The 56,609-nt window shown below is 65.9% G+C and carries 55 protein-coding genes and 1 tRNA gene; 39 read left to right on the top strand and 17 right to left on the bottom strand.

All coding sequences use genetic code 11. From position 1 onward, the window contains the following. The first annotated feature begins 46 nt into the window (after positions 1-46). The 4 genes from QWL29_RS16225 (at position 47) to QWL29_RS16210 (ending at position 4,335) form a co-directional block, all read left to right on the top strand. Complete coding sequence (locus QWL29_RS16225) at positions 47-1,285, top strand: spore maturation protein (protein WP_305823909.1); 1,239 nt, start codon at positions 47-49, stop codon at positions 1,283-1,285. Between the two features lie 8 nt (positions 1,286-1,293). Next, on the top strand, positions 1,294-2,943 hold the full coding sequence (gene dacB, locus QWL29_RS16220) for a D-alanyl-D-alanine carboxypeptidase/D-alanyl-D-alanine endopeptidase (RefSeq protein ID WP_305823908.1): 1,650 nt from the start codon (positions 1,294-1,296) through the stop codon (positions 2,941-2,943). A 125-nt stretch (positions 2,944-3,068) separates the two neighbouring features. After that, positions 3,069-3,476: a hypothetical protein gene (locus tag QWL29_RS16215; RefSeq protein WP_305823907.1), complete on the top strand. Its 408-nt coding sequence runs from the start codon at positions 3,069-3,071 to the stop codon at positions 3,474-3,476. Between the two features lies 1 nt (position 3,477). Beyond that, the gene (locus QWL29_RS16210; RefSeq protein ID WP_305823906.1) at positions 3,478-4,335 is read left to right on the top strand and encodes a DUF2145 domain-containing protein; all 858 of its coding nucleotides are present in this window, start codon (positions 3,478-3,480) and stop codon (positions 4,333-4,335) included. 105 nt (positions 4,336-4,440) lie between these two features. On the opposite strand, the gene QWL29_RS16205 is transcribed toward QWL29_RS16210, so the two are convergent. The 10 genes from QWL29_RS16205 to QWL29_RS16160 form a co-directional block, all read right to left on the bottom strand. Continuing rightward, on the bottom strand, positions 4,441-5,115 hold the full coding sequence (locus QWL29_RS16205) for a hypothetical protein (protein WP_305823905.1): 675 nt from the start codon (positions 5,113-5,115) through the stop codon (positions 4,441-4,443). A gap of 286 nt (positions 5,116-5,401) precedes the next feature. Next, entirely contained in the window at positions 5,402-6,028 is a 627-nt protein-coding gene (locus QWL29_RS16200; RefSeq protein WP_305823904.1) for a M15 family metallopeptidase, read from the bottom strand. Then, positions 6,025-6,930: a LysR family transcriptional regulator gene (locus QWL29_RS16195; RefSeq protein ID WP_305823903.1), complete on the bottom strand. Its 906-nt coding sequence runs from the start codon at positions 6,928-6,930 to the stop codon at positions 6,025-6,027. The genes QWL29_RS16200 and QWL29_RS16195 overlap by 4 nt, the downstream gene beginning before the upstream one ends. Positions 6,931-7,007: 77 nt before the next feature. Then, on the bottom strand, positions 7,008-7,982 hold the full coding sequence (locus tag QWL29_RS16190; RefSeq protein ID WP_305823902.1) for an N-acetylmuramoyl-L-alanine amidase: 975 nt from the start codon (positions 7,980-7,982) through the stop codon (positions 7,008-7,010). 35 nt (positions 7,983-8,017) lie between these two features. Next, positions 8,018-8,938: an N-acetylglucosamine kinase gene (locus tag QWL29_RS16185; protein ID WP_305823901.1), complete on the bottom strand. Its 921-nt coding sequence runs from the start codon at positions 8,936-8,938 to the stop codon at positions 8,018-8,020. A 175-nt stretch (positions 8,939-9,113) separates the two neighbouring features. Then, positions 9,114-10,682: a glycoside hydrolase family 10-like protein gene (locus QWL29_RS16180; protein WP_305823943.1), complete on the bottom strand. Its 1,569-nt coding sequence runs from the start codon at positions 10,680-10,682 to the stop codon at positions 9,114-9,116. A gap of 77 nt (positions 10,683-10,759) precedes the next feature. Next, complete coding sequence (locus QWL29_RS16175; RefSeq protein WP_305823900.1) at positions 10,760-11,914, bottom strand: acyltransferase family protein; 1,155 nt, start codon at positions 11,912-11,914, stop codon at positions 10,760-10,762. 19 nt (positions 11,915-11,933) lie between these two features. Next, positions 11,934-13,199: an MFS transporter gene (locus tag QWL29_RS16170; RefSeq protein ID WP_305823899.1), complete on the bottom strand. Its 1,266-nt coding sequence runs from the start codon at positions 13,197-13,199 to the stop codon at positions 11,934-11,936. Positions 13,200-13,262: 63 nt separating this feature from the next. After that, positions 13,263-14,144, bottom strand: coding sequence for an N-acetylmuramic acid 6-phosphate etherase (locus QWL29_RS16165; RefSeq protein ID WP_305823898.1), 882 nt, complete (start codon positions 14,142-14,144; stop codon positions 13,263-13,265). A gap of 106 nt (positions 14,145-14,250) precedes the next feature. Continuing rightward, positions 14,251-14,994: a GntR family transcriptional regulator gene (locus tag QWL29_RS16160; RefSeq protein ID WP_305823897.1), complete on the bottom strand. Its 744-nt coding sequence runs from the start codon at positions 14,992-14,994 to the stop codon at positions 14,251-14,253. Positions 14,995-15,150: 156 nt separating this feature from the next. On the opposite strand from QWL29_RS16160, the gene QWL29_RS16155 reads away from it, so the two are divergent. After that, complete coding sequence (locus QWL29_RS16155; protein ID WP_305823896.1) at positions 15,151-16,446, top strand: serine hydrolase domain-containing protein; 1,296 nt, start codon at positions 15,151-15,153, stop codon at positions 16,444-16,446. Between the two features lie 133 nt (positions 16,447-16,579). Continuing rightward, positions 16,580-17,815 (top strand): D-amino acid dehydrogenase, encoded by a 1,236-nt coding sequence (locus QWL29_RS16150; protein ID WP_305823895.1) that lies wholly within the window; start codon positions 16,580-16,582, stop codon positions 17,813-17,815. Positions 17,816-17,832: 17 nt separating this feature from the next. Here QWL29_RS16150 and QWL29_RS16145 read toward each other — a convergent pair whose 3' ends face one another. Further along, positions 17,833-19,008 (bottom strand): ATP-binding protein, encoded by a 1,176-nt coding sequence (locus QWL29_RS16145; protein ID WP_305823894.1) that lies wholly within the window; start codon positions 19,006-19,008, stop codon positions 17,833-17,835. A 132-nt stretch (positions 19,009-19,140) separates the two neighbouring features. Between QWL29_RS16145 and QWL29_RS16140 the strand changes: the two genes are divergently transcribed. The 11 genes from QWL29_RS16140 to QWL29_RS16080 all read left to right on the top strand — a co-directional run bounded on the left by QWL29_RS16140 (position 19,141) and on the right by QWL29_RS16080 (position 31,165). Next, a complete protein-coding gene (locus QWL29_RS16140; RefSeq protein ID WP_305823893.1) occupies positions 19,141-19,704 on the top strand; it encodes a YdeI/OmpD-associated family protein in 564 nt (187 codons plus the stop codon). Between the two features lie 166 nt (positions 19,705-19,870). Further along, positions 19,871-20,329, top strand: coding sequence for a YchJ family protein (locus QWL29_RS16135; protein ID WP_305823892.1), 459 nt, complete (start codon positions 19,871-19,873; stop codon positions 20,327-20,329). Positions 20,330-20,344: 15 nt separating this feature from the next. Continuing rightward, positions 20,345-21,952: a carboxyl transferase domain-containing protein gene (locus QWL29_RS16130; RefSeq protein WP_305823891.1), complete on the top strand. Its 1,608-nt coding sequence runs from the start codon at positions 20,345-20,347 to the stop codon at positions 21,950-21,952. 9 nt (positions 21,953-21,961) lie between these two features. Continuing rightward, positions 21,962-22,747, top strand: coding sequence for an enoyl-CoA hydratase/isomerase family protein (locus QWL29_RS16125; RefSeq protein WP_305823890.1), 786 nt, complete (start codon positions 21,962-21,964; stop codon positions 22,745-22,747). An 18-nt stretch (positions 22,748-22,765) separates the two neighbouring features. Then, positions 22,766-24,106: an adenosylmethionine--8-amino-7-oxononanoate transaminase gene (gene bioA / locus QWL29_RS16120; RefSeq protein ID WP_305823889.1), complete on the top strand. Its 1,341-nt coding sequence runs from the start codon at positions 22,766-22,768 to the stop codon at positions 24,104-24,106. Between the two features lie 2 nt (positions 24,107-24,108). Next, positions 24,109-25,290, top strand: a complete 1,182-nt coding sequence (bioF, locus tag QWL29_RS16115) for an 8-amino-7-oxononanoate synthase (RefSeq protein WP_305823942.1) — start codon at positions 24,109-24,111, stop codon at positions 25,288-25,290. 44 nt (positions 25,291-25,334) lie between these two features. Further along, positions 25,335-26,129: a dethiobiotin synthase gene (bioD, locus tag QWL29_RS16110; RefSeq protein ID WP_305823941.1), complete on the top strand. Its 795-nt coding sequence runs from the start codon at positions 25,335-25,337 to the stop codon at positions 26,127-26,129. Between the two features lie 9 nt (positions 26,130-26,138). Continuing rightward, positions 26,139-27,176 (top strand): biotin synthase BioB, encoded by a 1,038-nt coding sequence (gene bioB, locus QWL29_RS16105; protein WP_305823888.1) that lies wholly within the window; start codon positions 26,139-26,141, stop codon positions 27,174-27,176. A 78-nt stretch (positions 27,177-27,254) separates the two neighbouring features. After that, positions 27,255-29,297 (top strand): acetyl-CoA carboxylase biotin carboxylase subunit, encoded by a 2,043-nt coding sequence (locus QWL29_RS26780; protein ID WP_370663705.1) that lies wholly within the window; start codon positions 27,255-27,257, stop codon positions 29,295-29,297. A gap of 1 nt (position 29,298) precedes the next feature. Further along, a complete protein-coding gene (locus QWL29_RS16085) occupies positions 29,299-30,240 on the top strand; it encodes a 2-hydroxyacid dehydrogenase (protein WP_305823887.1) in 942 nt (313 codons plus the stop codon). A 4-nt stretch (positions 30,241-30,244) separates the two neighbouring features. Further along, positions 30,245-31,165, top strand: coding sequence for a hydroxymethylglutaryl-CoA lyase (locus QWL29_RS16080; protein WP_305823886.1), 921 nt, complete (start codon positions 30,245-30,247; stop codon positions 31,163-31,165). A 352-nt stretch (positions 31,166-31,517) separates the two neighbouring features. Here QWL29_RS16080 and QWL29_RS16075 read toward each other — a convergent pair. After that, positions 31,518-31,594 (bottom strand) — tRNA-Pro (locus QWL29_RS16075). 126 nt (positions 31,595-31,720) lie between these two features. Here QWL29_RS16075 and QWL29_RS16070 point away from each other — a divergent pair. Beyond that, the gene (locus QWL29_RS16070) at positions 31,721-32,314 is read left to right on the top strand and encodes a hypothetical protein (protein WP_305823885.1); all 594 of its coding nucleotides are present in this window, start codon (positions 31,721-31,723) and stop codon (positions 32,312-32,314) included. Between the two features lie 91 nt (positions 32,315-32,405). Here QWL29_RS16070 and rsmI read toward each other — a convergent pair whose 3' ends face one another. After that, a complete protein-coding gene (rsmI, locus tag QWL29_RS16065) occupies positions 32,406-33,311 on the bottom strand; it encodes a 16S rRNA (cytidine(1402)-2'-O)-methyltransferase (protein WP_305823884.1) in 906 nt (301 codons plus the stop codon). 12 nt (positions 33,312-33,323) lie between these two features. Here rsmI and QWL29_RS16060 point away from each other — a divergent pair, with 12 nt between their 5' ends. The 6 genes from QWL29_RS16060 (at position 33,324) to QWL29_RS16035 (ending at position 37,617) form a co-directional block, all read left to right on the top strand. After that, positions 33,324-34,589, top strand: coding sequence for a penicillin-binding protein activator (locus QWL29_RS16060; RefSeq protein ID WP_305823883.1), 1,266 nt, complete (start codon positions 33,324-33,326; stop codon positions 34,587-34,589). Position 34,590: 1 nt separating this feature from the next. Beyond that, on the top strand, positions 34,591-34,947 hold the full coding sequence (locus QWL29_RS16055; protein ID WP_305823882.1) for a YraN family protein: 357 nt from the start codon (positions 34,591-34,593) through the stop codon (positions 34,945-34,947). 85 nt (positions 34,948-35,032) lie between these two features. Continuing rightward, positions 35,033-35,629 (top strand): phosphoheptose isomerase, encoded by a 597-nt coding sequence (locus tag QWL29_RS16050; protein ID WP_305823881.1) that lies wholly within the window; start codon positions 35,033-35,035, stop codon positions 35,627-35,629. Next, on the top strand, positions 35,622-36,263 hold the full coding sequence (locus QWL29_RS16045) for a BON domain-containing protein (RefSeq protein WP_305823880.1): 642 nt from the start codon (positions 35,622-35,624) through the stop codon (positions 36,261-36,263). The genes QWL29_RS16050 and QWL29_RS16045 overlap by 8 nt, the downstream gene beginning before the upstream one ends. Positions 36,264-36,267: 4 nt before the next feature. Continuing rightward, entirely contained in the window at positions 36,268-36,774 is a 507-nt protein-coding gene (locus tag QWL29_RS16040; protein WP_305823879.1) for a peroxiredoxin family protein, read from the top strand. A gap of 207 nt (positions 36,775-36,981) precedes the next feature. After that, entirely contained in the window at positions 36,982-37,617 is a 636-nt protein-coding gene (locus tag QWL29_RS16035) for a hypothetical protein (RefSeq protein ID WP_305823878.1), read from the top strand. A gap of 22 nt (positions 37,618-37,639) precedes the next feature. Here the strand turns inward: QWL29_RS16035 and QWL29_RS16030 are convergent, their stop codons facing one another. Then, positions 37,640-38,065 carry a PaaI family thioesterase gene (locus QWL29_RS16030; RefSeq protein WP_305823877.1) on the bottom strand — a complete coding sequence of 142 codons (426 nt, stop codon included), beginning with the start codon at positions 38,063-38,065 and terminating at the stop codon, positions 37,640-37,642. Positions 38,066-38,307: 242 nt separating this feature from the next. After that, positions 38,308-40,302 (bottom strand): helicase-related protein, encoded by a 1,995-nt coding sequence (locus QWL29_RS16025; RefSeq protein WP_305823876.1) that lies wholly within the window; start codon positions 40,300-40,302, stop codon positions 38,308-38,310. A gap of 228 nt (positions 40,303-40,530) precedes the next feature. Between QWL29_RS16025 and QWL29_RS16020 the strand changes: the two genes are divergently transcribed. The 15 genes from QWL29_RS16020 (at position 40,531) to QWL29_RS15950 (ending at position 54,604) form a co-directional block, all read left to right on the top strand. Continuing rightward, positions 40,531-42,351, top strand: coding sequence for a PAS domain-containing sensor histidine kinase (locus QWL29_RS16020; RefSeq protein WP_305823875.1), 1,821 nt, complete (start codon positions 40,531-40,533; stop codon positions 42,349-42,351). Beyond that, positions 42,348-42,743 carry a response regulator gene (locus tag QWL29_RS16015; RefSeq protein WP_305823874.1) on the top strand — a complete coding sequence of 132 codons (396 nt, stop codon included), beginning with the start codon at positions 42,348-42,350 and terminating at the stop codon, positions 42,741-42,743. The genes QWL29_RS16020 and QWL29_RS16015 overlap by 4 nt, the downstream gene beginning before the upstream one ends. Next, on the top strand, positions 42,736-44,250 hold the full coding sequence (locus QWL29_RS16010) for a GAF and HD-GYP domain-containing protein (protein WP_305823873.1): 1,515 nt from the start codon (positions 42,736-42,738) through the stop codon (positions 44,248-44,250). Before QWL29_RS16015 ends, QWL29_RS16010 begins: the two co-directional genes overlap by 8 nt. Positions 44,251-44,253: 3 nt before the next feature. Further along, positions 44,254-46,278, top strand: a complete 2,025-nt coding sequence (locus QWL29_RS16005; protein WP_305823872.1) for an ATPase, T2SS/T4P/T4SS family — start codon at positions 44,254-44,256, stop codon at positions 46,276-46,278. A 12-nt stretch (positions 46,279-46,290) separates the two neighbouring features. Further along, a complete protein-coding gene (locus tag QWL29_RS16000) occupies positions 46,291-47,424 on the top strand; it encodes a type II secretion system F family protein (RefSeq protein WP_305823871.1) in 1,134 nt (377 codons plus the stop codon). A 127-nt stretch (positions 47,425-47,551) separates the two neighbouring features. Beyond that, a complete protein-coding gene (locus QWL29_RS15995; RefSeq protein WP_305823870.1) occupies positions 47,552-48,118 on the top strand; it encodes a prepilin-type N-terminal cleavage/methylation domain-containing protein in 567 nt (188 codons plus the stop codon). A gap of 13 nt (positions 48,119-48,131) precedes the next feature. Beyond that, complete coding sequence (locus tag QWL29_RS15990; RefSeq protein WP_305823869.1) at positions 48,132-48,716, top strand: prepilin-type N-terminal cleavage/methylation domain-containing protein; 585 nt, start codon at positions 48,132-48,134, stop codon at positions 48,714-48,716. Further along, positions 48,713-49,141 (top strand): type IV pilus modification PilV family protein, encoded by a 429-nt coding sequence (locus tag QWL29_RS15985; RefSeq protein WP_305823868.1) that lies wholly within the window; start codon positions 48,713-48,715, stop codon positions 49,139-49,141. Before QWL29_RS15990 ends, QWL29_RS15985 begins: the two co-directional genes overlap by 4 nt. Continuing rightward, complete coding sequence (locus QWL29_RS15980) at positions 49,138-49,596, top strand: hypothetical protein (protein WP_305823867.1); 459 nt, start codon at positions 49,138-49,140, stop codon at positions 49,594-49,596. Before QWL29_RS15985 ends, QWL29_RS15980 begins: the two co-directional genes overlap by 4 nt. Before the next feature lie 8 nt (positions 49,597-49,604). Then, the gene (locus tag QWL29_RS15975; RefSeq protein WP_305823866.1) at positions 49,605-50,495 is read left to right on the top strand and encodes a DNRLRE domain-containing protein; all 891 of its coding nucleotides are present in this window, start codon (positions 49,605-49,607) and stop codon (positions 50,493-50,495) included. An 88-nt stretch (positions 50,496-50,583) separates the two neighbouring features. Beyond that, complete coding sequence (gene pilM, locus QWL29_RS15970; RefSeq protein WP_305823865.1) at positions 50,584-51,678, top strand: pilus assembly protein PilM; 1,095 nt, start codon at positions 50,584-50,586, stop codon at positions 51,676-51,678. Continuing rightward, positions 51,671-52,318 (top strand): PilN domain-containing protein, encoded by a 648-nt coding sequence (locus tag QWL29_RS15965; RefSeq protein ID WP_305823864.1) that lies wholly within the window; start codon positions 51,671-51,673, stop codon positions 52,316-52,318. The genes pilM and QWL29_RS15965 overlap by 8 nt, the downstream gene beginning before the upstream one ends. Next, the gene (locus QWL29_RS15960) at positions 52,315-52,905 is read left to right on the top strand and encodes a GspMb/PilO family protein (protein WP_305823863.1); all 591 of its coding nucleotides are present in this window, start codon (positions 52,315-52,317) and stop codon (positions 52,903-52,905) included. Before QWL29_RS15965 ends, QWL29_RS15960 begins: the two co-directional genes overlap by 4 nt. Beyond that, positions 52,902-53,255 (top strand): hypothetical protein, encoded by a 354-nt coding sequence (locus tag QWL29_RS15955; RefSeq protein ID WP_305823862.1) that lies wholly within the window; start codon positions 52,902-52,904, stop codon positions 53,253-53,255. Before QWL29_RS15960 ends, QWL29_RS15955 begins: the two co-directional genes overlap by 4 nt. After that, the gene (locus QWL29_RS15950) at positions 53,252-54,604 is read left to right on the top strand and encodes a type II secretion system protein GspD (protein ID WP_305823861.1); all 1,353 of its coding nucleotides are present in this window, start codon (positions 53,252-53,254) and stop codon (positions 54,602-54,604) included. Before QWL29_RS15955 ends, QWL29_RS15950 begins: the two co-directional genes overlap by 4 nt. Positions 54,605-54,799: 195 nt before the next feature. On the opposite strand, the gene lipA is transcribed toward QWL29_RS15950, so the two are convergent. Together lipA and lipB are read right to left on the bottom strand one after the other, a co-directional pair. Further along, positions 54,800-55,819 carry a lipoyl synthase gene (gene lipA, locus QWL29_RS15945; protein WP_305823860.1) on the bottom strand — a complete coding sequence of 340 codons (1,020 nt, stop codon included), beginning with the start codon at positions 55,817-55,819 and terminating at the stop codon, positions 54,800-54,802. Continuing rightward, a complete protein-coding gene (lipB, locus tag QWL29_RS15940; RefSeq protein WP_305823859.1) occupies positions 55,816-56,544 on the bottom strand; it encodes a lipoyl(octanoyl) transferase LipB in 729 nt (242 codons plus the stop codon). The genes lipA and lipB overlap by 4 nt, the downstream gene beginning before the upstream one ends. Positions 56,545-56,609: the final 65 nt, after the last annotated feature.

The following is a 56,609-nucleotide window of genomic DNA, read 5'->3' as shown; positions in this document are numbered from 1 at the left end:
GCGGCGGTGAACGCGCGGCGGCCTGGCCCGCCCTTTCGGACTGAACATGGCATTAAATTACATCTGGACCGGTTTCTTCCTCGTTGGTTTCGTCGCAGCACTGGCACAGTGGCTGTTCCTCGGCGATACCGAAATCTTCAAGCGCATCGTCGACGGCACCTTTACCTCGGCCAAGATGGCGGTGATGGATATTGCCCTGCCGCTGGCCGGCGTCATGACCCTCTGGCTGGGCATCATGAACGTTGGCGAAAAAGCCGGCGCCATCAATGTGCTGGCCCGCTTCATTGCCCCCTTCTTTTCGCGCATCTTCCCGGAAGTACCAAAAGACCACCCGGCCAACGGCCACATGGTGATGAACTTCTCGGCCAACCTGCTCGGCCTGGACAACGCCGCCACGCCCTTCGGCCTGAAGGCCATGGAAAGCCTGCAGACCCTGAATCCGGACAAGGACACGGCCAGTAACGCCCAGATCATGTTCCTGGTGCTGCACACCTCGGGCCTGACCCTGATTCCGCTGGCCATCATGGCCCAGCGCGCCATCCTCGGCGCCGCGAATCCGGCCGACATCTTCATTCCCTGCCTGATCGCGACCTATGTCGCCACCATGGCCGGCATCATCGTGGTCGGCATCCGCCAGCGCATCAATTTGTTCGACCCGGTGCTGGGCGGCTGGATCGGCGGCATGACGCTGGCGATTGGCGCCATGATTTATTACTTCAGCAATTTCCTGAACAAGGAACAGATCCAGCTGGTGTCGACCGTCGCCGCCAACCTGATCCTGTTCTCGATCATCGTCATCTTCATGGTCGGCGCGCTGCGCAAGCGGGTGAACGTCTACGAGGCCTTCATCGAAGGCGCGAAGGGCGGCATCCAGACCTCGATCACCATCATTCCCTACCTGGTCGGCATGCTGGTCGCGATTGGCGTGGTCCGCAACGCCGGCATCCTCGACTTCGTGGTGCGCGGTTTCGAGTGGGTCTTCGTGCAACTGGGCGTGAACACCGAGTTCATTCCGGCGCTGCCGACCGCGCTCATGAAACCGCTGTCGGGCAGCGGCTCGCGCGCGCTGATGATCGACACCATGACCACCTACGGCCCGGATTCCTTCGTCGGGCGCCTGGCCTGCATCTTCCAGGGCTCGGCCGATACCACCTTCTACATCGTGGCCCTGTACTTCGGCTCGGTAGGCATCCGCAAGACGCGCTACGCGATTTCCTGCGGCCTGCTGGCCGACCTGGCCGGCGTGATCGCCGCCATCTTCGTCGCCTATCTCTTCTTCGGTTAAGGATGCCCATGTTCCGTCGCCCCGCTCTCGCCATTGCCGTCCTGGCTTGCCTGTCTGCTTGTGCGCAGGTGGAGCGGGCGCCTGCTACGCCGTCGTCATCCCCTGCCGTGCCGCAGGCCTCCGCCGTTGTGCCGCAGGCGACTGCCGCGCAATCCCAATCTTCGTCGGCCACGCCACAGGCATCCGCCGGCATCCCGCAGCTGGCCGGCGCGATCCTGCCGGCGGGTAGCCTGCCCCAGCCGGTGACGGCCTTGCTGGCGGCGAACGGCATCGCACCCGCCAACCTGAGCGTGCTGGTGCTGCGCGGCGACCAGACCATACTGGCGCACGGCGCCGGCCGCCCCATGCAGCCGGCCTCGACCATGAAACTGGTGACGACGCTGGTGAGCCTGGAGCAGCTGGGCCCGGTATTCCGCGGCCGTACCGAGCTGCTCAGTAATGGCGAGGTGAAGAACGGCGTGCTGCAGGGCGACCTGGTGCTGCGCGGCGGGGCCGACGCCGACTTGTCGGGCGAGGTGCTGGACACCATGCTGCGCGCGCTGCAACTGTCCGGCGTCCAGCGCATCGCGGGCAACCTGGTGCTGGACCGCAGCCTGTTCAATCCGGCGCGCCAGGACCGCGGCGTGCCGCCCTTCGACGAGTCGCCGGAAGCCTATTACAACGTGATTCCCGACGCGCTGCTGGTCAACAAGAACATGCTGCAGATCGACATGCGCTCGACCGGCAAGAGCCTGAAACTGGCGATGCAGCCGGAACTCGACGGCGTGCGCGTGGTGTCGGAAATGACCCTGATCGACGCCAATTGCGCGCGCTGGGAAGATGGCTGGAAATTGCCGGAAGCGGTAAAGGGCGCCGATGGCCGCATCAAGCTGGTGCTGCGCGGGACTTTCCCGAAGAACTGCGTCCAGACCAACAGCATCAACGTGGTCGACCGCGACGATTACCTCGACGGCCTGTTCCGCATGAAGTGGAAACAGCTCGGCGGCACGCTCGATGGCAAGACGTTCGAGGGCATCGCGCCGCCCGATGCGCGCCTGCTGGCCCTGCACACCGCGCGTGCCCTGCCGGAAGTCGTGCGCGATACGAATAAACCTTCGGACAATGCGCTGGCCCGTACCCTGTTCCTGAGCCTGGGCGCGCTGGAAGCCGACCCGGTGCTGGGCAGCCGTCCGCTGCCGCCCGTGCCGGGGCAGAGCACCTATACCCGCGCTGATCAGGTGGTGCGCAACTGGATGCGCGCGCGCGGCATCGACGACAGCGGCTTCGTGATCGAGAACGGCTCGGGCCTGTCGCGCATCGAGCGCATCAGCCCGCTGCAAATGGGCGGCCTGCTCCAGGCCGGGCTGCGCAGCAACTGGGCGCCGGAATTCCAGGCCAGCATGCCGATCGTCGCCGTCGACGGCACCATGCGCCGCCGACTGCACGGCAGCCCGGCGGCTGGCCGCGCGCGCCTGAAGACGGGGACGCTGCGCAACGTGGTGGCGGTGGCCGGCTACGTGCCGGATGCCAGTGGCGTGCAGAACGTGGTGGTGGCGATGGTGAACGACGAGCGCGCGGGCGAAGGACGCGGCCGGGCCGTGGTCGATGCGCTGGTGGACTGGGTGGCGCGCTCGGGCACGCCGGCGCCGGCCGTGGGGTCGCCAGTCCTGCCGCAATAACCGCTAGCTGCACCCGGTATCGCCGGGCGATACGTTTCCGTCAGCAAGACAATACTCCGCAGGCCCCGGTTGGCCTGCGGCCGCGATTTCGCGATGATGGCTGCACCTGATCAAAGGAGCATCTCATGAAACGTGTTGTGGTCACCTCCCTGCTCGCATCTCTCCTCAGTTTCTCCTGCGCCACGGCGTCGGCGGCCGGCCAGTCCGCGCCGTCGCAGGCCAGCGCCAATTTGTCCGGCGTGGCCGTGTTCGGTTCCGTGCTCACCGTGGCGGCAGCCGGCAGCGTGGTGGTCGCCAGCGTCAAGACGATCGGCGATGGCCTGGAAATCGTGGTCGAAAGCCTGGCCGATGGCAGCCGCGCGACGCTGCGCCTGTCCGGTGCGGTGGCAGGCGGCCTGTCGGTGGCGGCCGGCACCGCAGTGGAAGTGGTGACGGCTTCCACCGGCCACGTGCTGGTCCTGTCGGGCAAGGCGATTGCCTTCATCCCGAACGAAGTGGGCAAGGCCCTGCTGCACCATGCACGGGTGAGCTGAGATGTTTCCGCGAACCGAACTACGCGGCCGGGCTGACATGCGCCGGCGCCTGCATGCAGCCTTCCTGAAACGGCTGGCCTCGCTGACCTCGCTGTCTGCACTGGTCCTGCTGGCCTGCGCCCTGCCTGCCCAGGCCGGCCAGGCCTGCGCCGACAAACCGCTCACGCCGACCGAGGTCGTGATGTCGATGGACCTGGCCCAGCGCACCGTGCAGGCGCTCGACGCCAGCGGCGCGAAGGTGGCGCTGGTGTCGCGCGCCGGCCAGGACCTGAGCCGCTATCGCCTGCGCTACTCGCACATGGGCGTGGCCGTGCGCGACCATCCGGCCGGGCGCTGGACCGTCGTGCACGAGCTGAACGAGTGCGGCACGGCGGCCTCGCACCTCTACAACGAGGGCATGGGCAATTTCTTCCTTACCGACCTGTACCGCCACGAAGCCCAGCTCGTAATCCCCGGCCCGGCCGCGCAGGAGCGCATCGCGCAACTGTTCGCCACGCGCACGCCGCAGCGCATGCATGAAGGGCACTACAACATGCTGGCCTACGTGTACGCGACCAAGTACCAGAACTCGAACCAGTGGGTGCTCGAATCCCTGGCCGCCGCCATGGCGCCACCGGGGCAGGTGGAAACCCGCGGCGAGGCCCAGGCCTGGATGCGTTCGCTGCGCTTCCAGCCGCTGACGGTGGAAGTACCGGCGGCCACACGCCTGGGCGGACGCATGTTCCGCGCCAACGTCGCCTTCGACGACCACCCATTCGATCGCCGCATGGCCGGCCAGATCGATACCGTGACCACCGATTCGGTCGTGCGTTTCGTGCGCATGACCGATCCGGAGGCGAAGACCATGGTGGTTGATTAAGCCTGGACCGAGCCGAGTACGGGTGAAAGATTATTTCATCGGCGCTCCTCTGGTGAAATAATATTTCAGGCATTGGAAGCATCGAGGCATCGAAGCGTCAAGGCATCAAGGTTTCGAGGTCTGGCTGCTGCGCGGCGCCACGCCGGATGGATCGAGCCAGGGCGCACCCGCCACCTCGGGCCTGGCTTCCACCAGCGCCACCTGGGCATTCGTGGTTTCGCGGATCGTGCGCACGATGTCGAGCATGGTCTTTTCGGCGTACTTGTCGGGCGTGCCGAGCACGTAGCCGGTGGCGCGCCGCGGCCATTCGAGCCAGCCGCCTTCTTTCTTGGTGAAGGCGGCGTACAGGTCGAGGTGGTAGCCGCCCTTGTAGGGGAAAAGGCAGGCGACGATGTTCATGTCCTGGCTGCCGCGCACGTCGGGCGTGGCCCTGGCGGTCCAGCTGGCGCCTTCGCAGCTGGGGCCGCGCGCGGGGATCGTGCCCGGCGGTGCGCCGGCGGGATCGGCCAGCTTGAAGCGGCCGGGCTGGTCCTGCACCTCGGCGCTGTCCGGCACCGGCGTGGCCACGGTGGCGTTGCTAATGTTGCGGCTGATGCCTTCGCTGGCGGCGCGCGCGACCATGGTCCCGGCTGCGTCGGTCTTGATGTCGAAGACGCGGATGTATTCGACCGCCGTGTCGCGCGAGGCGAACATGTTGCTGCCGCCGGTGCTGCCGCCCGTGCTGCAGCCTGCGAGCGCGGCGGCCATGGTCACGGTGGCGGCCATCATCGAAGCTTTCATGACTTACCTCTCTTGTCCGTTGGAGATGGAATCGTTTGCGCGGAAGAAGCGGCCTCGAGTGTCAAGCGGGGGCGTCACATCTTCCGTCGGTATGGAACGATTGTCCGGGGCGGATGAAGGGGAAGGATGAGAAAGCTCAAGTGTGCGCGTGCGTGCCGCGGTGGCAGGCACCGCATATTTGTGCTTGCGATGCAATCGGTGGGTTCGAGAACCCACCCTACAACGGCGGGTTTCGTAGGCTGGGCACTCGTGCCCACGCTGACTCATCGCCTGATAGACGGCGAAGTTACATCACCCGCATGAACGTCGAGCGCACCAGGTCCCGGTCGCCGCAATCGAAATGCCACCATTCGGTGCGGATCCCAAGGAAACCAGCCCCGAACATGGCCGCGCGCAGCAGGCGGCGGTTCGCCACCTGCGCCTCGCTTAATTTACCCGCCGCGAGGAAGCCTTCTTCCAGCGCCGGATGCGACAAGTCCGTCATGTCGTCGAAGCCGGTGCCCATGTCGAGCTCGCGGCCTTGCGGGTCGAGCAGGGTGATGTCGAGCGCCATGCCGTACGAGTGGATCGAGCCGCGTGCCGGGTCGGCCAGGTACATCTGCAGGCCGGTGCCGGCCAGCGCGTCCCACAATTGCTGCTGCACGCGCTGCGGGCGCAGGGCGTCCAGCACCAGGGCCGTGTGGCCGGGGGCGTGCTCGGCCAGCCAGGCCACGGCCCGTTCCAGCGCGGCGGCGGCGTCGCGGTGCAGCCAGGCGCAGTCGTAGGGCGAATACAAGTCACGGCCGACGAAGTTGTTGGCGCTGGCGTAGCGCAGGTCGACCTCGATGCCCGCAATCGAGGACAGGTGACGGAACGCCGGACTGGCGGCGATGTCTTCGCTGGCAAGCGTCGCGCCGGGTACGGCAATGCTCATCGGCTTCCCCGCGCGAGACAGGCGCGCGCGGTGGCGGCGATGCAATTGGCCAGTTCGCGCGCGCCGTGCGACAGCGGGGCGTGGCTGGCCGAGAGCAGGTACATCTGCACCGGCATGGCCGGCGCCCACTGGCGGCGCTGCACCTTGTCGTTCGCCGCGGAGGCGGCCGTAAACGGGTCGACCACGGCGGTGCCGGCGCCGGCTTCGACCAGCGACCGCGCGATCTGGTAGGTCTGGACCACGGTGCGGAAGATCGGCTGCACGCCCTGGGCTTCGCAGGCGGCCACCACGATTTCGCCGAGCGGGTCGTTGTCGGCCAGGCCGATCAGTTCGCCGGTGAGGCCTTCGGCGCCGATCGGCTGGGCGCATTCGGCCTCGCTCCAGGTGCCGGCCGGGGCCATCACGGTCAGCATGCCTTGCGCGATGGGTTCGGCGACGATGCCGGGGTGGCGCGGGTCCTGCAGCGACAGCGCGAGATCGGCTTCGCCCAGGCGCAGGGCGTTCACGATTTCGCTGGTGTGGTAAGTCGCCAGTTCGCAGCGGGTCTCGCCGAAGTCGCGGCGCCACAGGGTCATGGCCTCGGGCAGCACGCTGATGGCGAGCGTGGGCGTGGACACCAGGCGCACGGTCTCGAGCGCGCGGCCCTTCAGGCTGGCGGCGAGGCGGCGGATGCCTTGCAGGTCGCGGTTCAGCTTTTCGGTTTCGGCGAACAGGCGGTGCGCTTCCGGCTTCGGATACAGCTTGCCGCGCACGCGCTCGAACAGCGGCATGCCCAGCTGCAGTTCGGCATGCTGCAGCACTTTTGTCACCGCCGGCTGGGAAATGTGGAGAACCTGGGCGGCACCGCTGATGGTGCCGACTTGCATGATGGCGTGGAAAACTTCGATGTGGCGCAGGCGCATTGCTTCAATCCTTCAGTGGGACGCCCGCGCCAGGCGCGGGTCGGTCGAAGGATACAGGTTAAAAGTGAGGACGGCGATCATTGTTGGGTCGCTGCAACTGGCTGTACTGGCTGTACTGGCTGCACAGGCTGAACCGGCTGCACCACCGGCGCCGGCGGCACGGCCTGCACTGGCGGCACACCCGGCACCGGAACCGGCGTCCCCGGCACGACAGGCGAGGTGGGCAACTGCGGCAACTGCGGCGCAGGCGGCACCGGCGGCAGCGGCGCGTTCGCCGGCGTGGTCAGCACCTCCAGCATGGCCGCGGTTTGCGCATCCGGTTCGCCGGCAATGTTCGCCGGGCGGTATTTCATCTGGAAGGCGCCGATCACGGTGCGGGTTTGCTGGTCGAACACGCCGGTCTGGGCCAGTGCGAAGCCGTGGGCCGCGAGTTTCTTCTGGAACCAGGCGGCGTCCGGCACCTGGATGTCGAACACCTGGCGTACGGCGGCTACACGGTTGGCATCCGGCCACACCACCAGGCCGGCCTGGGCCAGCTGGTGCCACGGGAACAATGGACCCGGGTCCTGCTTGCGCAATGGTGCGATGTCGCTGTGGCCGAGCACATTTTCCGGCGCGATCTTGTGGCGCGCGATGATGTCCTTGATGAGCGGCACCAGCACGTCGATCTGCGATTGCGGGAAGGGCGCGAACACGCGGCCCTGCGGGGTATCTTTCCAGCCGGCGTTCACGATCTCGATGCCGATCGAGCTGCTGTTCAGCTGGGTGTAACCCTTCCAGCTCGAGATGCCGGCGTGGTAGGCGGCGCGGGTCTCGTCGACCAGGCCATACACGGTCGGCTGCGGGTCGTCGGTGACGAGGTAGTGGGCGCTGACCTGTTGCTGGGTCAGGATCTTGATCGAGGCCGGCTTGTCGGACACGGTGTAATGCAGCACCAGGAAGCGCACGCGGCTGGCCTGGCCGGTGGCGCTCAGGCTTTTGTCGATGCGCGGGCCGGGGGTGGTACAACCGGCCAGCAGGGCAATCATGAAGGCAGCAAGGATTTTTTTCATTGGTATCTTGGATAGTGATGAGTCAGTAAGCGGAGTCAAGGGGCGGCGGCGGCCAAATGGATGGCTGCAAGACGGGCTGCGGCATGGTGGGCGCGCGTGGTGCTGTGCGTCAGGATAGTGCCGGGCGGCAGACTGGCGCGCATGCTTGCCGCGATCGCCGGATGCAGCGCTGCGGCGCGCCCGCCCAGCGCCACCGGACGCGGCCCGAAACGCGCGATCAGTGCCTGCGCCAGGCGCGCCAGTTCGCGGCCGGCGTTTTCCAGGATCTGCGCGGCGGCCGGGTCCTGTTCCGCGCTGGCGGCAACGGCCAGCGCCAGCTTGCCGACGGTGCCGCGGTCCTGGCCGTAGATGAACTGGCGCGACCAGGCCCAGTCCGCGCCGCCCACATGGTCGAACACCGCATGCGCCATCGGAGAACTTTCCCAGCGGCCCGGGCATTCGTCCTCGTTGCGCCAGATGTGGCGCAGGGCTTCGCGCGCGATCCAGAAGCCGCCGCCGCCATCGTCGAGCACCACGCCGCGTCCGCCGGCGCGGTGGAAGGCGCCATCGGCGTCGATGAAGGCGCCGATCGAGCCGGTGCCGGCATACACCAGGTAGCCTTCGCCGGGCGCGAAGCTGGCGCGGTAGGCGATGTCGATGTCGTTGCAGAGGGTGATGGCGCCGGGCGCAATGCCGAGCAGGCCGGCCAGCCATTGCTGGAGTTGTTCGCCGTCGCCGCCGAACCCGGTGAGGCCGGCGTGCACCTTGTCCGGGCGTGCAACGGCCAGCACCTTGCACGCGAGTTCGGTGAAGGTGGCGTGCACGGCCTGGCGGCCATCGTTGCTGGCCATTTGCAGGGCGGACAGGCCGCCGACCGTGCCTTCGGCCAGCAAGCTGCCGTCGGCCGTGGCCAAGGCCCAGCGTGTTTCGGTGCCGCCGGCATCGATACCGAGGCCGATAGAGGAAGAAATAGGCATGATTACTTGTCGTAGGGTGGGCTCTCGAGCCCACGCGGTTTCACCGTTTGATCAACGGCGCGGTATGCGAACGTTCGTTAACGCGTGGGCACGGGGCGCCCACCCTACGATTGCAAGCACTGGTTGAACGCGTGGACGGCAAGCCGCCTCCCGTGGCCCGGTCTACCCTACGAATTTACTTGCTCCACACCCGAATACGGTCGCTCTCGTTCCCGAGGCGATCCACGGCACTCACGAACACGGCATCCGCCGGTCCCAGCCGCCCATCGTCATTCAGCGTCCAGTCCACCTTCGAAGCCGGCACCACGTGGAATTTCCACTCGTTGCCATGCCGCTCCCACACCGTGTACAGCGCATTCGCCTTGCCCGCCGTGAACCTCAGGGCCATGCCGCGCGCCTGGCGCGTTGCCTTCACCGCCGGCAATCCCGGCTTCTCGCTGCCCAGCCACGGCGTGGCCGGCACCAGCGCCGGGCTTGCATACGACTGGGTGCGCAGCTGGTCGCCGATGCCCTTGCGGTTCTGCATCAGCGCAACCATGCTGAAGTGCACGTGCCCACCGGCCTGCGGACGCGAACGGGTCACGCTGATCTGGTCCAGGATCTCTTGCGGCTGGTAATCCTTGGTCGGCGCGCCGATGCGGCTGGTGAACAGGCCCGGCCAGATGTGGCGGCCCATCGTATTCTGGCCGATCCAGTAATCGAGCAGCACGTCATACGATTGCGCCTTCTGCGAGCGCGCCCAGTACAGCTGCGGCGTGAAGTAATCCAGCCAGCCTTTCTGCAGCCAGAGCTCGGCATCCGCATACAGCTTGTCGTACTGCGAGAAGCCGGCAATGCCTGGTGGACGGCGATCCGGACGGCCCAGGCCGAACGGGCTGATGCCGAAGCGCACCCAGCTCTTTTCGCGGTGGATGCCCTTGTACATGTCCTCGATCAGGTGGTCGACGTTCTGGCGGCGCCAGGATGCGCGGTCGAGCCTGCCGCCGCCGGCCAGGTAGCGGTCCCAGGCCGGGGTATCCGGGAAGTCGAGCTCGGCCTTGGTGGCAGGCTTGCCGTCCAGCGCCGCCTGGTTGCCGGCCACGGCCGGGGTCGCTTCGATCGGGTAGGGATAGAAGTAATCGTCGAGGTGCACGCCATCGATGTCGTAGCGGCGCACCACATCCAGGATCACGTCCAGGGTCTGCTTCGATGCCGACTCCTCGCCCGGGTCCATCCACATGAACTTGCCGTAGCGTTTGACGGCCGCCGGATTGCTGCGCGTGATGTGGTTGCTGGCTGCCGGCGAGCGGGCGCCGTCGTGGCGGGCGCGGTAAGGGTTGAACCAGGCGTGCAGCTCCAGGCCGCGCGCGTGCGCCTCGGTCACCCAGAACTTCAGCGGGTCGTACCAGGGCTGGGGCGCCTTGCCCTGCGCGCCGGTCAGGTATTCCGACCACGGCTCGATTTGCGAGGCATAGATGGCGTCGGCCGACGGGCGCACCTGCAGCACGATGGCGTTCATGTTCATCAGCTTGGCGCGGTCGAGGATGGCGACGGCCTCGGCCTGCTGCTGGGCCGCGTTCAGGTTCTGCCTGCTCGGCCAGTCGATATTCGCCACCGTCGACACCCAGGCGGCGCGGAATTCGCGCGGCGCAGCCGGCGGCGTATCGCTGCTGCCGATGATGCTGCCGTCCGGCAGGGTGGCGTGTTGGGTAGTCGGCGTCGAGCACGCGCCCAGGAAGCCGCCCATGGCCAATGCGCCGACCATGCCGGCCAGCGTCAACGCGCGTCGTTTCTTATCAGCTTGCACTACCAGTCCCCTTATTCTTTCCAGTGTTTCGAGTTCTATACTTTGACAAACCACTTCCGGCGCCACATGAGCCAGGCAACGGCGAACATGCAGGCATTGAACAGCAGTGCATGCAGCAGCGAGCTGTTCACCGCCCCGATCGGCAAGTCGCGCAGCGGCGCATACAGCATGCGGCCGAGCGACACCGTGGCGCCATCGGGCCCCATCAGCTTGATGAAGCCGAGCATCTTCGCTACCAGGCCGGACAAGGCGAAAATGAACAGCGCATTCATGCCGTAGATCTTGAACGGCCTGGCCCAGCGCGCCGCCGCCTCGCGCAGCGCGCGGTGGGGGTTGGCGTCGAGCAGCCAGAAGAAGGCGCAGAATAGTAACAAAGCCCAGCCCGTCATCAGGAAACAATAGGACGGTGTCCACAGGCTTTTGTTGATCGGCATGAGGATGGCGTCGAGCACCACGCCCAGCCAGACGAACAGCAGGCCGGCCAGCAGCATCCACACGATCTGCTCGGTGCGGTCCAGCTTCGAGAGCAGGAAGCGCCCCGCCAGCACGCCGAACAATTGGCTGCACAGGGCGGGCAGGGTGCTGAACAATCCCTCCGGGTCCCAGGTTTTGGATTGCACCCACATGTGGCCGTCCAGCAGCATGCGGTCGATATACGCGCCGAAGTCCTGGCCCGGCTCCAGCACGCCGGCGCCGATGCCGGGCACGGGATAGAACAGCATGGGCGCGCTGTACAAACTCAGCAGGACGGCGATGATGGCCAGCTGCATGCGCCAGCCGCAATACACCACGATGGGCGCGGCCAGCAGGGTGCACAAGGCGATCCGTTGCAGCACGCCGGGGATGCGCACGGTATCGAGGTCGAAATGCGGGATGAAATTCAGCAGGAAGCCGATCAGGAAGATCAGGCAGGCGCGTTTGGCGAGTTTCAGCAGCAGTTGCGGCTTGTCGGCCCCCAAGGCGGCCAGGCGCCCCAGCGACAGGGCCATGGCCAAGCCGCCGATGAACAGGAAGAAGGGAAAGATGGTGTCGGTGAAGGTCCAGCCGTGCCACCTGGCGTGTGCCAGCTGGGCGTACAGATGGCGCCAGTCGCCGGGATTGTTCACCAGCACCATGGCGGCGATGGTGAAGCCGCGGAAGGCGTCGAGCGAGTCGAGACGGCCGGGTGTCGCTCCACCTTGGCCGCTCATGGAGTCGACGCCTTCGCTATCACTTCTTGCCGAACTCCGGATCGATCTTCACCAGCGCCGCCATGATAAAGGCCGGGATCGTGGCCAGGCAGGTCCAGATGAAGAAGTTCTTATAACCCAGGAATTCCTGCAGCGCGCCACTCCACATGCCCGGCACCATCATGCCCAGCGCCATGAAGCCGGTGCAGATCGCATAGTGCGCCGTCTTGTGCTCGCCCTCGGCCACCATGATCATGTACAGCATCATGGCCGTGAAGCCAAAGCCATAGCCAAATTGCTCGACCGCGAGGAAAGCCGAAATCAGGTAGAAGTTCGAAGGCTGCGCCTGCGACAGGTACACGAACACCAGGTCGGGCAAGTGCACCGCGAACACCATCAGCCACAGGCAGCGCTTCAGGCCCAGGCGCGAGATCAAATAGCCGCCGGCCAATCCGCCGATGGTCAAGAAAATGATGCCGATGGTGCCGTAGGCGATGCCGTACTGGGCCGTGCTGAGGCCCAGGCCGCCCTGTTCGATCGGGTCCTTGAGAAAAGGCGCCACCAGTTTCAGCAGCTGCGACTCGCCCAGGCGGAAGGTCAAAATGAAACCGAGGATCAGCCAGATGTCGCGCTTGGCGAAGAAGGCGCCAAAGGTGCCGAAGAATTCGGCGAGCGGGTTGGTGCCGCGCGCCACGGCGTGGTCTTCCTTCGGACGTGGCAGCGCCAGCTGGTGCCAGGCGAAGGCCAGCGCAAAAAAGCCGGCCAGGATGAACAGCACGATAGCCCAGGCCTGGTGCGCGTCGCCCAGCGACACCGCCAGGTAGCCGGCCAGCACCACCAGCGGACCTTGCCCGGCCAGCGTCGCCAGGCGATAGAAGGTGCTGCGCACGCCAACAAACGCGGCCTGGTCCTTCTGGCGCAGGCCCAGCATGTAGAAGCCGTCGGCGGAAATGTCGTGGGTCGCGGAACTGAAGGCCATCAGCCACATCACGGCCAGGCTGACGCTGAAGAAGGCCGGCAGGTGCAGCACTGCACCCACTGCCACCAGCGAGGCGGCAATCACCAGTTGCAGGCATACCGTCCAGCCGCGCTTGGTGCCGAACATGTCGACCACGGGCGACCACAGCGGCTTGATGACCCAGGGCAGGTAGAGCAGGCTGGTATAGAAGGCGATGTCGGTGTTCGAGATCCCCATGTCCTTGTACATGATGACCGACAGGTACATCGCCACCACGTAGGGAATGGCCTGGGCAAAATACAGCGAGGGCACCCACAGCCACGGACTTTTCGCTTGCGAAGTGTGCATAAGGCTTTCGTGATCGGATGAAGAGAACCGCTGCGCCCGCCCTGGCCGGCCCTGAGGGCTTGCTTACCCGGCCAGGGCTTGCCGCACGCTGCCGCGCGCCGCTTCCAGGGAGGCGCGTGCTTCCTCGACACCAGTTTGTTTGGACAAGGCCACGATGGCGGTCTTGACATGGAAATCGCACTGTTCCAGCACGGCGCGCGCGGCCTCTTCATCGGCGCCGGTGGCGAACGAGGTCAGGCGGATGGCGCGGCGTACCAGCTTGGCGTTGGTAGCCTTCAAGTCTACCATCAGGTTCCCGTAAACCTTGTTCAAACGCACCATCAAGGCACTCGAAAAACTGTTCAGGGCAATCTTTTGCGAGGTGCCGGCTTTCAGGCGGGTGCTGCCGGAAATGATCTCGGCGCCGGTGTCGAGCGTGATGCCGATCTCGGCCTCCAGCGCAATCGGCGCGTCAAGATTGTTGGCAAAGCCGATCGTCAGCGCCCCGGCCGCACGCGCGGCGCGCAGCGCGCCCAGCACGTAGGGGGTGGCGCCGGAGGCGGCGATCAGCAGCACGACGTCGTTCGCCATCACCTCCACCGAGCGCAGGTCGGCCGCGCCCTGGACGATATCGTCCTCGGCGCCTTCGACCGCCATGAACATGGCGTCACTGCCGCCGGCCAGCAGGGCCACGGCGCGGCCATGCGGCCAGGAAAAGGTGGGATACAGTTCCACGCTGTCGAGCAGGCCCAGGCGGCCCGAGGTGCCGGCGCCCACATAGATCAGGCGTCCGCCCGCTTCCATGCGCGGCACGGCGGCGGTAACGGCGGCGGCCAGGCGCGGCGCGGCGGCGCGTACCGCGTTCACCGCGTTCAGCTGGTCATCGACCAGCGCGTTCACCAGCTCCGCGGTCGGATACTGGTCGAGCTGGGCATGGTCCAGGGCAGGCGTTTCGGTCTTCAGCATGGTCGCGGCCGTTTGGCAGGATTATCGATAAAACCAGTGTAATACCAATTACAGGCGGCTTCCCATGAAAGGAAAGGCCGTCATTATTCCGAAAAGTTATGCGGCCCTAGCTGAGCGCGCGCCGCAATTCGGCCACGAAATCGTAGTAATCGCTGCGGCAATACGAATGGGTCAGCTCGACGGCGACGCCCGATTCCAGGTAGCCGACGCGGGTGATGAACAGCACCGCCTGGCCTTCCGGCACGCCCAGGCGCTCGGCCAGCTCCTTCGGCGCATTCATGGCGCGGATGTGCTGCAAGGCGCGCACCGGCACCTGGCCGCCGCGCTCGAGGTGGGCATACAGCGAATGCGACACCTCCTGCGGCTGCGGCAGTACCGAGGCCGGGATCACGCTGGTCTCGTAGGCCATCACTACCTCGTCGGCCAGGCGCAGGCGCTCCAGGCGCGCGACGCGGGCGCCTGGCGACAGGCCGAGGGCCAGCTGCTCGTCGCCATCGGCGGCCACTACCTCGCGCTTGAGCCAGTGCGAGTTCGGTGTGTAGCCACGCTGCTGCAATTGCTCGGAAAAACTGGACAGGTTCGACAGCGGCTGCTCGATACGCGGCGCAATGTAGTTGCCCGAGCCGCGGCGGCGCACCACCAGGCCCTGCTCGACCAGCTGGTCGATGGCCTTGCGCGCGGTCACGCGCGAGACGTCGAGCGTTTCCGACAGGGTGCGCTCGGAAGGCAGGGCCTGGTCGGCCTGGTAGCGCCCCTCGCGCACATCCTGCATCAGCTTGCGCGCCAGCTGCATGTACAGGGGAGAATTGTCGTTCAGGTCGATCCTGAAGTCTGTAAAAGGCTGGTTCATGTGCCCAAGTGTAAGCCAGCGCCGCGCCCGCAGCGGCGAAATTTGTCGCGGTGTGCGCCAGCGCCATAGCGAAAACTTATGATGCAGTCACGGCATTTCATTGGCGAGCCGGGCAATCGCTGCCTATGCTCGGGCCACGACTCGGAAAGGACAGGCATGCACCAGGGCAGGCGAACGGTATTGGGATGGGCCTTGTTGAGCGCGCTCGAACCCGTGTGGGCGGCCGCGCCGGGCGGCAGCCCCTCGCATGCGGGATTGGACCGCGCACTGGCGGCGATTACCGCGGACCCGGCCTGCGCGCTGGCCAGCCTGTCGGTGCTGGCGATCCGCGACGGCAAAGTGGCATATGAAGGCGCCTTTGGCCGGCGCCGGATCGGTAACGGTGAGCCCGATCTGCCCGCCACCCCAGGCACCCTGTACCGCATCGCCTCGGTCTCGAAGCTGATGACCACGCTCGGCCTGATGCGCCTGGTGGAAGAAGGAAAATTCGACCTCGACGCCGACGTTTCCGGCTACCTCGGTTTCACGCTGCGCAATCCGCATTTCCCCGAGCGCGCCATCACCCTGCGCCACCTGCTGACCCACACCTCCTCGCTGCGCGACGAGGCCGGCTACTCCTTCCCGGCCGGCACCTCGCTGCGCAGTTTCCTGGTACCGGGGAGGCCCGCCACGTACGCCAGGGAAGCCGGTCCCGGCGACTGGTTCACCTACTGCAACCTCGGCTGGGGCCTGATCGGCACGCTGATGGAGCGCGCCACGGGCGAACGCTTCGATCGCCTGATGCGGCACCTGCTGCTCGATCCGCTGGGCCTGGACGCCGGCTATAACCCGGCCGAGCTGCCGCCGGCGGCGCTGGCGAACCTTGCCACCCTCTACCGCAAGCGCACGGTCGATACCGAAGTCTGGAATGCGGACGGGCCCTGGATCGCCCAGGCCGACGATGTGCGTCCACCGGCGCCGCCGCCCGGCCTCGACCGTTACGTCATTGGCGAGAACGCCACACCCTTCAGCCCGACCGGCGGCCTGCGCATCTCGGCGCGCGGCCTGGGCGTGGTCATGCGCATGCTGATGGACGGCGGCGTCCATGGAGGCAAACGCATCTTGGGGGCCGCGACCCTGGAGCGCATGTTCGCGCGCCAATGGACCGCGAACGGCAGCAACGGCGACACCCTGAACGGCTTCTTCAATGCCTGGGGCCTGGGCAATGCCCAGTTCCCCGACCAGCCGGGCATGCGCCTGGTGGACGGCAGTTTTGATGCCGTCGGCCACCTGGGCGACGCCTACGGCTTGCGCTCGGTATTCGCGTTCGACCGCAAGCGCCGCAATGGCCTGGTGGTGCTGGTGGGCGGCACGTCAAGCGACCCGGGTGCGCGCAAAGGACGCTACTCGGCCCTGGCCAGCTTCGAGGAAAGCATTCTTACGAGCATGTTTCGGCACGTCATCGCCACCTGAGACAGGGATCCGCATGCGCCTTGCATGGAATACATGACTGCCGGTTATGGCGTGGCTTGTCACTTTCATTGGCTTGCAACCGGGCCGAGCGCCTAAGCTCTTCCCTTATGTCAGCAAATAAAAGTGGGTCGGGATGCAACAAGTAATTGTCATCGGCGGCGGTGTCGTCGGCCTGACCTCGGCCTGGTGGCTGCTCGAGGCCGGCTACAAGGTGACCCTGGTCGAGCGCGCGTCCGACGTGGCGAGCGGCGCCAGCCATGGCAATGGCGGCCAGCTGAGCTACCGCTACGTCTCGCCGCTGGCCGACGCCGGCGTGCCGCTGAAAGCCGTCCAGTGGCTGTTCCAGGAACACGGCCCGCTGCGCTTCAGGCCCGAACTCGACCTGCGCCAGTGGACCTGGCTGGCCAGCTTCCTCGGCCAGTGCACGGCCGCCGCGAACCGGCGCACCACCGCCAAGCTGCTGGAACTGGGCGAATTGTCGCGCGCCGGCATGCAGCAGCTCGGCGCCATCATTTCTCCCGACGAATTCGACTGGCGCGACGCCGGCAAGCTGGTGGTCTACCGCTCCTCGAAGATCTTCGAGCAGGCCGCCGGCAAGGCCACCGCCGGCGACATCTGGACCGGCGCCGAATGCGCCGCGCGCGAACCGGCGCTGGCGGCGGCGCGCAGCCTGCTGGCCGGCGGCATCTATAACGCCGGCGAAGCGGTGGCCGACTGCTACGCCTTTTGCGTGGCCCTGGCCGAACGCGTGCGCGCGCATCCACGCTTCGGCGGCTTCGTCCACGCCGAGGTGCGGGGCCTGGCGGTGGCCGGCGGACGCGTGACCGGCCTGGACACCAGCATCGGCCCGCTCGGCGCCGATGCCTATGTGCTGGCGGCCGGCATCCAGAGCCGCGCGCTGGCCGAGCATGCCGGCATCAAGCTGCCGCTGTACCCGCTCAAGGGCTACAGCCTGACCGCGCCGATCCGCTCCACCGACACCGGCCCCCAGATCAGCGTGACCGACTTCGAGCGCAAGGTGCTGTACGCGCGCATCGGCAACAAGCTGCGCGTGGCGGCGATGGTCGACATGGTGGGCGAAGACCTGACGCTGGACCCGAAGCGCGTGGGCAGCCTGACGCGCCAGGTGCAGGAAACCATGCCGCACGCGGCCGACTACAGCCAGGTGACCGCCTGGGCTGGCTTGCGCCCGGCCACGCCGAACAGCGCACCGATTGTCGGCGCCACGCCGCTGTCGAATTTGTGGCTGAACGTTGGGCACGGGCCGCTCGGGTTTACCTTTGCGGCCGGCACTGCCCAATTGTTAAGCAGCCTGATGCAGGGGAAGGCGCCGCCGTTTGCGCTGGAGATGCTGGCGCTGCAAACGTAACAGGAAGCTCCCCGAGGTCAACCAAGCGTGGCCAGATTGCGGATCAGGTAATCGTTAAACATTGGCACAGTGAATGCAATGTCGCCATGAGAAGGACTGTAAATCATGCCTTTGCTGATGATCTGTGCACGCCGCGGTCCGAGACTTTGTGCCGTTTCGCCAAGTGCATCGGCGATATCGGAAGAACGATAAGGGCCATTTCCTAATCTCGCCATCGCAAGGACATACTCTCGTTCCTTAGGCGTCAAGCGGTCGAAGCGCACCTTGAAAAATCCCTCATCCAGGCGCTTGAGCGTTATCGCTTCAGCTTGCTTTGCGTTGTCGAGCGTGATGGTATTTCCTGCGGCCAGATTCCAGGATTGGTGCCCCCACTCCTGCAAAAAATATGGGTAGCCCCTGGTCTTTTGATAAATCTCGGTCAGTGCATCGTCATCGATAGCGGCACCTTCTTCATTCACGGGCTGACGAATCGCCGCTTTGGCGTCCGCTTCCGGCAAGGCCCCCACATCGGGATAATGAAACAGCCGCTCGGCATAGGACTTGGCCTCTCCTGACAGCGCTGCAACCTGCGGCAGCCCGGCACCGAAAAAGAGGACAGGCAGACCAGCTTGATTGATCTTGTGCAACGCAACGATGAGCGCAGCCAAATCTTTTTGGCTGAGGTATTGCACTTCATCGATGAGAAGTGTCCAGGCTTTCCCGGCAGCCTTGGCTGCTTCACCGATACGCACAAACAGCTCAGGGAGATCGTTTTCCAGGTCACCGCTGTCGGCTACCCCTACTTCAGGCTCGACGGCGATCGCGACATCGCCGTATTCGAATTTGAATACCGAGGCGAACGACCTGAGTGCCCGCATCGCATCATATGCCTTGGCTTTGGCGTTATCGGCCAGGGACAGTTTACGAAGTACCTGATGGATGCGCGGTAACAACTGCTCACCCAGGGATTTATTTTCCGGCGCCTCGATAACGGACGTAAGATGGCCACGCTCCCGCGCCATGCTGTCGACCGCATTCAAGAGCACCGTTTTGCCTACGCCACGCAGACCAAGAAACATTTGCGAGCGACTGGGCTTGCAGAGCATGGCACGTTCGATAGCAACACGCGCGTCTTCGATAATGGTTTGCCGTCCCGCCAACTCAGGAGGTTGACTGCCTGCCCCGGGAGCGAAGGGATTTCGAACAGGATCCATTGAACTCACCTCTAGAAATATATAACTAAGTATAAGGTGATTGTCTTATACTTCGATAGATTGTTGTAGATTGTTGTAGATTGTCGTAGAGCCCGATGCCAGGGCGTATCCCACATCGCTCGCTGGAGTGCCATGTCTGAGCCTGTATTTTTCTCCAACGCTCTTGGTTTTCGCATCTGGCTGGAAGCGCACGCCGATTCGGCGAGCGAACTGCTGGTCGGCTTCCACAAGGTCGGCAGCGGGCAGCCCAGCATGTGCTGGCCGGAGTCGGTGGACGAGGCGCTGTGCTTCGGCTGGATCGACGGCCGGCGCCGGGGCATCGACGACACGGCCTATTCGATCCGCTTCACGCCGCGCAGGGCAGGCTCGATCTGGAGCGCGGTGAACATCGCCAAGATGGACGCATTGCGCGCCGCCGGACGCATGCGGCCCGAAGGCGAACGCGCCTTTGCGCTGCGTACCGAAGCGAAGTCCGGCATCTATTCGCACGAGCAGGCGCAGGCGGCCGAGCTGGCCGAATCCGAACTGCAGGCATTCCGGCGCGACGCCACGGCCTGGGCCTATTTCGAGAAGCTGCCGCCGGGCTACCGCAAGACGGTGCTGCACTGGATTACCACGGCGAAGAAGCCGGAAACACGGGCCGCGCGCCTGGGGAAGCTGATGCAGGCCTGCGCCGCAGGCGTGCGCCTGCCCTGAAGCTGCCAGCAGTCCGCCAGGATATCCGGCCAGGCATGTGCTGCCGCACCCAACATTTGTTTGGGCTATAAACATTTGTTTGTATGGCAAACATTTGTTTGTCCGGTCATTGGCTCCGCAGCCACGCCGAGTGCGCCGCTCCATGGAAATCGCGGATAATCCGCGCATGCCTACTTCGAAAAAATCGCCTGGAACCTGCCCCTGCGGCGGTCCTTCGCTGGCCGCCTGTTGCGGCCCCTACATTGCCGGCGACAGCTTGCCGCCGACCGCCGAAGCCCTGATGCGCTCGCGCTACACCGCCTACACCCAGCGCAACGAGGATTACCTGCGCGCCACCTGGCACCCGAGCACCCGTCCGCAGGACGCCATCCTGGATAAAGACGAGCACCTGCGCTGGCTCGGCCTGGAGATAAAATCTGCTTTACGTTTACGTCAACGTAAAGCAGAATTGCCGGATCATCCAGGTAGCGATGCCGATAGCGACACCGTCGAATTCGTCGCCCGCTTCAAGGTGGGTGGCCGCGCACACCGGCTGCATGAGACCAGCCGCTTCCTGCGCGAGCCCGACCCGGCCATCGGCGGCACGCCGCGCTGGTTCTACCTGGACGGCACTTTTCCCGAATAAAACTAGAGAGACGGCATGCCCCACATCGAGAGCAAACTTAATCCGCGCAGCGACGATTTCAAAGCCAACGCCGCGGCCATGCAAACCATCGTCGATGACCTGCGCGCCAAGGTGGCGGCGATTGCCGAAGGCGGCGGCGAAGCAGCCCGCGCCAAGCACGTGGCACGCGGCAAATTGCTGCCGCGCGACCGCGTGCAGATGCTGCTCGATCCGGGCACGCCCTTCCTCGAGTTTTCCCAGCTGGCCGCGTACGAGATGTATGAGGGTGCTGCGCCAGCCGCCGGCATCATCACCGGCATCGGCCGCGTGGCCGGCCAGGAATGCGTGATCGTCTGTAACGATGCCACCGTCAAGGGCGGGACCTACTACCCGATGACGGTCAAGAAACACCTGCGCGCCCAGGAGATCGCCGAGCAGAACCAGCTGCCCTGCATCTACCTGGTCGACTCCGGCGGCGCCAATTTGCCGAACCAGGACGACGTCTTCCCCGACCGCGACCACTTCGGCCGCATCTTCTACAACCAGGCAAATCTGTCCGCCAAGGGCATCCCGCAGATCGCGGTCGTCATGGGTTCCTGCACCGCCGGCGGCGCCTATGTGCCGGCGATGAGCGACGAATCGATCATCGTCAAGGAACAGGGCACCATCTTCCTCGGTGGCCCTCCCCTGGTGAAAGCGGCCACCGGCGAAGTGGTGAGCGCGGAAGACCTGGGCGGCGGCGATGTCCACACCCGTTTGTCGGGCGTGGTCGACCACCTGGCGCAGAACGACCTGCACGCGCTGTCGCTGGCGCGCACCATCGTCTCGAACCTGAACCGGGTGAAACCGGTGCAGGGCGCGACGCGCGAGGTGGTGGAGCCGAAGTACGCGCCGCAAGAACTGTATGGCGTGATCCCGGTCGACACCCGCAAGCCCTTCGACGTGCGCGAAGTGATCGCGCGCGTAGTCGACGGCAGCGAGTTCGACGAATTCAAGGCGCGCTATGGCACGACCCTGGTCTGCGGCTTCGCCCACATCTACGGGGTAAAAGTCGGCATCATCGCCAACAACGGCATCTTGTTCTCGGAGTCGGCGCTGAAGGGCACCCACTTCATCGAACTGTGCTGCCAGCGCAAGATTCCGCTGGTCTTCCTGCAAAACATCACCGGCTTCATGGTCGGCCGCAAGTACGAAAACGAGGGCATCGCGCGCAACGGCGCCAAGATGGTGACGGCTGTCGCCACCGCTTCGGTGCCGAAGTTCACGGTCATCATCGGCGGCAGTTTTGGGGCCGGTAACTACGGCATGTGCGGCCGCGCCTTCTCGCCACGCTTCCTGTGGATGTGGCCGAACGCGCGCATTTCCGTGATGGGCGGCGACCAGGCAGCGTCGGTGCTGGCCACCGTCAAGCGCGACGGCATCGAGGGCAAGGGCGGCCAGTGGTCGCAGGACGAAGAAGCGGCTTTCAAGCAGCCGATCAAGGACCAGTACGAACACCAAGGCCACCCTTACTATGCGTCGGCGCGCCTGTGGGACGATGGCGTGATCGATCCGGCCGATACGCGCATGGTGCTGGGTTTGGGTTTGTCGGCCGCGCTGAACGCGCCGATCGAAGACACGAAGTTCGGCGTCTTCCGCATGTAAGGAATGAAAATGGACTACCAAACCCTCAGCATCGCGATTGCCGACAAAGTCGCCACCGTCACCCTGAACCGCCCCGAGCTGCGCAACGCCTTCAACGAAGCGGCAATCGCCGAACTGGCGCTCGCTTTCGATGAACTCGGCCGCAACGAACTGGTGCGCGCCATCGTGCTGGCCGCGAACGGCCCGGCCTTCTGCGCCGGCGCCGATTTGAACTGGATGAAGAAGATGGCCGGCTACTCGCACAGCGAGAACCAGCTTGACGCCGCCCGCCTGGCCGACATGCTGCGCACGATTTACCTGTGCCCGAAGCCCACGATCGCCAAGGTGCAGGGCGACTGCTACGCCGGCGGCATGGGCCTGGTTGCAGCCTGCGACATCGTGGTGGCCGCCGAAGGAGTAAACTTCTGCCTGTCCGAAGTGAAGCTGGGCCTGATCCCGGCGACGATTTCGCCGTATGTGATCAAGGCGATGGGCGAGCAGGCCGCGCGCCGTTACTTCATCACCGCCGAGCGTTTCGACGCCGCCGCGGCCGCGCGCATGGGCTTTGCCCACGAAGTCGTGACGATGGAGGCGCTCGATACCACCGTGGCCGGCATCGTCAAGTCGCTGGTGTCGAACAGCCCGCACGCGGTGGTGGAAGCGAAAAAGCTGGTGCGCGAGGTGGTCGGCAAGCCGGCCGACGAGGCGATGGTGCTCGACACCGCCCAGCGCATCGCGGCCATCCGCGCTTCGGACGAGGGACGCGAGGGCGTTTCTTCCTTCCTGGAGAAGCGCAAGCCGTCATGGCTGAACTAGAGAAGTATTGGATTCATTTTGAAGCATCAAACATCGTCCGACTGGATCGCACGCAGCCTGCGCAGCGTGTGGCACCCCTGCACGCAAATGCAGCACCACGAGGAAGTGCCGCTGATCGCGGTCAGCCACGGCAAGGGTCCGTGGTTGTATGACCACGAGGGCAAACGCTACCTGGACGGCATCAGCTCCTGGTGGGTGAATTTGTTCGGGCACGCCAACCCGCGCATCAACGCGGCACTGAAAGACCAGCTGGATAAACTCGAGCACGCGATGCTGGCCGGCTTTACCCACGAGCCGGTGATCGAACTGTCGGAACAACTGGCCGCCCTCACCGGCCACGCGCTGGGCCACGCTTTTTATGCGTCCGACGGCGCCTCGGCGGTCGAGATCGCGATGAAGATGAGTTTCCATACCTGGCGCAACGCCGGCTATCCGAATAAACAGGAATTCGTCTGCCTGCAGGGCAGCTACCACGGCGAGACCATGGGCGCACTGTCGGTCACCGACGTGCCGCTGTTCAAGGATGCCTATGGCCCGCTGCTGCGCGCTTCGCACGTGGTGGCCTCGCCGGATGCGCGCAATGCCGTCGAAGGCGAATCGTCGCAGGACGTGGCACGGCGTGCGCTGAAGGATGTGGAAAAGCTGTTCGAGGAACGTGGGGAGAAGATTGCCGCCATCATCGTCGAACCGCTGGTGCAGTGCGCCACCGGCATGGCGATGTACGACCCGCTCTACCTGGAACTGCTGCGCGAGCTGTGCGACCGCCACCACGTGCACCTGATCGCCGACGAAATCGCGGTCGGCTGCGGCCGTACCGGCACCTTCTTCGCCTGCGAGCAAGCCGCGATCTGGCCGGACTTCCTGTGCCTGTCGAAAGGCATCAGCGGCGGCTATTTGCCGCTGTCGCTGGTCCTGTCGACCGATGAAATCTACCAGGCCTTCTACAGCGAAGACATCACGCGCGGCTTCCTGCACTCGCACTCCTACACCGGCAATCCGCTGGCCTGCCGCGCGGCGCTGGCGACGCTGCAGATCTTCCAGGAAGACGACGTGTTGAACCGCAACCGCGAGCTGGCGACCAAGCTGACCGTGGCGCTGGCGCCGCTGGCCGAGCACGAGCGCGTGCGCCACTTCCGCCAGCGCGGCATGATCTTCGCGTTCGACGCCATCGAGCCGGATGCCGCGCGTGCATCGACCTTCTCGCGCCGCTTCTTCACCGAAGCCCTTGAAAAGGAACTGCTGCTGCGCCCGATCGGCCGCACCGTCTACATGATGCCGCCGTATGTGCTGAACGATGAGGAGATCGAACTCCTCGCGATCCGCACGCAGAGCGTGTTCGAGTCGGTGATCGGGTCGTGAGCATGGACCTGATCGACAAGGTGCAGGGCAAGCTGGCGGCGCTGGACGCGCAAAGCCTGACGCGCCGCCGCCGCATTGCCGATACGGCCTGCGCGCCAGAGCAGACGGTCGACGGCCGCGCCATGCTGGCCTTTTGCAGCAACGATTACCTGGGCCTGGCGAATCACCCGCGCGTGGTGGAAGCGCTGCAGGAAGGCGCGCGTTTGTACGGCGCCGGCAGCGGCGCTTCGCACCTGATCAGCGGGCATAGCCGCGCGCATGCGCTGCTGGAGGAGCGCCTGGCCGCCTTCGTGGCGCCGAACCTGGTCGATGCGCGTGCCCTGTATTTCAGCACCGGCTACATGGCGAACCTGGCGGTTCTCACCGCGCTCGGCGCCGAACCCGACGCGATGATCTTCTCGGAAGCGCTGAACCACGCCTCGCTGATCGATGGCGCCCGCCTGGCGCGTGCCGGCGTCAGTGTCTATCCGCATGGAGACGTCGACGCATTGCGCGGGCAACTGGAAGCGAGCAGCGCCGGCACCAAGATCGTCGTCACCGACAGCGTCTTCAGCATGGACGGCGACCTGGCGCCGCTGCCGGCCTTGCTGGCCCTGTGCGAGCAGCACGGCGCCTGGCTGGTGGTCGACGATGCCCACGGCTTCGGCGTGCTCGGCGCGCAAGGACGCGGCGCACTCGAACACTGCGCGCTGCGCTCGCCGAACCTGGTCTATGTCGGCACGCTGGGCAAGGCGGCCGGTGTGTCGGGTGCTTTCATCGCCGCGCATGCCAGCGTGATCGAGCTGCTGGTGCAGCGCGCCCGGCCCTACATCTACACCACGGCTTCGCCGCCGGCGATTGCCCATGCGCTGCTTACCAGCCTGGACATCATCGCAGGCGAGGAGGGTGCAAGCCTGCGTGCGCAGCTGGCCGCACTGATTGAGCAGCTCGACAGCGAACTGCAGCTGACCCGCTGGCAGCGCCCGGTGTCGCACACGGCGATCCAGCCGATCGTCATCGGCGCGAATGAGGAAGCCTTGCGCGTGGCGGCCAGCCTGCATGCGCAGGGCCTGTGGGTGCCGGCGATCCGTCCACCTACCGTGCCGGCAAACACGGCGCGCCTGCGCGTTACGCTGTCGGCCGCGCATACCCGTGAACAGGTCGCGCAACTGGCGCAGGCCATCAACCAACTGGAGGCCATGTGAGCCGCAACCTGACCGAACCCCAGGACCCGGCGGTCGACACCGCCATCGCACCGGTGCTGGCGCCGCCCGAACCCGAGGAAGCGCTGAAACCTGCGCCGCTGGAAGCCCTGGCCGCCGAAGGCATTCCATCGCGCTTCTGCTGCTTCGTCACCGGCACCGACACCGAGATCGGCAAGACCCTGGTCTCCGCCGCGATCCTGCACAAGCTGGTCGAAAGCGGCCAGCGCGCCTGCGGCATGAAGCCAGTCGCCGCCGGCGCCGAGCTGCGTGACGGCGAACTGCACAACGACGACGCCGACATGCTGATCGCCGCCGGCAACGTGCACCTGCCGCAAAACATCACCACGCCCTTCATGCTGCGCGAACCGGCGGCGCCGCACATCGCCGCCGCGCTGGAAGGCGTGACCATCGAAGCGGTGCCGATCCTGGCCGCCTACACCGAAGTCCTGGCCGCGTCCGACGCGGTGGTGGTCGAAGGCGTAGGCGGTTTCCGCGTGCCCTTCAATGACACTTTTGATAGCGCCGACCTGGCGGCCCAACTGAACCTGCCGGTGATCCTGGTGGTCGGCATGCGCCTGGGCTGCATCAGCCACGCCCTGCTGACCGTGGAAGCCATCGTCGCGCGCGGGCTGGTGCTGGCCGGCTGGGTGGCCAACACGGCAGACCCCGACATGCGCTTCTTCGACGAAAATATCGAGGCCTTGGCGGCGCGCATTCCCGCGCCCCTGCTCGGCGTCGTGCCGCGCCTCGAACAAGCCACTGCCGCCAACGCGGCCCAATTCATCGATCTCGCGGGACTGCCGGGCTGGCCGTCGTCGCGAGGCTCTGCTTCAAATTAAGGAAACACCATGAACGCACCAACCAACACCGTCGCCCTGCACCGCCCAACCGCCGCCATCACCGAGCGCCCCGATGCCACCTGGCCGCTGGCCGACGTCCTGGCCCTGTTCGAACTGCCGTTCAACGACCTGATGTTCCGCGCCCAGCAGGCGCACCGCACCCACTTCCCGGACGGCGACGTCGAGCTGGCCACCCTGCTGTCGATCAAGACCGGCGGCTGCGAAGAAGACTGCGGCTACTGCCCGCAGGCCGCGCGCTACGACACCGGTGTCGAAGCCAAGAAGATCCTCGACATCGACACCGTGCTCGACGCCGCGCGCCAGGCGAAAGCCAACGGCGCCACCCGCTTCTGCATGGGCGCCGCCTGGCGCAGCCCGAAAGAGCGAGACATGGACAAAGTGGAAGAGATGGTGCGCGAAGTGAAAGCGCTGGGCATGGAAACCTGCGCCACCCTCGGCATGCTGGAAGAGGGCCAGGCCGAGCAGCTGAAAAAGGCGGGCCTCGATTTCTACAACCACAACATCGACACCGCGCCGGACTTCTACAACAACGTCATCTCGACCCGCGAATACCAGGACCGCCTGGACACGCTGGGCCGCGTGCGCAACGCCGGTTTGAAGGTGTGCTGTGGCGGCATCGTCGGCATGGGCGAAACGCGCGAACAGCGTGCCGGCCTGCTGGCCCAGCTGGCCAATTTGAACCCGTATCCGGAATCGGTGCCGGTCAACCACCTGGTGCAGGTCGAAGGTACGCCGCTGCACGGCCTCGAGCCGCTCGACCCGCTGGAGTTCGTGCGCACCATCGCGGTCGCCCGCATCATCATGCCGGAAGCGCGCGTGCGCCTGTCGGCAGGCCGGCGCCAGCTGGGCGAGGCGGTGCAGGCGATGTGCTTCATGGCCGGTGCGAACTCCATCTTCTACGGCGACAAGCTGCTCACCACCGGCAACCCGGAAGCCGAGGACGACCGCGCGCTGCTGGGCAAGCTGGGCCTGAAGACCCGTTCGGCCACGCTGGAATCGGCGCCGAAGGAAGCCTGCGGCTGCTAAGCCTTACCAGGAGCGCCATGGGCTTTTCCCGGCGCTCCAAACCGATCAACACACGAATAATATAAGCGAGACAAACGCATGTTCACCAAGATCCTCATCGCCAACCGTGGCGAAATCGCCTGCCGTGTCGCCGCCACCGCGCGCCGCATGGGCATCCGTACCGTCGCCGTGTATTCCGAAGCGGACGCCGGATCGAAACACGTGGCGGTCTGCGATGAGGCGGTGTTGATTGGCCCGGCGCCGGCCAAGGAAAGCTACCTGCGCGGGCAAAAGATCATCGAGGTCGCGCTGGCCACCGGCGCCCAGGCGATCCACCCGGGCTACGGCTTCCTGTCGGAGAACGCGGAGTTCGCCGAAGCCGTGGAGGCGGCGGGCCTGGCCTTCATCGGCCCGCCGGGTTCCTCGATGCGCGCCATGGGTTCCAAATCCGCTGCGAAGGGGCTGATGGAAGGCGCGAACGTGCCACTGGTGCCGGGCTACCATGGCGACAACCAGGACCCGCATTTTCTCAACGAGCAGGCCGACCGCATCGGCTACCCGGTGCTGCTGAAAGCCAGCGCCGGCGGCGGCGGCAAGGGCATGCGCGTGGTCGAGCGCAGCGAAGACTTCGTTGCCGCCCTCGGCTCCTGCAAGCGCGAAGCGATCAGCTCCTTTGGCGACGACAAGGTGCTGGTCGAGAAATACCTGACGCGTCCGCGTCACATCGAAATCCAGGTGTTTGCCGACAAACTGGGCAATTGCGTCTACCTGCACGAGCGCGACTGCTCGGTGCAGCGCCGCCACCAGAAGGTGCTGGAAGAAGCGCCGGCGCCGGGCATGACGCCCGAACGCCGCGCTGCCATGGGCGAAGCAGCGGTGGCCGCGGCGCGCGCGGTGAATTACGTCGGCGCAGGTACCGTCGAATTCATCGCCAACCAGGACGGCTCGTTCTACTTCATGGAGATGAACACCCGCCTGCAGGTGGAGCACCCGGTGACGGAAATGATCACCGGAACCGATCTGGTGGAATGGCAGCTGCGGGTGGCATCCGGCCAGCCACTGCCGAAACAGCAACATGAACTGGCGATCCACGGCCACGCCATCGAGGCGCGCATCTATGCCGAGAATCCGGAAAAGGGCTTCCTGCCGTCGATCGGCACGCTGCGCCACATGGATACGCCGGGCGCCGTCAGCTTCGAGCTGGGCGGCACGGCGGGCGTGGAGCCGGCTGCGGTGCGTATCGACTCCGGCGTGCGCGAGGGCGATGCGATTTCGCCGTTCTACGACCCGATGATCGCCAAGCTGATCGTCTGGGGCGTGGACCGCACGCAGGCGCTGGCGCGCCTGTCGCAGGCTTTGTCCGAATTCCAGATCGTCGGGCTGGCGACCAACATCGCCTTCCTGAAGCGTCTGGTCGAAGGCCAGGCCTTTTCGACGGCCGACCTGGATACGGGCCTGATCGAGCGGAACCAGGATTCGCTGTTCCCGGCCGCAAAGGCGGCGCCAGCCGGTGCGCTGGCGCTGGCGGCGGTGGCCCTGACCGAAGCAGAAAAGAACGGGTCGCGCGGCGCATCGCGCGTCCAGGCCGACCCGTGGGGCCAGGCCCAGGGCTGGCGTTTGAACGGCGACTACCGCCGCGTCCTCGCCTTTAGCGACGAGCATGCGGCCGGCCAGGAAGGCGGCGCCTACAACGTCGGCCTGGTGTATCACCCGCAAGGCTGGGAACTCGACATCGAGGGCAACAAGCAGGCGTTGACGCTGCTGGCGCACGAGGGCGCAGCCTACTCGATCCGCCTGGGCGAACAGTCGATGCATGGGAACGTGCGCCGCGACGGCGAACTGTTCCACGTGTTCACCAATGGCGAGCACCACACGCTGTCCTACCAGGACCCGATGGCGCACGCAGGCGAAGCCGAGGCCGCGGGCGGACGCCTGACCGCGCCGATGCCAGGCAAGGTGGTGGCCGTGATGGTCGAGGCGGGCCAGGAGGTGAAGAAGGGCGAGCCGCTGGTCATCATGGAAGCGATGAAGATGGAGCACACCATCGCCGCGCCAAGCGACGGCCTGGTGGAAGAGGTGCTGTACGCAGTGGGCGACCAGGTGGCGGACGGCGCGCCGCTGCTGGCTTTCGAGGCTGCTTAATATGGCGCCCGCAGTACGCATCCTGCTGTACCGCGGTGATGGCCAGACCGGCCCATGGGCAGAGGATTTCGCACGCCTGCTGCCCGGCGTCGAGACCCTGGCCTGGCGCGAGGGCGAGACCCTGCCGGCCTGCGACTATGCGGTGCTGTGGAATCCTTCACCAACCCTGCTGGCCCAGCTGTCGCGCGTGAAGGCCATCTTCCTGATGGGCGCCGGCGCCGATGCGGTGCTCAAATTCGGCGAGGCGCTGCCGCAGGTGCCGCTGGTGCGCCTGGGCGACGCCGGCATGGCGGTGCAGATGGCCGAGTACGTGGCCTACGCCACGCTGCGCTACTTCCGCCGCTTCGACGAGTACGAGGAGCAGGCGCGCCACGGGCTGTGGGCGCCGCTGCCGGTGCATGAGAAAAAAGACTTCACGATTGGCGTGATGGGCCTCGGCAAGCTGGGCCTGCGCGTGGTGGAGACCATGCGCAGCTTCGGCTTCCCGGTGCGCGGCTGGAGCCGCACGCCGAAGGACTTGCCGGGCGTGGACTGCTACGCCGGCATGGCAGCGCTCGACAATTTTTTAGGCGGCACGCGGGTGCTGGTGTCGCTGCTGCCGCTCACGGCGGAGACGAATAACCTGCTGGACCGCCGGCGCCTGGCCACGCTGCCGCAGGGCGCTTATTTGATCAACGTCGCGCGCGGCGCCCAGGTGGCCGAGCCGGATTTGCTGACCCTGATCCGCTCCGGCCACATTGCCGGCGCCACGCTCGACGTGTTCCGCAACGAACCGCTGCCGGCCCCGCACCCGTTCTGGGAAGAGCCGCGCATCACGATCACGCCGCACATCTCCGCGCTCACCGTGCGCGAGGACGCGGTGCGCCAGATCATCGACAAAATCGCCGCTTTCGAGGCGGATAGACCGGTCGCCGACATCGTCGACCGCAACCTGGGATACTGACACCATGAACAGCCAAGCCACCCTGCCGAAGAAGGTCAAGATCGTCGAAGTCGGTCCGCGCGACGGCCTGCAGAACGAAAAGGAAACCATCAGCGCCGACGTCAAGATCGAGCTGGTCGACCGCTTGTCGCGCGCCGGTTTCGCGAATGTGGAAGCGGCGTCTTTCGTGTCGCCGAAGTGGGTGCCGCAAATGGCCACCAGCACCGAGGTGATGGCGCGCATCGCGCGCCTGCCGGGCACGATCTACTCGGCGCTCACGCCCAACATGCAGGGCTTCGAAGCGGCGCTGGCCGCCAGGGCCGATGAAGTCGTGATCTTCGGCTCGGCCTCGGAAGCGTTCTCGCAAAAGAACATCAACTGCTCGATCGCCGAATCGATCGCGCGCTTCGAGCCGGTGGCGAAAGCCGCCAAGGCCAACGGCATCCGCCTGCGCGGCAGCATCAGCACGGCGTTCGGCTGCCCTTACCAGGGCGAGGTGCCGCTCGAAGCCGTAGCCGACGTGGTGCGCCGCATGCGCGACCTCGGCTGCGACGAGATCGACATCGCCGACACCATCGGCGTCTCGACGCCGCGCAAGACCCAGGACGTGATGCTGGCGGCCGCGCGCGAATTCCCGCTGCAGCAGCTGAGCGGGCACTTCCACGACACCTACGGCCAGGCACTGGCCAACATCTACGCCAGCCTGGAAGTGGGCGTGCAGATTTTCCACTCGTCGGTGTCGGGACTCGGCGGCTGCCCGTATGCAAAGGGCGCGACCGGGAACGTGGCGACCGAGGATGTGGTCTACATGCTCAATGGCCTGGGCATCGAGACCGGGATCGACCTTGACCAGGTAGTGGACGCGGGGCAGTTCATTTCGCAGCAGCTGGGCCGCAAGGGCGCGAGCCGTGTCGGGAATGCCTTGTTGGCGAAGCGGGCAGGGTGAATTGAGCGAACGTAACGGTTACAGCTGACGGATGCATTCGTAGGGTGGGCGCCCTGTGCCCACGCGTAAAGTGTTGGCGCTTACAGGCGCCGCAACGATAACGATGATCGAAGTTCACGCGTGGGCACGGGGCGACCACCCTACCTAGCCGCCGCTACGGGTACAAAAACAGCCACGTAAACGAAAAAAGCCGACAACTTTCGCTGTCGGCTTCTCTCTTAATACNAACGATGATCGAAGTTCACGCGTGGGCACGGGGCGACCACCCTACCTAGCCGCCGCTACGGGTACAAAAACAGCCACGTAAACGAAAAAAGCCGACAACTTTCGCTGTCGGCTTCTCTCTTAATACTGGTCGGAGTACAAGGATTCGAACCTTGGACCCCCTGGTCCCAAACCAGGTGCGCTACCGGGCTGCGCTACACTCCGAAGACATCAATAATATCCGCTGGCAGCCTTTCGGTCAAGTTGACGTGAGAAAATAACTGAACTTTCCGGGTTTCTCGCGCAACAGGAGCAGGCATGGTGAATGCGGCAATGACAGGATTCGAAGCGATGTCCGTAGAGGACCGCCGCCGCACGCGGCGCGTGGTGTTCGGTGTGGTGCTGTCGATCCTGGTGCACACCGCGCTGCTGACGGCCTGGCGCGGCGGCTTCCGCCCTGCCGACCTGCCCGAACCGCCGCGTTCGATCGCTGTGCGCATACAACCGCCGCCACCACCGCCACGCGTCGAGACACCGGATCCGCCGCCACCTGCACCTGCACCCAAGGCAGAGCGGCCGGCGCCTGCAAGAAAACCAAGTACGCCACGTCCCGTCATCGCCGTCCCGCCCGACACCGGCAACGCATCGGAACCCGATCCCTTCGTGGTCGAGCAGCCGCAGACCCCACCAGCGCCAGCGGAGACGCCGCATTTCGACCTCGATGCCGCCAAGCGCAGCGCCCGCTCCCTGGCCAACATGCGCGATCCGGCGAAGGAGGGCACCGCCGTCGGCCAGTTCCCCGAGAAACCGCTGGAAACGGAGACAAAGGCGGCACGCATGATCGGCGCCGCGAAACGGCGTAATTGCAAGGATGGCTTGCCGGGCGGCCTGCTGGCGCCGCTCTTACTGTTGGCCGACAAGAAAGACAGCGGCTGCAAATGGTGAGACAGCAGCGTGGGCGGTGACTGGACGCGTGGGCGGCGCACGCGTCAGATTGATTCACATTACCGGGTGGAGCCGACCACCCTACGAAGCTTTACTCGCCCTTGATCTGCAAGGCCCGTTCATACAGCGCATTCTTCTTGCGCCCGGTAATTTGTGCCGCCAGGTTCGCCGCCTGCTTCACCGAGCACTCGGTCAGCAGGATCTGCAGGATACGCTCGGCCTCGACATCGGCCGCATCGGTCTCGATTGTCGCGCCTTCCACCAGCACCACGAATTCGCCGCGCTCGCGGTGCTGGTCGGCCTTTACCCAGGCCAGCGCCTCGCTCAGCGGGCAGCGGTGCACTTCCTCGAACAGCTTGGTCAGCTCGCGCGCAAACACCACCTGGCGCGTCGGCTCGAACACGGCCAACAGCCCTTCCACGCAATCGACTATGCGGTGCGGCGCCTCGTAGATCACAAGGGTGGCCGGCTCGCGCACCAGTGCCTGCAAGGCCGCTTCGCGCTGCTTGGCCTTGGCCGGCAGGAAGCCGACGAAATTGAAACGGTCGTTCACCAGCCCGCTGGCCGACAGCGCCGTCACCGATGCCGAGGCGCCCGGCAGCGGCAGCACGCGCAGCCCGGCGTCGCGCACGGCATCGACGATGCGCGCACCCGGATCGGACACGGCCGGCGTGCCGGCATCCGACACCAGCGCCACGCGCTCGCCGGCCTGCAATCTTGCGATCAATTTATCGGCCACTTCGCGCTCGTTGTGCTGGTGCGCGGCGACCATCTGCTTGTTCAAGCCGTAACGGGTGAGCAGGGCGCCGGTTTTGCGCGTATCCTCACAGGCGACCACGTCTGCCAGCGCCAGCAGGTGCAATGCACGCAGGGTGATGTCGGTTGCATTACCGATCGGGGTGGCCACGACGTACAGCGTTGCGGTAGGATAGGACTGCTGAGCTGCCTCGGCCATTACTGGCAGTTTGGCAATGTCGATGGACTGGTTGTCGGTCATGTTGGAGATACGATGCTCGTGAATAAACTGAAGGGTCTGCTTGCTGTCGCCACTGCGGCCGCCACGGTTGCTACCGTAGCCGGCTGCGCCAGCACGCCCCTGCCACCCGATCTGGGATGCGGCGTACCGGGCGGATTGTGCGCGCCCGCAGAGCCAAACACAAGTGCGCCACGTACGGCGCCCCCGCCCGAACCCACCTCTGCGCCACGGTCGGAAACCCGCACCATACCGATCGAGCTCTACCCGCGCGAAAATGGCGCCCAGGCCGCCGCGCCCGGCGTGCAGGCGCGCGTGGCCCTGCTGCTGCCGCTGGAATCGGGCGCGCTGGGCAAGGCCGCCGAGTCCGTGCGCGCCGGCTTCATGGCCGGCCATGAGCGCGACGGCGCCGGCATCGAAGTGCAGGTCGTCGCCAGCGGCGACTCGGCCGAAGACACGCTGCGCGCCTATGCCCGCGCCGCCGAACAGAACGACATCGTGGTCGGCCCGCTGGCCCGTTCCGCCGTTGCCGCCGTGGCGTCCAGCAATGTCGTGACCAAGCCGACGGTGGCCCTGAACCACCCGCAAATCGACCGTCCGCTGCCGGCGCAGATGCTGGTGATCGGCCTGTCGCTGGAAGAAGAAGCGCGCCAGGTGGCCGACTGGGCCGCCCAGGAGCAGGCCAGCGGCCGCGCCCTGGTGCTCAGTGGCAGCGCCGCCTGGCAGCAGCGCGTGGTCGGCGCATTCACCTCGCACTGGGCGCGCCTGGGCCACAACAATGCCACGGTCGACCTGCCGGTTATCGATGGCTACGTCGACGCAAATGCCCTGGCCGAGCTGCGCAAGCGCCTGGAAATCGACCGTCCCGACCTGGTCTTTGCCGCGCTGGATGCCAATCAATTGCGCCAGGTGCGCAGCGCCATCGGCACCTCGCTGCCGACCTATGGCGTCTCGGCCGCCAACCCGGGCCGCACGGCCGGCGCCGGCTGGCCGGAGCTCGACGGCGTGCGCCTGCTCGATTTGCCCTGGACCATCCAGCCCGAGCATCCGCAAGTGATGGTGTATCCGCGCCCGGTGGATGCCGACACCCTCGACATGCAGCGCCTGTACGCGCTCGGCATCGACGCCTTCCGCGTGGCGCGCGAAGTGGCCCAGCATCCGGGCAGCGGTTTCGAGCTCGACGGCGTCACCGGCCGCCTGTCGGTGCGCATGAACAATGGCGCATATGCCGTCAAGCGCCAGGAAGCGGCAGCCGTCTACCGCGACGGCCTCGGTTTCGAAGCGGCGGCAACCAGGCCATGACATGGCGACGCGCCTTTCCCCAAAGCAGTCTCAGGGCCGCGACTGGGAGCAAACGGCGCTGCGCTACCTGAAACGCCAGGGCCTCTCGTTTATCGAGGCCAATTTCACCTGCAAGGGCGGCGAGATCGATTTGATCATGCGCGATGGCGACACCATCGTCTTCGTCGAAGTGCGCCAACGTGCCGACAGCAAGCATGGCGGCGCGGCCGCCAGTATCACTCCTGCAAAAATACGGCGCCTGGTGCGCGCCGCCCAAGTGTATCTGCTGCGCTTCCCGCGCCTGCCGCCCTGCCGCTTCGACGTGATTGCCATTGATGGTGACAATCTTGAATGGCTGCGCAACGCCATCGAAGCTTAAGTGCATGTTAACTGTGCACGAAATGTAAGCAATTTTAAAAACGGTTTGTCCGTCCCACCTTTCCACTGCACTATAATCCCCGGCTATGAACACTCAACGCATCCTCGCTCACTTCCAGGAGAGCGCCGATCTCAAATTGAAGTCGGCCGCGGCTCTGTCTTCCCCTATTTCGCAGGCCATTGAACTGATGTTCAGCGCCCTGTCCAACGGCAACAAGATCCTGGCTTGCGGCAATGGCGGCTCCGCCGCCGACTGCCAGCATTTCGCTGCCGAACTCGTTGGCCGCTTCGAGCGCGAGCGTTTTCCGTTGCCCGCGATTGCCCTGACCACCGACACCTCGATCCTGACCGCGGTGGCGAACGACTACAGCTTCCGCGAAATTTTCTCGAAGCAGGTGCAAGCGTTCGGCCAGGCCGGCGACATCTTGCTGGCCATGTCGACCTCGGGCAATTCGGCGAACGTGCTGGCGGCCGTGGAAGCGGCGCTGGAACGCGAAATGCGCGTGGTGGCATTCACCGGCAAGGACGGCGGCGCGCTGGCCAAGATGCTGACCGATGCCGACGTGCACATCAACGTGCCGCATAGCCGTACCGCGCGTATCCAGGAAGTCCACCTGGTCGCGATCCATTGCATTTGCGACGGCATCGACGTTGCGCTTTTCGGAGGAGACGAGAATGATTAAAACCGGCCAGGCCCTGAAGGGGTCGTTGACCAAGGTAATGCTGGGCGCAGCCCTGCTGGGCGCGCTGCAGGGCTGCGTGCCGCTGGTCGTGGGCGGCGCCGCCTTCGGCGCGGCGTCCACCATGGACCGCCGCACGCTGGGTGCGCAAACCGAGGACAAGTCGATCACGGTGAAAGCCGAAGTGCAGATTCCGAAGATCGTCGGCGACGCCGGCCACGTCAACATCGCCAGCTTCAACCGCAAGGTGCTGCTCACCGGCGAAGTGCGCGACGAAGCCATGAAGGCCAGGGTCGAGGCCGAAGTGCGCCGCATCGAGAACGTGGTGTCGGTGATCAACGAACTGGCGATTGCCGGCCCGTCGAGCTACACCTCGCGCTCCTCGGACGCCCTGATCACCACCAACGTCAAGGGCAGCCTGGTCGAAATGAAAACGATCTCGGCGACCTCGTTCAAGGTCGTCACCGAGCGTGGCACCGTGTACCTGATGGGCCGCGTGACCCAGCGCGAAGGCGACCTGGGCGCGAAGATCGCCCAGAGCGTGTCCGGCGTCCAGCGCGTGGTCAAGATCTTCGAATACATCACCGAAGAAGAACTGCGCGCCCAGTATCCGCAATCGTCGACGGTTGCCCTGTAAGACGATGAGCGCCGGCTCCCGCGCCTGGATCAAGCCCGCTGCCGCCGCGGCGGTGGTGCTCGCACTGGCGGGCGTCGGCTATGCCACCTTCAGCAGCAGGGAGGTGGCGCCCGACGTCACCTTCATCAGCATTGCCGGCGACAAGATCAGCACGCAGGGATTACGTGGCAAGGTGGTGATGGTGAACTTCTGGGCCACCTCGTGCACCACCTGCGTGCACGAGATGCCGGCGATGGTCGACACCTACAACAAGTTCAAAGGGCAAGGCCTGGAATTCGTGGCCGTGGCCATGCAGTACGACCCGCCGAACTACGTCGTCAACTTCACCGAAACGCGCAAGCTGCCGTTCATCGTCGCGCTCGACTCGGGCGGCGACATTGCCAAATCCTTCGGCGACGTGACGCTGACGCCGACCACCTTTGTGATCGGCAAGGATGGCGCCATTCTCAAGCGCTATGTGGGCGAACCGGACTTTGCCCAGCTGCACGCCCTGCTGCAAAAGGCGCTCTAAGAGTCTGTCCCGGTAGGGAATGCGCCGGCCCGCGGCCGTGCTCGCCTTGCCGCTCTTCTTCTCCCTGAGTAAACTGGCGCCTTGGGCGATATATGCGCCAATGCCACAGCACGCCTGACTTAGCTCAAGCCTGGAGCATTCGATTCGTCCAAGCTTGATGCGGTCGCAAGCGCCTGTACGGGCGTGCATGCTCGCAAAGGAGTTGGAATGGGTCATTTACTTCGCAGGATATCCAGCATTGCCGCGCTCTGTGCGCTGGCCGGGTGCGCGGGACAGGCGCGCAGGGCAGATGCTGTCCTGCATTACCAGCACGTGGCCAATGCGCACGAAATCCACTTCACCAATCCGATTGCGCTGTCGGCGGCGCGTTACCGCGTGGGCTACCTGGCGCCGGTGGATTCCGAAGGGTTCTGGGCGATTTTCTTGCTGTGCAACGCCGACATTGCCGGGCATGCGGGGCGCGGCTTCCAGTACAACGTCGAGCAGTTCCGCGTCGCGTACGACGGGCGCGAGTTCGGCGGCTTGCCGCCCTACAGCCTGCGCTACCAGGGCCAGGCTGACCTGAACAATGGTGGCGACCGGCTCCCCATCCTCGATGCGATTGCCGCCGAGATCCAGGAAGGGCCGCCGGCCCAGATTTTCCACAGCGGCTTTTATGCCGACCTGAATTACCGCTTTGCCGTGTTCATTCCGAAGGCACTGGACGGCTATGCGGGCGAGCAATTGCAGCTCAGTTATAAGGGCCAGCCGGCGATTTTGGTCGGCAACGGCAAGTCGCCGTCGGACCTGCCGGCCGTGGGCGGTACCGCGGCCGGGGTGGCGGCGGCCTGCCTGCCACCCTGATCAAGGTGTTTTCCCGCAGGCCTCAGGCGGCTTTCGGATACAGGATCATTTGCGTGCAGCGGAACAGGGCGATGGTCTTGCCGTTCGCTTCATCCGTCACCGTTACGTCCCAGACTTGCGTGGTGCGGCCCAGGTGGGCCGGCGTGGCCACGGCCGCGATTGCGCCATCGCGCGCGGTGCCGAGGTGGTTGGATTTCAACTCGATGGTGGTGAAGCTGTGCGCGCCTTCGGGCAAGTGGGCCATGCAGGCGTAGCCGGCGGCGGTGTCGGCCAGGGTCACCACGCTGCCGGCGTGCAGGTAGCCGTTCGGCGCCAGCAATTGCTGGCGCACCGGCAGGCGCGCCGATACGCGGTTTTTGGCGATTTCCAGGATCTCGATGCCCAGGTAGCCGGGCAGGGTGTTGGCGCCGCGTTGGTTGAAGACGTCGGGGGTGAGCTGGTTGTTCATGTTGTGTTTGTGGCGGATGAGAATTCGTCATCGTACACTGCATCAGGCCTGCGGCATAACCCGTAGGGTGGGCACGGAGTGCCCACGCGGAACACCGCATCATGTTGGCCGGGTTTGAATGTTGCGGCTTGCTTTGAGATGCGGTGTCAAGATGCAGGCCACGCGGCTTCAACAAGGCCAACGTAACGCATCGTTCCGCGTGGGCACGGAGTGCCCACCGTACGGTTGAGGCTGCGTACCTTTTACGCGCGGCGCTTCTGCTTACCGCCACCCCCACCCGCATGGCGCTTGCGCGTCGCCGAATTCTGCTGCTGCAGCACCGAATCGACCCGCTCCGACGCTTCGCGCGCCAGCTTCTGGGCTTCCTCGATGCTGGGGAAGAAGTCCGGCTGGCGGTAGCCCAGCCAGGCATAGGCCGAGTACATGCGGCAGGTGTCCTCGACTTCCTGCAGGTTCATGAAGAACAGTTCCTGGGTATGCGGCTGCAGCTTGCAGATCTTCTTTTTCGCCAGCGACAGCGACCAATGCTCCCAGGCGCTTTGCAGCACCGGTACCTTGGTCGAGATCGGCACCAGCGACAGCATGAATTTCTCGGCCACCGACAAGGGCAAGGTGTCGAGCCACTCGGCGCGCTCGTTCTGTTCCTCGGTAATGCGCGGATAGAAAAAGCCATCCGGTACGTCGATGTTGTGAACAAAACGCTTCAGTAATTTGACCAGCGAGGTTTCGCCGGTCACCGACGCAATCCGGTGCAATTGTTCGAGCGACGGCGCGACCGCGAAACCGCTGGCGGGAATGGCGGCGATCTTTTCCTTCATCAGCGCGCGCATCACCTCGTGGGTGTCGTCGTCGTAGCCGGCCACGAAACCTTCCTCGTGCACGCCATAGCGCCCGGCGCGGCCGGCGATCTGCTTGGCCAGCGCCGCCGAAATCTCTTCCTCTTCGTAGCCGTTGTATTTCACGGCGGTGGTCATCACGATGCGCGCGATCGGCATGTTCAGGCCCATGGCCAGGGCGTCGGTGCCGACCACGATGTCGGCCTGCCCCTCGCGGAAACGCTCGGCCTGGGCGCGGCGCACTTCCGGCGACAAATTGCCGTAGACGGTGGCGACCGACAGCCCCTTCTCGGTGATCATGTCGCGCCACATCAGCACCTCGCGCCGCGAAAAGGCAATCACGGCGTCGCCCCGGCGCAAATTGCCGAGTTTACGCACCGGCGACGGTTCCATCGCCAGCGGCGCCATGCGTTTCAGCACGTGCACTTCGAGCGGCACTTCCAGCCGCTCGGCCAGCGCCTCGATGGCGCGCCGTGCTTCCGGCGCCCCGACCAGGTAGACGGTGCTGGCGGGCGCGCCGCAGACGGCGGCGGTCCAGGCGGCGCCGCGGTCGCGGTCGGCCAGCATCTGGATTTCGTCGATCACGGCCACTTCCACCGCCTTTTTGGTATCGAGCATCTCGACCGTGCTGGCGACGTGGGTGCTGCCCTCGGCGATGCGGCGCTCCTCGCCGGTGACCAGGCTCACCTTCAACGCCTCGCCGTGCGGGCGGGCCGCCTGCAGGCGTTCGTAGTTTTCCAGCGCCAGCAAGCGCAGCGGCGCCAGATACACGCCGCTGCCGGCTTTCGCCAGCGCTTCCATCGCGCGGTGGGTCTTGCCCGAGTTGGTCGGGCCGAGCAGGGCGATGAACTTGCGCGGCATGCGGCTGGCGACCTCGAAGGATTCCGGGTACTCGGCCAGGTTGATGCTTTCCTTGGTGCGGGCGGCGTGGCGCTCTTCCTGGTCGCGCTCGATGGCGTGCTCGACACGCTGGCGGATGCGCTCGAACACGTATTCGGCCGGCTCCGAGGTTTCCAGCTCGTCGAGCACACCCAGGAAGACGCGCGGATCGAAACCGGCGTCGTCGGCCTGCTCGGCGATCTCGGCCACGAATTCCTCGGCGTCCATCTGGAGTTCGGCCAGGGCCTTGTCGCCGGTGCGCTCGGCGATCAGGTCGCGCCGCGCCAGCGGGTCCATCTTGCGCCACTTGCTCGGCTTGGCCAGCACGCCGCGCGCCGGCACCAGGGCGTAGCGCACGCGCAGGCCGTGGTACTTCACTTCGCCGGAAAAACGCAGGAAGACGCGGCCTTCCATCTTGACCAGCGCGATGCCGCGTTCGGCCAGCTTCAGGTCTTGTTCAAGAAAGGCGTCGTCGCCCGTGTCGGAATCGTTGTCGGAAGGATCGTTACGAAAATTGCTCATTTGTGAAAAAGACGATGTCTGGTTGTTACCACTATATCGCGGATGCCGCGGCCCTCTCGTTCCGGAACTGGCCTGGCATGCCGGTTTGACGGGCCTTGTGCATACAAATGTGTTGTAGACGGCTCAAATAGTTGACCAGTTCACATTCGCGCGCAGAATGTTATTTTCCTGTAAGAAATTTTCAACTATAGTCTAGCGCTTTAGACCTGCCGCATTCCGTTGCCTACCATGAAAAATAACCGGATCGGCCTTATCCTCGTCGTCTCCTCGCTGGCCGTTATTGCGCTGGTGGTCTCCCTGCTGCTGGAGCGCCAGCACACCGAACAGGCCGAGCAGGTGCGCGCCCAGGGCCTGGGCACGGTGCGCTCGCTGGCGGTGCTGCCGGCAAGCGTACTGCTGCCGCCCCCGGGCCAGCCGGGCGTGCTGGCGTCGCTGCTGGCCGGGCGCGACAACCCCGATTTCGCCTACGCCGCCATCAGCGGCGAGGATGGCCGCAACCTGGCCGAAGTGGCCAGCCCCGGCGCCATCGTGCCGCCGGCCGCGCCGCTGGCCCTGGCCAGTTTCGACGAGCGCGGCGTAGCCGCCGGCCAGAACGCGCGCGCGGTCCGCGAATTCCGCGGCCCGCTGGCCAGCCCGGATGCGCGCCTGCAGCTGCGCATCGGCTACTTCGAGCCGCAGGGCTTCCTCGACCTGAAGGACTTGCCGTTCTACGCGCTGATCGCGCTGGCCGTGTTCCTGCTGGTACCGCTTATCTATATCGTCATCAAGCGCGAGATGGCGCCGCTGGCCGCCCTCGGCGACCAGCTGAAGACCCTCGGCGCAGCCCAGGCGCAAGCTCCAACCCAAGAACTGGATGCCAACCAGGATGTGCGCGGCCTGGCCGGCAAGCTGAACCGCTACCTCGACCACACCAGCGCCCGCATCCGCGAGCTGGAACAGGACAGCATCGCCAGCATGGCCAGCGGCCGCCTGCTCGAATACGGCAGCAACAAGATGCAGGCGGTGCTGCAATGCCTGCCCGACGGCCTGCTGGTGCTCGACCCGGCCGCCGAAGTCACCTTCGCCACCGGCAAGATCGAACCGCTGCTCGGCGTGCCGGTGGCCGAGGTGCTGTCGCAACCGGTCGAGGCCTGGTGCCGCGACCCGGAACTGCGCGCGATGCTGGCGCGTTTCCGCGGCGCCGGCCTGGATGCGCGCAGCCAGATGACGATCGAATTCAATCCGCTCGGCGTGCCGGGCAAGCGCCTGTGGGCCACGGCCCAGGCCCTGACCGGGCACGCGATGGCCTACGGCACCCTGGTGGTGCTGCGCGACGCCACCCGCGAACACCTGGCGCGCCAGGCCGGCAACGACTTCGTGGCCCACGTGGCGCATGAGCTCAAATCGCCGCTGAACGTGATCGGCATGTATGGCGAGATGCTGGCCGACGTCGGCATCGACGACCCGGCCGTGCGCGTGGAAGCCATCAACGTGATCCAGGACGAGGTCGAGCGCATGACCTCGCTGGTGAACAACCTGCTCAACGTGAGCAAACTCGAGATGGGCAGCATGCGCCCGGAGCGCCACCGCGTGAAGCTCGACGACCTGCTGCGCGATGCCTGGCAGCAGGCGCGTTCGCGCGCGGATGCCAAGAACATCCGCCTCGATTTGCAGGTTGCGCGCGACCTGGCGGCAGTTTCGGTCGACAAGGACATGTTCCGCATCGCCCTGAACAATCTGCTGAACAACGCCATCAAGTACAACGCGGCCGGCGGCAACGTGACCCTGAGTGCGGAAGAGGGCGACAGCGACGTCGTCATCGCCGTGCGCGACAGCGGCATCGGCATGACGCCGGAAGACCGCGAGCGCGTGACCGAGAAATTCTTCCGCGTGCGCGAGACCGGCGAGGAACAGCGCGGCGGCCACGGCCTGGGCCTGTACCTGAGTAACCAGATCGTCGAACTGCACCACGGCCGCCTGACCATCGAGAGCGAACTCGGACACGGCAGCGTGTTCTCCATCCATCTGAAGAAAATGCCGGCACTGGCAGAAGGAAGCCAAGTCCTATGAAGAAATCGATTTTGCTGGTGGACGACGAACCGCACGTGATCCGCGTGCTCCGCCTGATGCTGGAACGCGAAGGCTATGAAGTCAGCAGCGCGAATGACGGGAATGAGGCGCTGGACAAGATGGCCGCGCGCCGCCCCGACGTGATGGTGAGCGACATCCAGATGGCCGGCATGGATGGCCGTGAACTGTGCCGCACCGCGCGTGCGCGCTATCCCGACGAACGCTTCCCGATCTTCGTGATGACCTCGATGACGGCGTCGCAGGAGCGCGAATGGGTGCGTGAACTGGCGAACGTCGAGTTCCTGGAAAAGCCGCTCAGCCCACGCCAGCTGATTGCCCGCCTCACCACCTACTTCACCAACGCGGCCACGCAGGAGAACCCGCATGCATGATGTCCTGAACGATCTCGACTTTTCCCGTCACGCACGCTGGCTGCGCCGCACCACCGGCCTTGATTACGACTTCGCGGTGTGCGGGGCCGATGGATCGGTACGCTGGCAGCAGCAGGCCGGCAGCGATATCGGCGAATGGATCGGCGCGAGCATGGCGGCCGGCCTGACCTGGGCCCAGGACGGCGACGGCATGCAGCGCCACGACCGCGACGGCGCCACCCTGCTCTACATGGCGATGCACGGCAAGACCGGCCTGCTCGGCTACCTGGCGGTGCGGGTCGACGCCGTGGCCGAAGCACCCACGGCCTGGGACGCGCTGGCCGAAACCTTCGAGGACATCGGCGCAGGGATTGCCGACGAAGTGGCATCGCGGCGCGAGCTCGACTCGATGGCGATCGAACTCTCCGAGCGCTACGAAGAACTGCACCTGGTCTACGCCATCGACAAGACCGTGCAGCAGCTCGAACCCGGCGCCGATTTGTTCCAGCGCCTGCTGCAAAGCTGGGCCGAGCACATGGACGCCGATGTCGCCGCCTTCGTGAAGCCCGGCGAAAACCTGTGCGTGCATGCGACCAATCTGTCGGCGCCGATCCACAACCTGGACCTGGTGCTGGTCGAGATGCGCGGCGACCTGTACCGCTTCACGCATTCGGCACGCACGCCGATCGTCATCAACGACGTGAACGACCCGCGCCGCGCCTACATCTTCACCGACCTGCCCTTCAAATTGCTGTGCTGCCCGGTGATCCACGACCGCAGCGTGGTGGCGATCCTGGTGCTGGCGAACCACCTGGCGAAACCCGATTTCTCGAACAGCGACCGTAAACTCGGCGAACTGCTGGCGAACCAGCTGTCGGGCCTCTCCAAAATGTACGGCATGCTGGCCGAAACCCAGAAATTCAACGACCAGATGGCGAACGCCCTGATCGAGGCGGTGGAAGCGAAAGACCCGTACACGCGCGGCCACTCCGAGCGCGTGCACTACATCACCATGGAAATCGGTAAACGGATGAACCTCGGTACGCGCGACACCGACGATTTGTTCTGGGGCTCGCTGCTGCACGACGTCGGCAAGATCGGCATTCCCGACGCGGTGCTGTGCAAGCCGGGCCGCCTGACCGCCGACGAATTCACCTTCATCAAGGTGCACCCGGAGCGCAGCTACGAAATCCTGCGCCACATCGACCGCCTGAAGGGCGCGGTGCCGGGCGCGCGCCACCACCAGGAAAAGTACGACGGCACCGGCTACCCGCACGGGCTGAAGGGCAACGACATCCCGCTGCACGCGCGCATCATCGCCGTGGCCGACACCTACGATTCGATCACCAGCTCGCGTGCCTACCGCGCCGGGCGCAGCCACGAAGTGGCGATGGCGGAAATCGCACGCGTGGCCGGCAGCCAGCTCGACCCCATGATCATCAAGGTGTTCGAGGAGGTGTGCGCGGCCGAGCCGGAGTGGATCGCGCGCTTCAGCATTGCACGTGACCTGCCCCAGCAGGCGGCATAAGCGATGAGCGACGCCGTCACCCGCAGCCGCATCGGCTCGATGACCTACCTGGCGCCGGCGATGGCGCTGGTGGCGGCCGACGCCGTGGACGCGGTCGACAAGGCCATCAACGAATGCATCGCCCAGCACCAGGTGAGCATCGTGCTCGACCTGGGCAAGGTGGCGCTGCTGTCGGGCCGTGCGCTGGAAATGATGACGCGCGCCGCGAACCGCCTGGGAAGCCTGGGCGGCTGGCTGAAGCTGGCCTATCCGAGCCCGCTGCTGCTCGATATCCTGAACGTGACCGGCGTGTCCGACAAGGTGGCCCTGTACGACACGCCGCAGGCACAGGCCAAGGCGCCGCGCGGGGCCGGCCAGCCGAAGCTGGGCGATATCCTGGTCGAGCGCGGCGTCGTCACCGCCGCCCAGGTGGCCGAAGCGGCGCGCCTGCAGGAACAGACCGGCAAGCGCATGGGCCTGATCATGGTCGAGAAGAAGTGGCTGACCGAAGCGGCGCTGTTCCAGGCCCTGGCCGAGCAGCTCGACTTGCCCTTCGTGAGCCTGCGCGCCGGCCTGTACGACCCGGTGGCCGTCTCCTTGCTGGAGCGCGACGTGGCCAAGCGCCTGAACGTGATTCCGCTGTTCGTGGTCGAGAACACGCTGACCCTGGCCACCGGCGAGCCGCAGGCGGTGCACAGCATCGACGAAATCCGCGCGCGCACCGGCTGCCGCATCCGCGTGGCCATGGCGCCGCCGGCGGACATCAACCGCGTGCGCGACGATGCCTACGGCGGCACCATGCCGGATTTTATCCACAGCGAAGCGAACGACCTGGAGCTGGTGGACAGCCAGATCCCGGACGACTACACGCAGATCGACCAGATGGCCGGCGCCAGCCCGGTGATCAACATGGTCAACGCCGTGATCCAGCGCGCCATCCACGACAACGCCAGCGATATCCACATCGAGATCTCGCGCAACAAGTCGCGCATCCGCCTGCGCATCGACGGCATCCTGTACGAGGTGATGTCGCCGCGCGTCGAACTCCATCCGGCCATCGTCTCGCGCCTGAAAGTGATGGCGCATCTCGACATCGCCGAGCGCCGTTTGCCGCAGGACGGCCGCATCCAGGTGATGACGCAAGGCCGCACGGTCGACCTGCGCTTTTCCTCGCTGCCCGGCATCTACGGCGAAAAGGTGGTGCTGCGCGTGCTCGATAAAAACCAGTCGATCCTCGATGTGGACAAGCTGGGGATGGAGCGCGGCACGGTCGAGACCTTCAAGCGCCTGCTCGGGCGCAGCCACGGGCTGATCCTGGTCACCGGCCCCACCGGCAGCGGCAAGACCACCTCCCTGTACGCGGCGATCAACTACCTGAAAAGCATCGAGAAGAACATCGTCACGATCGAGGACCCGGTCGAGTACCAGCTGGACATCATCAACCAGAACCAGGTGAACGATGCGATCGGGCTGACCTTCCCGAAGATCCTGAAGCACGTGCTGCGCCAGGACCCGGACATCATCATGGTCGGCGAGATCCGCGACCGCCAGACCGCGGAAATCGCGGTGCAGGCGGCGCTGACCGGGCACCTGGTGCTCACTACCCTGCATACCAACGACACCCTGGGTGCGGTGGCGCGCCTGGTGGAGATGGGCGTCGAGCCGTATTTGCTGTCGTCGGCGCTGATCGGCGTGATGGCGCAGCGCCTGGTGCGCCGCATCTGCCCGGCCTGCAAGACCGGCTACCTGGTGCCGCCCGGCGCGGCGCTGGCCTATGGCTGGAAGGGAGAGGGCAACCTCAAGCTGCAAAAGGGTCGCGGCTGCCCGTCGTGCTACGACTCGGGCTACAAGGGGCGCCTGGGCATCTATGAATTGCTGGAAGTGGGCGCGGACCTGCAGCGCATGATCGTCGCGAACGCCAGCAAGGATGCGCTGGTCCAGCACGTGGCAGGCAAGGGTCACCGCGACCTGTACGCCGACGGCATGGAGCGCGCATTCGGCGGCGATACCACGCCCGAGGAAATCGCACGCGTCGTGCACTCGCTGTAAGGGGAGCAAGGCATGGCAATCGAATGGGATGATGCAGCGGCGGCGCCGGCGCCGGCAGCGGCAACGCAGCCGGCGCGCAAGCGCGCAAGCCTGAACTGGTCGCGCGATGCCCGCATCGGCAGCGCCGACCGCATGCTGTTCACCGAGCGCCTGGTGCTGCTGCTGGAAACCGGCGTCGCCCTGCACGACGCCTTGCGCGCACTGCACGAGCAGAGCGACAAGCCGCGCCTGAAGGCCATCATCGGCCAGGTGGCGGACGACATCGTCAGCGGCCAGCGTTTTTCCGAGGCGCTGGCAAAGCACCCGGAGCTGTTCCCGTCCACCTACATCAATCTGATCGGCGCCAGCGAGGCCGGCGGCTTCCTGCCCGAGGTGCTCGAACAGCTGGTCGACATGGACGAGAAACAGGAAAGGCTGCGCAGCACCATCGTTTCGGCGCTGTCCTATCCCGGTTTCCTGATCGTGTTTTCGATACTTGTGGTTGTCTTTATCCTGGTGGTCGTGTTCCCGAAATTCTCGGTGATGTTCGCCTCGATCTACGACGAGCTGCCCTTCACGACCAAGATCTTCATCGCCGCCAGCAACCTGCTGACGCAGCATGGCATGGTCTTCGGGGTGGCCGTCCTCGGCCTGGCCGGCGCCGCGCTGGTGGCCCTGCGCCGCCCGGATGCGCGCGCCTGGCTCGACCGCGCCAAGCTGCGCCTGCCGTACGTGAAAGACATCTTCATCAAGATTTATTTGACGCGCCTGATGCGCGTGATGGGCATTTCGCTGGCGCGCGGCGTGACCATCCTCGACACGCTGGGCGCCTGCCGCAACGTGATCCCGAACGCCGAATTCCAGCGCTTCCTGGGCGAACTCGAGGTGCAGGTGACCGAAGGGCGGGGCATTGCCGCGGGCTTTCGCGACAGCCCGCTGATCCCCAGCAGCGTGAAGCAGATGATCGACACCGGCGAAGCGACTGGCTCGCTGGGCAAGGTGATGGGGCGCGTCGCCGACTTCTACGAACGCGACCTGACGCGCCAGCTGAACCGCCTGGCGAAGATGGCCGAACCGGTGATGCTGATGGTGATGGGCGTGCTGGTCGGGACGATTGTGACCTCGATCATCCTGCCGATTTTCAAAATGTCACGCGCGGTTCACTGAAAAGCAACAATTGAAAAAGTTAATGCGCATGGGCAATTAAAATGCTGGCCGTTCATGTTACTCTTCGTTGCTACTCGTTAAGTATTTGCCGTAAAGCAAACCGACCTTAACCCATTCCCTTATTAAAATGACCACTACCGTCCGCCATTACGCCGCCAAAGGCTTCACGCTCATCGAGCTCCTGATCGTCGTGATCATCATCGCCATCCTGGCGGCGATTGCGATTCCGCAGTTTTCGAATACCTCGGGCGATGCCCAGGAATCGGCCGCCCTGGCCAACCTGACCACCATGCGCTCGGCGATCGAACTGTATCGTGTCCAGCACAACGGCCGCTATCCATCGAAGGCGCCGGTAACCGGCAGCACTGCACCAGCCTGCCCGACCGGCGGCGCTGGCTCGACCGATGACAACAATGCTACGACTTTCACCGACCAGTTGACCAAGTTCAGCAGCCTCAGCGGCCACACCTGCACGACGGCCGCCGCCGGCTACAGCTTCGGTCCGTACATCCGCGCGATCCCGTCCGAGCCGATCACCGGCTCGGATGCGGTTGTCGTCGCCACCACGGTAACGGCAACGCCGGTGCCTGGCGCGGCCACCGCCGGCTGGCGCTTCGTCAACGATACCGGCACGCTGCAGATCAACAGCAGCAACCTGGCGCGTGACGGCAAGACCGCGCTGTCGGCAAAATAAACACAGCCTGGCCATGGTAACGGTTTGCCCTGCCCTTCGGCATGCAGGTGTTACCTTGGCCGAAATGCTGGTGGTCGTTGCCATTCTCGGCGTCGCGGCCGCCATCGTCGTTCCGAAGGCCGATCCCCAGGCCGACTTTGCCGCCGACGCGGCCGCCGGCGACATCGCCCAGGCCGTCCGCTTCGCCCAGCGCGAGGCGCTGCGCACCGGCACCTACCAGATCGTCGTCGTCGATGCCGCCAGCCAGGTCCTGCGCGTCTACCAGCCGGCAGCCTCCGGCAGCGGCACCACGGCAATCCACCCGGTCGACAAGCGCGATTACCAGCTCAGCTTCTCCAAGGAAGGCATGCCGCTGGCGACCGTCGTCAGTTCCGTATTCAAGTACCAGAGCGGCGCGGTAACGAACGGCGCCTACTTCGGTCCGGACGGCATGCCGGTCGATATCGCCCCCACCAAGGTGTTGGACCTGCCGCTTGGCCTGCTGCTGGGTACCAAGGATATCTCCCCGCTGAAGGAAGAAGCCCGCATCACCATTCGCCACGGCAATACCGAACGCGTGGTGCGCGTGGCGCCGGTCACCGGACGGGTGAGCCTGTGACGGCGTGCTTGCGCCAGCATGGCTTCTCGTTCATGGAAGTCATGGTCGCCGTGCTGGTGCTGGCGATCTGCGCAGTGCCGATGATGGACGCGCTCACCAACGGCTTGACGGTATCGGCCGCCGGCGTCGACAAGGCGCGCGAATTGCGTTGCATGAAAAACACAATGGAAGCGATCCTCGCTCAACCCTACCAGACGCTGTGGCTGGCCGCTTCGCAGGACAACGCGGCCAGCTACGTGCTGCCCGACGATGCCGCCTGCGCCGGCGTCAAGCGCCAGCTCGTCATTTCGCTGTGCGAGCAAACCGGTACGAGCACCGTGTTCCTGACGTCCGGCACGGCCCAGAACCGGCGCGAGGCGGCCATGCTGCATATCGCCCTGGGTTCCGACAAGGGCTACTCCTTCACCACGATGGTGGCGCGATGAGCAGGCACTTTCTTCGTTCGCGCGGCCTGAGCCTGGCCGAACTGCTGCTCGGCCTGGCCATCGGCGCGCTGGTGCTGGCGCCGCTGGGGCCGATGTTGCACAGCGCCGGCGATGCCGCGCGCGTGGCCGCCGACCAAGTGGCCCTGGAACGCGAAGCCGACTTCGCGCTCGATCGCATTGCAGCGCGCATCCGCGGCACCGCCGTTGGCCCGGCCTTGCTCGACAAGCCCAGCAGCGAATGGCTGAAACCGGCCGCCTACAGCATCGCCGACGGCGTGCTGACCGAGCAGCAGGGCAAGGACAGCTATGTGCTGGCCGAATCGGTGAACAGTTTTTCCCTGACCGCTGCCAGCACCGAAGCCGGCCAGCCGCTGCTGACCGTACGCCTGGACCTGGCGCGCGGCAGCGCCAGCACCAGCGCCGCCGCCAGCGTGCGCATGGGATCCGACCTGTGAAGGCCGGCATGCGCCAGCGCGGCATCCTGCTGCTGCCCGTGGCCCTGACCCTGGCCGCGATCGGTACGCTCGCCTACACGATCACGCGCGAAGGCAGCATGAACGTGTCCGCCGTCGATGCGCAGTACGACATCGAGGTGGCGCGCTACCTGGCCGCGAGTGGCCTGCAGGTGGCGAAGTGGCGCGGGTCGCTCGACGATTGCGATGACGATGAAGCCGCCTACGGCACCCTGAAACTGCCCGGCGGCAGCGTCACGGTCGGCAGCGCCAAGGAGAGCAAGGGCATCCTCACCGTCAGCATCACCGCCACCACCGAACGCAAGTCGGTCGTCGCGCTCACGCGCGCCATGCAGATGATCGATCTGGATAACCCAAAGGCGGCGACCTTCATCGGCAAGGGCGATGAGGACACCACCATCGTCAAGAACGGCACGGGCAGCCTGGCGAATGCCGACACCCTCACCGCCACCGAAGACGCGGCGCACCCGCTGCTGTTGTTCAAGCTGTCGCCGGAACTGGACCGCGCCTCGATTATCCAGGCCGACCTGAAAATCACCAAGAAGTCGGGCAACAACAGCCAGCCGGGCCGCCTGCTGGCCGTGCACCGCCTCACACGCAACTGGGACAAGAACGCGACCTGGACCACGCCCTGGACCAATCCGGGCGGCGACTATGTCGCGGCGCCCGCCGCCAGCGCCGTCATCGATCCGGGCAGCGGCGCCTACAATGGCATCTACCCCTTCCGCATCGACACGCTGGCGCAAGTCTGGGCCAACAGTCCCGCATCGAACTACGGCGTGCTGCTCAAGCCGACGGCGCTGTCGAATGTTCCCTTCATCAGTTTCGACGGTTCGAACAAGCCCGAACTGGCCCTGCGCTATTACAAGCGCTGCACCTGATTTTGCCACCGGCCATGAACATACCCGCCTCTCCCCTAGCCGGCAACGCCGCCTGCGTCCGACCCCGCCCTGGCCCCGGGTTTCCAGCATGAAGGCCTGGCTGACTTCGCTGAAGGAGCGCAGCGTCCAGGCCGCGCCGATCGGCCTCGACTTCGCAGCCCAGCGCCTGAACCTGCTGCAGGCCATCCCGTCGCCGGATGGCCCGGCCGTGCGCGCCGCCGTCTCGCTGCCCTACCCGGTCGAGCGCGCGCAGCTGCTGGCCGACGCGCCGCGCCTGAAGCGCTTCGTGCGCGAGGCCCTGCATGCCGCGCCGTTTGCCGGGCGGCGCGTGGTGTCGGTGCTGGCGCCGAGCGAAGTGCGGATCCTGCCGCTGACGGTGCACGTGCCGAACGGACAGAACGAAGGGCAGGCGGTGGCCAAGGCGGTGCGCGAGCAGCTGGGTGCGGCTGCCAGCGAATCGGTGGTCGATTACTACCAGGTGCGCAGCGTGGAGGCGACGGGGTCGGAGCGCCAGGTGCTGGCGGCGGTGGCGGCGTCGAAGAACGTGCTGGCCTACCTGGACACCCTGCGCGGCGCCGGCCTGGAACCTGTGGCGCTCGACATCGGCCCGGCCGCGATTGCGCGCCTGCTGGCGGCGATGCAGGAAGACTTCGACCAGTCGGTCCTGTTGATCAACTTCGGCGCCAGCAAGAGCTACCTGACCGTGATCTGGGGCCGGCGCCTGATGCTGGACCGCGAGATCGACTTCGGCGAGCAGCAGCTGGTCGAGCGCCTGTCGCGCGCGCTGGGGCTGGACAACGAGGTGGCGCTGGCGCTGCTGCGCGAGCACGGCATCGGCACCCCGGCCGGCGCCCCCCAGGGCGGCGGCGCCCAGCCCGACATCGGCCGCACCGTGCGCGAGATCCTGTACCAGGAATTCGCGGCGCTGGCCGAGGAGCTGGTGCGCACCCAGGTGTACGTGGCGTCGCGCACGCGCGGCAGCAGCATCAGCCGCGTCTACCTGAACGGCAGCGTGGCGCGCTACCGCCACATCGGCGAGCGCATCGGCGAACTGGTGCGCCTGCCGGTGGAGCTGCTCGATCCGTTCAAGGCTTTCCATGGCGCGCCGGGTGCGGCAGTCGGCGATGCGCACGCCATCGCCCTGGCCGCCGGCCTGGCACTGCGCGGAGGCGCCGGTGGCTGATATCGACATGATCCCGCGCAGCTGGCGCGAAGGCTTGCGCGTGCGCCGCACCCTGGCCGCGTATGGCGCGGCGCTGGCGGTGCTGCTGCTTGTGGGCGGCGGCGCCAGCGCCTTTCTGCACTGGCGCCTGGCGCTGGAAACCCCGCGCCTGGAGCAGGAGCGCGCCGCCTCGCTGCAGGCTGGCGCGATGCGCACCCAGCTCACGGCTGCGCAGGCACGCAAGGATGCGCTGGCCGAGAACCTGGATGCGCTGGCCGGCCTGCGCGGCACCGGCGAAGTGGCGGCGCTGGCCACGGTGCTCGACCACGCCCTGAACGAGCGCGTCTGGTTCCAGACCCTGCGCCTGGCGCGCACCCAGGAAACCCTGCAGGCGGCGCCGTCGCCGCTGCCGCCGGGGACGGTGCAGGGACGCGCGCCACAGACCGGCACATCCCAGGCCTGGCGCCTCGGCACCCAGGTCGAGATCACCGGCGGCGCGCTCGACGACGCTGCGATGACGGCCTTCCTGGCCGCCCTGGCCGCCGACCCGGCGCTGTCCGAGGTGCGCTTCCTGAACAGCAGCACCGCCGCGGAGGAAGAGGGCGGCGCCGTTGGCTTCAGCGCTTCCGCAGCGCTCGTCAAACGCCAGGAGACGCCATGAATCCCGACTGGATCCGCAAGGCCGCCGCACTGCCGGCGCGCCAGCTGCACCTGGCCGGCGCCGGCCTGCTGCTGATTGCCGGCGCCGCGCTCTGGTTTTATGCGCTGCGTGCGCCGCTGACGGCCCTGCGCGCGGTACGCGCCGAACAGGCGCAGCTGGCGCAGGCGGCCGGCGACCCGCGCCTGCTCGCGGCCCAGCTGGCCCAGCTGGCCGCCGACAGCCGGCAACTGGAGCAGCGGCTGGGCGCCGGGCCAGGTCCAGCATCAGGCCAGGCATCGGCGCAAACTTCGGCCCAGGCCCAGGTGCGCCTGGTCGGCAGCCTCGGCGCGCTGGCGCGCGAGCAGGGCGTGACCGTGCACGGCGTGGCGCCGGCGCCCGACGAGATGGCGCTCGGCTTCATGCGCCTGGGCTTCGACGTCGATGCCAGCGGCCCATATGCGGCGCTGCTGGCCTGGATGAACGCAATCGAGCGCTCGCAGCCCAACCTGTCGATCGCCGGCTTCGACATGCGCACCGGCACCGCGCCCGGCCAGGTGGCCATCCGCATCCGCATTGCGGCTTACCAGACCCAGGAGAACGCGCCATGAAACGCCTTGTCTTCGTGATCGCCATCGCCTGCCTGGCCCCGTTGCAGGGTGCGGCGCAAGCGCAGCCGCTGCGCGATCCGTTCGCGCGTCCGACCCTGACGGCACGGGTGGTACAGGCGCCGGCCGCCGCCGAGCCGGCGCAAGAGCCCGCGCAGGCGCCGCCGCCCATGCCCCAGCTGCGCGCCGTGATGGTCACGCCAGGCGGCGCGCTGGCAAACATCAATGGCCAGATCCTCGCCAGCGGCGAGTGGTTCGGCGACTATCAACTGATCAAGGTGGAGGAACGCGGCGTCACGCTGAAAAAGCGTGGCGTGACCAGCGTCCTGCTGCTGGACGAGAGCCGCAAATGAAGCACATCACACACACAGGCATGGCCGTTCTGCTGGGCGCCGCCTTGGCCGCGCACCCGGCAAGCGCAGCACCGCAACGCACGCCGGCAGCGGCTGCAAACCAGCCGGCCACGGCGGTCTCGTCGACGGTGGCGCCGCTGGGCGCGCCGACCTCCTTCGTGTTCCGCGACACCCCGATTGCCGAGCTGTTCGAGATGATCTCGCGCCACGAGCGCGTCAACATCATGCTCGGCAAGGGCGTCACCGGCAACGTAGCCGTCAGCCTGTACGACATGACGCCGCGCCAGGCGATCTTCGCGATTGCCGAGGCGGGCGGCTACCAGGTGCTGACGCGCGAGAACGGCTACATGATCGTGAACCCGGCCGACGGCGCCGCAGCCGGCGCGCCGGTGTCGGCGAACATGGAAGTACGTGCGCTGAAGGTGCTGTATTCGGAGCCGCAGCTGGTGGCCGACATCCTGTCGAAGCACGTCGGCCGCGGCGGCAAGGTGACGGTGCTGCCCTCGCGGCGGACCTTGATTGTCGAGGACACGCCGGAGGGCATGGCGCGCATCGTGGCGCTGCTGCGCGAGATCGACACCCAGCCGCAGCAGATCATGATCGAGGCGAAGATCCTCGAGATCACGCTCGACGAGAACGAGAACTTCGGCATCGAGTGGAACAAGGTCTTCAGCGGCGACGGCGTGAACCGCATCGGCACCAGCCGCCTGCTCGAGCGCACCACGCCTGGCCTGGTGTTCAACTTCGTGAACAATAACGTCGACGTCTTCCTGAATGCGCTGAACAACAAGGGCCGGGTGCGCACCCTGGCCACGCCGAAGCTGCTGACCCTGGAAAACCAGGAAGCGACGACCAACATCGGCGACAAGCTGGGCTACCGCGTGACCACCACCATCAACAACGTCACCAGCGAAACCATCGAGTTCCTGGAGACCGGCGTGATCCTGCGCGTGACGCCGTCGGTCGACGCCGACGGCCGCATCGCCCTGCGCGTGCGTCCGGAAGTCAGCTCGGGCACCCTGCTGGGCGGCATTCCGTCGAAGAAGACCACCGAGGTGAACACCCAGCTGGTGGCCGATAACGGGCAAGCCATCCTGATCGGCGGCCTGATCAAGGCCACCTCGGGCCAGCGCCGCATCGGCGTGCCGCTGCTGGGCGACGTGCCCGTGGTCGGCAAGCTGTTCTCGAACAACGAGCAGTCCGGCACCCTGACCGAGACCATCGTCCTGATCACGCCGCGCATCGTGCCGACCCGGCCGGGCGGCGCCGACGTGCAGGACATCGAGCGGGTGCAGCAAGCGGCGGGCGAGATCCAGGACGCGTTCAAGGGACCGGCAAAGCTGAAGTGAAGCGGCGTGCTTGAAACCGGCATCGGCATCGCGGCCGTGGGCGAAGTGCCGCAAGCGGAAGTAAACGCGGCTGCACCATGCAAAATGGCCTCCGAGGAGGCCATTTTTCGTTGTACCTCCATGGTGGGTTCGAGAACCCACCCTACGGGCATGCATTTCAACTGGTAGGGTGGGTTCTCGAACCCACCATTCCCATCAGGCTGCCGCCACGCCCGCGTTATGCGCCTGCTGGTCGGCGTGATACGACGAACGCACCATCGCGCCGACTGCCGCGTGCACGAAGCCCATTTCGTAGGCCGCTTCCTCGAACTTCTTGAACTGGTCCGGGTGCACGTAGCGGCGCACCGGCAGGTGCGAGTTCGACGGCGCCAGGTACTGGCCGATGGTCAGCATGTCGATGTCGTGCGCGCGCATGTCGCGCATCACCTGCAGGATTTCCTCGTCGGTCTCGCCCAGGCCGACCATGATGCCGGACTTGGTGACCGCGTTCGGGTACATCTTTTTAAAATCGCGCAGCAGCACCAGCGAGTGCGTATAGTCGGCGCCCGGGCGCGCTTCCTTGTACAGGCGCGGCACGGTTTCCAGGTTGTGGTTCATCACGTCCGGCAAGCCGTCGGCGAAGATGTTCAGCGCCTTTTCCAGGCGGCCGCGGAAGTCGGGCACCAGCACTTCGATCTTGGTGTTCGGCGACAGGGCGCGGGTTTTCGTGATGCACTCGACGAAGTGGCCGGCGCCGCCGTCGCGCAGGTCGTCGCGGTCGACCGAGGTGATCACCACGTACGACAAACGCAGGTCGGCGATGGTCTTGGCCAGGTTGCCCGGCTCGTTCACGTCCAGCGGGTCAGGGCGGCCGTGGCCGACGTCGCAGAACGGGCAGCGGCGCGTGCACTTGTCGCCCATGATCATGAAGGTGGCCGTGCCCTTGCCGAAGCATTCGCCGATATTCGGGCAGCTGGCTTCTTCGCAGACGGTGACCAGGTTGTTCGCGCGCAGGATGTCCTTGATTTCGTAGAAGCGCGAGGAGGCGGTGGCCGCCTTGACGCGGATCCAGTCCGGCTTTTTCAGGCGCTCGGCGTCGGCGATCGGCACGATCTTGATCGGGATGCGCGAAGTCTTGCTGGCGCCCTTCTGCTTGTCGCTGGCGTTGTAGGCAGCAGTGCCGGCAGCGTTGGCGGGATTCAGGACGGTATCGGTTTCGGTAGTCATGTCGCTCATGCCCGCAGGGGCTCCATTGAATTGTTCGGTTCGGCAGGATCGGATGTAAAAGTGTTACCCGCTAATTGGCCCACGAGTGCGTGGGCCAATGCGCGCTGCACGTCGGCAAGGGGCGCCTCGACGCCCATGGTGCGCATGTCGACGGTGGCCAGGCCCGAGTAGCCGCAAGGATTGATCCACGAGAACGGCGCCAGGTCCATCGCCACGTTCAGCGAGACCCCGTGGTAGGTGCAGCCGTTGCCGCGCACTTTCAGGCCGAGGGCGGCGATCTTCGCGCCGCGGCGCGGGCCTTCGGCGATATAGATGCCGGGCGCGCCGGCCACGCGTTCGCCCCCGAGATTATACGCCGCCAGCACCTCGATGACCGCCTGTTCGATTTTTGCCACAAATTGTCGGGCATACAATTTACCGCCCGGCTTGTTGCGGCGCAGGTCCATCAGCAGGTAGATCACCACCTGGCCGGGGCCGTGGTAGGTCACTTCGCCGCCGCGGTCGGTCTGCACCACGGGGATGTCGTGCGCCGGCACACCCGGTCCATTCAGCAGGTGCCCGCGGTCCGCGCCCAGGCCCAGGGTGAACACGGGCGGGTGCTCGACGATCCAGAGTTCGTCGGGCGTGTCGGGCGTGCGCGCATCGGTGAACGCGCGCATCGCGGCAAAGGTCGGTTCGTAGTCGGCGCGGCCGAGCGCGCGGATCAGCGGGCTGGCGGGACGGGTCGGGTGCATGGGAGTCTGGTCAGGGATGGTGAGGAGGGTAGGAAGGGTCTGTTACCAGAACCCCTCCCCCCTAA

This window comes from Massilia brevitalea, from assembly GCF_030711405.1.
GTDB lineage: Bacteria > Pseudomonadota > Gammaproteobacteria > Burkholderiales > Burkholderiaceae_D > Telluria > Telluria brevitalea.
This window is presented reverse-complemented; position numbering and strand designations above follow the sequence as displayed.

Coding starts and splice junctions, on each gene's coding strand:
- QWL29_RS16130 (WP_305823891.1), top strand. CDS start 20,345: ATGCCCCACATCGAGAGCAAACTTAATCCGCGCAGCGACGATTTCAAA.
- QWL29_RS16085 (WP_305823887.1), top strand. CDS start 29,299: ATGGCGCCCGCAGTACGCATCCTGCTGTACCGCGGTGATGGCCAGACC.
- QWL29_RS16035 (WP_305823878.1), top strand. CDS start 36,982: ATGGGTCATTTACTTCGCAGGATATCCAGCATTGCCGCGCTCTGTGCG.
- QWL29_RS15960 (WP_305823863.1), top strand. CDS start 52,315: ATGAATCCCGACTGGATCCGCAAGGCCGCCGCACTGCCGGCGCGCCAG.
- QWL29_RS16045 (WP_305823880.1), top strand. CDS start 35,622: ATGATTAAAACCGGCCAGGCCCTGAAGGGGTCGTTGACCAAGGTAATG.
- QWL29_RS16125 (WP_305823890.1), top strand. CDS start 21,962: ATGGACTACCAAACCCTCAGCATCGCGATTGCCGACAAAGTCGCCACC.
- QWL29_RS16010 (WP_305823873.1), top strand. CDS start 42,736: ATGCATGATGTCCTGAACGATCTCGACTTTTCCCGTCACGCACGCTGG.
- QWL29_RS16015 (WP_305823874.1), top strand. CDS start 42,348: ATGAAGAAATCGATTTTGCTGGTGGACGACGAACCGCACGTGATCCGC.
- QWL29_RS16005 (WP_305823872.1), top strand. CDS start 44,254: ATGAGCGACGCCGTCACCCGCAGCCGCATCGGCTCGATGACCTACCTG.
- QWL29_RS16080 (WP_305823886.1), top strand. CDS start 30,245: ATGAACAGCCAAGCCACCCTGCCGAAGAAGGTCAAGATCGTCGAAGTC.
- QWL29_RS16150 (WP_305823895.1), top strand. CDS start 16,580: ATGCAACAAGTAATTGTCATCGGCGGCGGTGTCGTCGGCCTGACCTCG.
- QWL29_RS16165 (WP_305823898.1), bottom strand. CDS start 14,144: ATGCTGAAGACCGAAACGCCTGCCCTGGACCATGCCCAGCTCGACCAG.
- QWL29_RS15975 (WP_305823866.1), top strand. CDS start 49,605: ATGCGCCAGCGCGGCATCCTGCTGCTGCCCGTGGCCCTGACCCTGGCC.
- QWL29_RS16215 (WP_305823907.1), top strand. CDS start 3,069: ATGAAACGTGTTGTGGTCACCTCCCTGCTCGCATCTCTCCTCAGTTTC.
- QWL29_RS16040 (WP_305823879.1), top strand. CDS start 36,268: ATGAGCGCCGGCTCCCGCGCCTGGATCAAGCCCGCTGCCGCCGCGGCG.
- QWL29_RS16140 (WP_305823893.1), top strand. CDS start 19,141: ATGTCTGAGCCTGTATTTTTCTCCAACGCTCTTGGTTTTCGCATCTGG.
- QWL29_RS16205 (WP_305823905.1), bottom strand. CDS start 5,115: ATGAAAGCTTCGATGATGGCCGCCACCGTGACCATGGCCGCCGCGCTC.
- QWL29_RS15990 (WP_305823869.1), top strand. CDS start 48,132: ATGGTAACGGTTTGCCCTGCCCTTCGGCATGCAGGTGTTACCTTGGCC.
- QWL29_RS16030 (WP_305823877.1), bottom strand. CDS start 38,065: ATGAACAACCAGCTCACCCCCGACGTCTTCAACCAACGCGGCGCCAAC.
- QWL29_RS16190 (WP_305823902.1), bottom strand. CDS start 7,982: ATGAAAAAAATCCTTGCTGCCTTCATGATTGCCCTGCTGGCCGGTTGT.
- dacB (WP_305823908.1), top strand. CDS start 1,294: ATGTTCCGTCGCCCCGCTCTCGCCATTGCCGTCCTGGCTTGCCTGTCT.
- QWL29_RS16025 (WP_305823876.1), bottom strand. CDS start 40,302: ATGAGCAATTTTCGTAACGATCCTTCCGACAACGATTCCGACACGGGC.
- QWL29_RS15950 (WP_305823861.1), top strand. CDS start 53,252: ATGAAGCACATCACACACACAGGCATGGCCGTTCTGCTGGGCGCCGCC.
- QWL29_RS16135 (WP_305823892.1), top strand. CDS start 19,871: ATGCCTACTTCGAAAAAATCGCCTGGAACCTGCCCCTGCGGCGGTCCT.
- QWL29_RS16160 (WP_305823897.1), bottom strand. CDS start 14,994: ATGAACCAGCCTTTTACAGACTTCAGGATCGACCTGAACGACAATTCT.
- QWL29_RS15980 (WP_305823867.1), top strand. CDS start 49,138: ATGAGCAGGCACTTTCTTCGTTCGCGCGGCCTGAGCCTGGCCGAACTG.
- QWL29_RS16195 (WP_305823903.1), bottom strand. CDS start 6,930: ATGCGCCTGCGCCACATCGAAGTTTTCCACGCCATCATGCAAGTCGGC.
- QWL29_RS16020 (WP_305823875.1), top strand. CDS start 40,531: ATGAAAAATAACCGGATCGGCCTTATCCTCGTCGTCTCCTCGCTGGCC.
- QWL29_RS16170 (WP_305823899.1), bottom strand. CDS start 13,199: ATGCACACTTCGCAAGCGAAAAGTCCGTGGCTGTGGGTGCCCTCGCTG.
- bioF (WP_305823942.1), top strand. CDS start 24,109: ATGGACCTGATCGACAAGGTGCAGGGCAAGCTGGCGGCGCTGGACGCG.
- lipB (WP_305823859.1), bottom strand. CDS start 56,544: ATGCACCCGACCCGTCCCGCCAGCCCGCTGATCCGCGCGCTCGGCCGC.
- QWL29_RS16155 (WP_305823896.1), top strand. CDS start 15,151: ATGCACCAGGGCAGGCGAACGGTATTGGGATGGGCCTTGTTGAGCGCG.
- QWL29_RS16070 (WP_305823885.1), top strand. CDS start 31,721: ATGTCCGTAGAGGACCGCCGCCGCACGCGGCGCGTGGTGTTCGGTGTG.
- QWL29_RS16210 (WP_305823906.1), top strand. CDS start 3,478: ATGTTTCCGCGAACCGAACTACGCGGCCGGGCTGACATGCGCCGGCGC.
- QWL29_RS16185 (WP_305823901.1), bottom strand. CDS start 8,938: ATGCCTATTTCTTCCTCTATCGGCCTCGGTATCGATGCCGGCGGCACC.
- QWL29_RS16225 (WP_305823909.1), top strand. CDS start 47: ATGGCATTAAATTACATCTGGACCGGTTTCTTCCTCGTTGGTTTCGTC.
- QWL29_RS16145 (WP_305823894.1), bottom strand. CDS start 19,008: ATGGATCCTGTTCGAAATCCCTTCGCTCCCGGGGCAGGCAGTCAACCT.
- lipA (WP_305823860.1), bottom strand. CDS start 55,819: ATGAGCGACATGACTACCGAAACCGATACCGTCCTGAATCCCGCCAAC.
- bioB (WP_305823888.1), top strand. CDS start 26,139: ATGAACGCACCAACCAACACCGTCGCCCTGCACCGCCCAACCGCCGCC.
- QWL29_RS16200 (WP_305823904.1), bottom strand. CDS start 6,028: ATGAGCATTGCCGTACCCGGCGCGACGCTTGCCAGCGAAGACATCGCC.
- QWL29_RS16055 (WP_305823882.1), top strand. CDS start 34,591: ATGGCGACGCGCCTTTCCCCAAAGCAGTCTCAGGGCCGCGACTGGGAG.
- QWL29_RS15955 (WP_305823862.1), top strand. CDS start 52,902: ATGAAACGCCTTGTCTTCGTGATCGCCATCGCCTGCCTGGCCCCGTTG.
- QWL29_RS16180 (WP_305823943.1), bottom strand. CDS start 10,682: ATGGTCGGCGCATTGGCCATGGGCGGCTTCCTGGGCGCGTGCTCGACG.
- QWL29_RS16000 (WP_305823871.1), top strand. CDS start 46,291: ATGGCAATCGAATGGGATGATGCAGCGGCGGCGCCGGCGCCGGCAGCG.
- QWL29_RS16050 (WP_305823881.1), top strand. CDS start 35,033: ATGAACACTCAACGCATCCTCGCTCACTTCCAGGAGAGCGCCGATCTC.
- rsmI (WP_305823884.1), bottom strand. CDS start 33,311: ATGACCGACAACCAGTCCATCGACATTGCCAAACTGCCAGTAATGGCC.
- pilM (WP_305823865.1), top strand. CDS start 50,584: ATGAAGGCCTGGCTGACTTCGCTGAAGGAGCGCAGCGTCCAGGCCGCG.
- QWL29_RS16060 (WP_305823883.1), top strand. CDS start 33,324: ATGCTCGTGAATAAACTGAAGGGTCTGCTTGCTGTCGCCACTGCGGCC.
- QWL29_RS16175 (WP_305823900.1), bottom strand. CDS start 11,914: ATGAGCGGCCAAGGTGGAGCGACACCCGGCCGTCTCGACTCGCTCGAC.
- QWL29_RS26780 (WP_370663705.1), top strand. CDS start 27,255: ATGTTCACCAAGATCCTCATCGCCAACCGTGGCGAAATCGCCTGCCGT.
- QWL29_RS15995 (WP_305823870.1), top strand. CDS start 47,552: ATGACCACTACCGTCCGCCATTACGCCGCCAAAGGCTTCACGCTCATC.